The following is a 57,671-nucleotide window of genomic DNA, read 5'->3' as shown; positions in this document are numbered from 1 at the left end:
AAGGCTTCGCAACTTTGCGTCGTTGGTTAGGTTCTTTAGACAACAGCTACTACGACAACCGTATTCGTAAATTCCAAGCGTACAGTGAGATCAGCAATGAACCTGCGCCACACTACGCTATGGGTTTAGACATTTACGCAACTTGGACTTCTCCAATTCGTAAATACGGTGACATGATTAACCACCGCATGCTTAAAGCACACATCGTAGGTAAAGCGCCAATTCAAACGCCAGATGAAACGATTGGTGATGAACTTGCTCTGCACCGTCGTCACCACGGTATGGCTGAACGTAATGTGGGCGATTGGTTGTATGCTCGCACTCTAGCAAACGCTCCGGCAAACGAAACTCGCTTCCAAGCTGAGATCTTCGATATTAACCGTGCTGGCATGCGTGTTCGCCTACTTGAGAATGGTGCTGCCGCGTTTATCCCTGGCTCTCTCATTATTGATAATAAAGAGAGAATCGAGTGCAACAGTGATTTGGGTACTGTATCTATCGATAAAGAAATGGTATACAAACTGGGAGACGTTTTAGAAGTAGTTCTCTCAGAAGTTAATCAGGAAAACCGTAACTTAGTAGCAAAGCCTACTCAAGTTTTTGCGGACTTGCCTAGCGAGCCTGAAACGACAAATGAAACCGAAGCTTAAGAGCTTTAAAGATTAGGCTTGCAAGTTTAGTCTTTCAAGGTAAAAAGCTTCAAAGGTTCACTTCTAAAGGCGCTAATAAATAGCGCCTTTTTTGTAAATATCTCATGCTTAAACAATACTAAAACCAATAAGCAACTCGTTTACAACGTCAAAGAAGCGTACTATGTCATCGATTACAGTTACTCAATTCAGAAACTTTATTCCCAGGAAACGTGAACGTTACCCTGCCTCTAAAAACGGTATCTTCATCGTATCCAAAGGCAGCATCTCTTTTACGCTGCCTAATGGCAACGAGGCTTCGTTGCAAGCAGGCGATTTCACTCTTTACAATTCAGGACAGATTAAAGACGTCAATATAAATACTGAAAATGGTGAATTCAGTGCGACTTGTTTAGATTTTGATTTAACTATTTTTCAGAAGTTCATTAATCAGTTTAGTGATTTAGAATCCACCCGGATCCCAGATAAATACATTAAGTTCAACAAAACTGACACGGATATATGTCACTTAAAAGAACTCATCCTTTCCCTTGCTAATGCACCAACTCAAAACGACTATGCTCTCACCCAATTAGGTTTAAGCCTATTGTCGCTGATGGTAGAGCAATACCCGGCTTTACTCATGATTATCGCTCGTGCTTCTAGCTTGACCGTGACACAAAATGTCATCCATTACATTGAACAGAACATAGAAAATAATATCTCTCTCGATACTCTAGCCAGTTATATGGGGATGTCACCAGCCACACTTAAACGCCGTTTATCGGCCGAAGACCTTTCCTTTTCAAATCTCTTGAAAATAAAGCGCATTGCCCATGCTGCTACTCAGCTCAGAACATCGAACAAATCGATTACTCAAATCGCTTACGAATCTGGATTTAAAAGCGCGGCACACTTCAGTACCGCTTTTAAAACCTATCATGGCAAGACTCCAAAAGACTTCCGTTCATTGATTACACAAGCACAGATGCAAAACATGAAGCCGCAAGTTTAGAAGGTTGAATAACATCATTATTGGGAGTATGAGGAAGAGTTCAGCTTTTGGTATCAAGTCGTTAGTGCGCCCATTAGCGAGCATATAAGCAGATAGTTAGGACCAAAAGTACGATTTAGGATCTTTTTCTATTTCAGCCAGAATAGCATCAAGATCCTTTGATTTCGCGAGGTAAGGATAAGGCCCCCAATTTACAGAGTCACTTTCCGAATCATCCTCAAGCGGCACCGTGACCAACCAGCATGATAACGATTCATCAAAAGTCACACAGGCAATGTCGTTTGTATAATCACTGTGGGAAGAGTCAAGCAAATAATGCGCCTGAGAAAACAGCACACCGCCCTCACATGCTTCATAGAGGGATTTGCCTAGCTCCACAGGTAAACTGCGATTGCGAGAAGTACAGAGCCTTTCAGCCCCAATTAAAAGACGATTCAGTTCTATATGAATGACGGACATAACACCCCTTGCGACTTCCTAGAGCCCCCTAAGTAGCGAGTTCATTTACTTAGCTTAGAACTCAACAAACATTTTAGCGAATAAGCTCAAACAAAATACCCGTCTTGCTCTCATAAACAAAGCTACCTCCTATGAACCCATCAAACGGTTAGCGACAACGACAACTTATTTACACCAGGCTATCTTAAGCCAAGCTCGCTCTTATAAGCCCGCCTAGCCGTCATGCCGCACACGAATAGAATTTCACAAAAGTGTCATATAACCAACCTATGATATGCGACAAATGTTATTAACTAGGAGTTGTTTATGTTACGAGTCGCGCTAGCCTCTCTTTTATCCTTAGCCCTGTCTTCTCATGCTGCTTTTGCACAAGAAACCAATATTTCGGGCTCCACTTCTGTAGCGCGAGTTATGGATGTATTAGCAGAGGAGTACAACAAGACTCACCCTGACAACTATATTGCAGTTCAGGGTATTGGCTCTACAGCCGGGATTACGATGGTGAATAAAGGTGTATCTGAGATCGGTATGAGCTCACGCTACTTAACCAACCGTGAGCAGAACGAAAAATTGAAGGTGTTCCCAATCGCCTTTGACGGTCTAGCGGTTGTAACCAATCGTTCAAATGCTGTAAATAACGTTACCCGTGAGCAATTGTTTGATATCTACAAAGGCAAAATAACGAACTGGAAAGAAGTCGGCGGTGCAGATCAACCTATCGCGGTTGTAACTCGTGAAGCATCTTCCGGATCTCGTTATAGCTTCGAAAGCTTGCTTGGTTTAACTCAAATCATTAACGACCGTCTAGTGTCTGATATCAATCCAAATAACTTGGTTGTAAACAGTAATAGCATGGTAAAAACGATTGTTAACCATAACCCACATGCTATTGGTTTTATCTCTGTTGGTTCTATCGATCGTTCGATCAAAGCGATCACCTTTGAAGGCGTTGAGCCAACCTCAAAGAACATTGCTAACCACAGCTATGAATTGGCTCGCCCATTCTTATTACTACACAAATCAGACTCTGTTTCTGACGAGAGTAAAGATTTCATTAAATTCGTGAAGTCAAAACAAGGGCAAGATCTTATCGAAGAGTACGGTTATACACGTATTAAGTAACGACTCTTAGATAGAGTAAATGCGAGATATCGTATAAACAAAAAGAGAGAGCACTAAGCTCTCTCTTTTTTGAATCTATAATCTTTATTTAAGAGTTATACCACTTACAACAAAGTACTAAAAGTGCAGTTGGATTACCGAAACAATCACAGCACCAGGGCGACGAACACCTTCGATTTCTACACGAATTTCGCGTTCAATCTCTAAGCCTTTCTTAATTGGCGTCACTTTCGTTAGCGTACTTTTAGCGCGAACATTACTACCTGACTTTACAGGGTATGGAAAACGTACTTGGTTAAGACCAATGTTTACAACCATCTTCGCTGTTGGGAATTGAGATTTGTCCGGGTCAACACTGTCTGTCAATCGAGGAAGCAGCGATAACGTTAAAAAACCATGTGCGATGGTTGTTTTGAACGGAGAGTCTGTTTCAGCCTTAGAAGGTTCAGTATGGATCCATTGCATATCTTCAGTAACAAGGCCGAATTGATTAATACGGTCTTGACTAACATTGATCCAGTCACCAGTATGAATCACTTCACCAATCTGCTGTTTAAGCTCATCAAACACAAGTTGTGCTTCGGGCTTTAGCACGATTGGCTGCTCAATTGGCATCTCTGGTGCATCTTCGTTTACCGCTGGTTTGTGGTGATCACGAACCCACGCGAAAAAATGGCTGTTTTGCGTACGGTTTAGAAAGTCGCCCCAGTAATCTCTAAGAGCTGGAGACATCCATTGCATAAACTCTGAGTGTTGCGAAGACATGCTATCGCCTCGGTGTTTAAATAAATCAATGACTTTCATAAGAACCTCAATGCACATAAAATTTCAATATAACTTCGTAATTTTGAAACACTTCACACTATTGTGCAAATGTTTTCGAGCATACACCCGTTAGCTGAACCTTGATATTTCCTTAATAAACAGAAACTTAATAATAAAACATCATTTTATTACAAAACCCAAATTAGAGCATTAGCTCTATCACATAGTAAACATTTGATTATATAAATAGCGTTTTTATTCACATGTGGAATAAAAAAGGCTTAGCGCAACACTAAGCCTTTTGTATAAATGAGCTTACAAGGAGTTAATATCCAACGATTAACTCACAAGTAGTCAAATTCCTTACTCATCATCCAATGGCACTAACTTAGTATTACCACCGTGTGCCTTTTCACGCTTACGTTGCACGAATGCATAGAAGCCAGGGATTAGGAACGTACCGGCGAGTAGCACACATAACAGACCACCAATCAATGAAATACCCAGAGAGTTCTGACTTACATGACCTGCGCCCGCAGCGAAGATGAGTGGGAATATGCCAAGGATAAATGACCAAGAGGTCATGTTCACAGCGCGGAAACGCAATGTACCGCCCTTAACAGCCGCATCTTCGATTGATGCATCTTTCTCTTCACGTTCAACTTTCGCGAACTCCACAATCAAGATCGCGTTCTTCGCGGCCAAGGCTATCAAGAGTACCAAACCAATTTGTGCATAAAGGTTCAGTGGTGTACCGGTTAAATTCAGCGCTAAAAAGGAACCTAAGGTTGCGACAGGGACCACTAAGATAATCGCAATAGGTATTGTCCAACTCTCGTACTGAGCCACCATAAACAGGTAGATGAAGATCAGTGCCAGCGCAAATGCAAAAATAGCTTGGTTGCCTGCCAGTACTTCTTGGTAAGCCATACCGGTCCATTCGTACTGATAACCCTGAGGTAAGACATCAGCGGCCACACGCTCCATTGCTGCAATCGCATCACCACTTGAATAGCCCGGTGCAGGTTGCCCTTGAATCACCGCACTGCGGTACATGTTGTAACGCCATGCTACATCAGGTTCGAAGATCTGATCGTAGGTCACCAAAGTGCTTAGCGGAATCATTTCACCGTTAGACGAGCGTACATGGAAACGTTGCAGGTCATCCATACTGCTACGGTGTTCGCTGTCAGCTTGCATGGTTACACGGAAATTCTTACCAAACATAGTGAAATCATTCACGTAAAGAGAACCAAGGTTACCTTGTAGCGTTTGGAAGATTTCCGACAACGGAATACCCAACTGCTGTGCTTTCTCACGGTCAATATCAACATAGTAGTGAGGCACGTTGGCACGGAATGTACTGAATGTGTGTGAAATCTCAGGCTGTTTCGTGGCCTCAGCAATCACGTCATTCATTACCATTGCCAAATCAGTGCGGCTTCGACCTAGTGTATCTTCAAGAACAAACTCAAAACCAGATGCTGCACCCATGCCAGGTACCGCAGGAGGCCCCATAGCAAAAACAATCGCTTGAGGTAATTCAGTTGCTGCTCGGCCATTAATACGACGAGAAATAGCAGAAGCTGAGTGCTCACCCTCTAATGCGTTGCGCATATCCCAATCGTGAAGCTTGATAAATAACGACGCACCATTTGACGCTGAAGCACCCGTCATGAACGCGTAACCATTAACCAGAGTCACACCATCAACACCCGGCTCTTGCTCTACCATCTCGAGTAATTGCTCTGTCACGTCTTCAGTACGAGATAACGATGCCGCATCCGGTAGTTGTACGTTAACTAGCAAAATACCTTTATCTTCTTGAGGTACGAACGCTGTAGACGTCGTCTTCGCAAAGTAAGTAACGGCAGCCAATGCAACAACAAAGAAGGTAAATAGCAGAACACCCTTTTTCACAAGGAAGCCAGCGATTTGACCATATTTGTTAGTCACATTTTCTAAACCACGGTTAAACGCTTGGTACCAACGTGCCGTGTTACCCCCCCCCTGCTTAAGGACCAGCGAACACAGTGCAGGAGAAAGCGTTAGTGCGTTAATAGAAGAGATAACAACCGCAATACAGATAGTCAGAGCGAATTGACGGTACATGATACCAGTGATACCTGGCAGCATAGCTACAGGTATGAAAACGGCTAGCAGAACCAAGGTTGAAGTTACGATAGGACCGGTTACTTCCTTCATCGCAATCAGTGTGGCTTTACGTGGGGAGATCGTCGGATCTTTGGCCATGGTAGTATCAACGTTTTCGATAACCAAGATCGCATCATCTACTACGATACCGATCGCTAAGATCAAACCAAACAACGTCACGGTGTTGATAGTAAAGCCTGTCATCTGCATGATCGCAAAAGTACCAATCAGAGATACCGGAATCGCAACCACTGGAATCAACGTCGCACGGGCACTACCTAAGAATAGGTAAGTCACCGCGATTACCAACAAAATAGCTTCGATTAGCGTCTTAACTACCCCTTTTATCGATTCAGCAACGAAGACCGTGGTGTCATAACTCGCTTCATAAGCAACGCCTTCAGGGAAGTTTTTGCTTAAATTGTCCAGCATTGCCATTACCGCCTTACCACTTTCCAACGCATTTGCATCAGATTGTAGAGAAAGCGTTACGATTGAAGCATCTTGACCTCGGTATTTACCGTTGCCGTCGTAGAACTTTTTACCCAGTTCAACACGTGCAACATCTTTTAGGTAAATACTTGAACCATCTTGATTTGCTCGTAGAACAACGTTTTCAAATTCATCAGCCGTTTCTAATCGGCCTTTTGTTACCAAGTTGAACTGAACTTCCTGCGGGTTACTGTAAGGTGCAGCACCAATTCGTCCAGCAGCCACTTGAACGTTCTGTTCAGCCAACGCGCCATAAACATCTGATGTAGTTAAATTTAGGTTAGCCATTTTCTCAGGGTCTAACCAAACACGCATCGAATATTCACCACCACCCAACACGTTCACTTCACTAATTCCCGACACACGAGCTAATTGGTCTTTAATGTTTAAGTTTACGTAGTTAATTAGGAACTGATCGTCGTACTCACCGTTTGGCGAGTAGAAGTTCAATACCATCAACAAGTCAGGTGAACGTTTCTTAACTGTTACACCCACCATTCTTACTTCTTGGGGAAGTTTCGATTCGATTTGGGCAACTCGGTTCTGAACGTTGACCTGAGCCATATCGGCATCAGTACCCACGTCAAAGGTCACGTTAAGGTTGTAAGAACCATCATTAGCACTTTTAGAAGACATATAGAGCATATCTTCTACGCCGTTAACCGACGTTTCTATGGGGTCGGCTATAGCCTGTTCTACAACTTCAGCACTTGCACCTGTGTAGTATGCTGACACGCTAACAGAAGGTGGGCTAATTTTTGGATATTCAGCCACAGGCAAGATAGCGAGAGAAATCGCACCTGCCAGCGTCAATATAATGGATATTACAAGGGCAAACTTAGGCCTTTGAATAAAGAAACGACTTAACATAACTACGCCCCTTACTCGGCTTGTTCAGCAGCAGAAGGCTGGATGCGAACAGACATACCATTACGCACACGCTGCAAGCCCTGAGTGATGACCGCGTCGCCTTTCTCTAGTCCAGAGTGAACGATTACACCACCTTCAACCTGTCGACCCATTTCGATATTTCTACGCTCAGCCACAGGGGTTGCTTCGCCTTCGACCAACACCATTACAAAGTCACCTTCTAAGTCGGTTTGAACCGCACGACGAGGAATAGTCACAACATCAATAGATTGTTTATCACGAAGATCAACACGAACGTGCTGTCCTGGAAGCAATTGTTGTGCTGGGTTATCAGCAATGGCACGCATTGCGATCGTACCGGTATTCAGGTTAATTCGGTTACCTAAGAAGTCGAGCTGGCCTAGGTGTTCAAATACTTCACCACTTTCCAACACAATCTCAACTTCAACACGCGCAGAGTCGCTGCTGCCATCACCTTCAATACGATCCATGCCTAGCTCAATACGCTCACGTTCACTAATACTAAATGAAGCATGGATTGGGTCTAAACTAACCAAGGTAGTCAGTACACCCGAAGACGGTGAAACCAGATCACCTTTACTCACTTTAGTGTCACTGATTCTTCCAGAAAAAGGCGCAACGATTTTGGTATGCGAAAGCTGAACGTTAGCTGCATTTAACTGAGCGTGGCTCGCTTCAAGTTGCGCTTGAGAACCTAATAAAGAAGCGGTCAATGTATCAAATTCAGATTGAGAAATACTGCCTTTCGGAAGTAGGTTTTTACCTCGGTTGAAATCAAGCTCGGCTTTTTTAAGGTTTGCATTCGCTTGAGCAACAGACGCTTTTGCACTTGCTACTTCAGCTTCAAATGAAGAAGGTTCGATTGAGTAAAGCAATTGACCTTTTTCGACCATTTGGCCTTCTTTGAAATGACGGCTTTGTAAATAACCAGAAACCTGCGCTGTGATCGCCGTGTCTTCAACGGCTTCAATACGACCGATATACGACTTACTTTGCTGGTGAGAAATAACACTAACATCCTGTACAGCTACGAGAGGTAAAGGCGCCTGGTTGGTATTTTGGGCGTCTTGCCCGCACCCAGCAAGAAAAAGAGAGCTTGCAAGAGCCGTAAGGATTAACTTTTTACGCATGGTTATACCGTCACTTATGAGAAATTGAACAGCATAAAAGTTACGTAACACAAATGCCTAAAATGTCCGAGGAATATCAATTATTACTTGAAATGTGTTTCAACGTGTAACACGAAACCTGATGCTTATAAAACACTTACAAACAAGTAACAATTTTACCCCAAATCACCCTTCCCACTTTTATCAACTAGGTATATTGACTAACATCATGTATCTTCGTACATAAGCATTCATATTTAATTACTTAAGGTAATTCACATGATTTCAAAATGGGCTAAACGTTTCTATCAAATGGCCGAGTTGGTTGGTTCTTGGAGTAAGGACCCATCAACACAAGTTGGTGCGGTAATTACTAAACATAACCGCATTGTCTCGGTGGGCTTTAATGGCTATCCTCATGGCGTATCTGACAGTGCTGATACTGATGATCGTGAAATGAAGTACCTCAAAACTCTGCATGCCGAAGAGAACGCAATTCTATTCGCCAAGCGTGATTTAGATAGCTGCGAAATTTGGGTGACTCACTTCCCTTGTCCTAACTGTGCTGCAAAGATCATCCAAACGGGTATCTCTGCCGTTCATTGCCCAGAACAAAGTGAGGACTTCCTTTCTCGTTGGGGAGACAAGATCAAAGTAAGCCAAGATATGTTTGAGCAAGCTGGTGTAACCGTCGATTGGTTACCACTCGCTGATTTAGACTAACTTCAGTAGGTGATCCGAAGTCGCGATCTCTACAAGCAAACTGCCCTGATAAGTACGTTGCCGCTAGCGTAGAGCTAGATTCCAAGTACAAAAAAGCCGAGAGTCGATATGATCGCTCTCGGCTTTTTATTTATTTCAGTAAAACTAACCTAACTAGGACATGCTTATACGCGCAACCTAGTTCAAACAGGAAAACTAGATTAAGCGCTAGCTGGAAATTCCAACGCGTACGCTTCCATAAAATCTTTGCGAATATCTTGCTCTAAGTGAACGGCTTTTTCCGTTGGGCAGAAAATCATAAAATGCACTTCTTGCTCGCCCGTTGAGCTGCTTGTGATATGAATATGAGGTTCAGAGCCTGGAAGGTCAACGCCAGCATGCTTCTCGATCACACCATTATAACGACGGGCAACATCGATAAACTCTTCACAATGCTCTTCAATTTTCACGATAAGATCCGGCACCATTGGGTATAGATTTACAAAGTCTTTTACCGTCACAAAAAAGTTGTGATAGACATAGCGCTTCATGAAGTTGAGGTTCTTTACCGGATAAGTGAAGAACATGCTATTAGGTAGCGTGGCTGTCTTGCCAGTGAAGTGGTATTGCCCGTGATACAAATCGATTTCTTGAATCACAGTCGCCATCAAATTGTGCTCAATCACCTCACCACTGATTTTACCTACCTCAATCCAATCACCAATTCGGAACGAACGTGAACTCGCTCGCTGAATAGAGCCAGTGAAACACAAAATGATCTCTTTCGAAGCCACGACTATCGCAACGGCAATGGCAGTTACAGACAGTGCAAACTCGCTTATTTCAGGTTTCCACAAAACAAACATAGTGAACACAATCACAGCAAAAGTGCCGTTCTTTGTTCGTGACATCCAATTACGCTGGTCTTCACTAAGGAAAGCGACATCACCGCGAATTCGAGACAAGGTGATTCGACGGATGATTAAAATAATGCAAATGATCAGTGCACTAAAAATAAATTTATGAGCGAGTAGGAAATCTATTACTTGCCACATCTTTTCCATTACTTATTCCTTTAGCATTAAAACATTGAGCTCTATAACAATGAGCTTTACAGCGACTAACTCAACCATATTTAGGTCGATACAACACATTATAAAAAAGCGCTCAGAAATGGAGCGCTTTTTCGTGCCTAAATTAGCTTAGGTAAGGCTATCATTTTATCTTGGCAGAAGTAATAAATTGGCCAAAAGTTTCACACCAAATCACAACCGTATTAAATCGATTAAGATCAGTACTTTCCGGAAGGTTAACCATAAATCGGTCGAATGTTTTCACATCTCCCACTCTCAGTAACTCGCTTTTACTTTCATTAAAGGCTTGCTCGGTTTCAATAAACTTAGGAGAAAGGTAAACCTTATAATCCGGCCCCGGTGCCAGTTCACCTTCAAAAGCGATCGCACTTTCAGACACAGAAACGATGCCTTCTCCCCAATGTAAGAAGTCACTGTCTTGACGGTCTTTGCTGAACTCACCTGTGTAGATAGCCTGTTGGCTGATCGCTTCAACCGAACTTGAAGACGGAGAATCAGGCTCAATCAAGATAGGTAGCGCATAAACACCAAGCCCAAAACCAACAGCACCCACGGCTAAGTGGGTACAAAGTAAAACTAACTTTTTCATCGCGTACTCCCTTATGCTTAAAGAGAGTATTATTGAATACCCTCAAAAATACAAAGAGATATCGCGTTTCAAACGGCTATTTTTGGTAATGTGTTTCCGTGCGTTGAGACAATTCGACAATCACTTTTACCGCTTGCTCCATACCTTGAATGGTAATAAATTCATGAATACCATGAAAGTTATAGCCACCAGTAAAGATGTTCGGACATGGTAGACCCATGAAAGATAAGCGAGCACCGTCTGTACCACCTCGGATAGGTTTGATCATTGGCTCAACATCGCATTCAATCATCGCTTGCTTTGCTAGCTCGATAATATGTTGATGTGGTTCAACCATCTCTTTCATATTGAAGTAGCTATCAGTTAGCACCAACTCAACACGGCCTTTCTCAAGACGCTCGTTCAGTTCATCCACTTTCTGTTGCATGAATGTCTTACGCGCTTCTACACCCTCACGTTCAAAATCACGGATGATATAACCCAGCTCAGAGCGAGCCACACCCATTTCAGCCGATTTCAAATGGTAGAAGCCTTCATAACCTTCAGTGCACTCTGGTGTATCTTGCGCTGGCATCATCAATTGGAATTGCGCAGCGATGTTCATTGAGTTCACCATTTTACCTTTTGCGGTACCCGGGTGAACGTTCACGCCATGACATATAACGTCAGCGCTCGTGGCATTGAAGTTCTCAAATTCCAATTCCCCTACTGGCCCACCATCGATGGTGTACGCCCACTCGGCGCCAAACTTTTCAACATCAAACAGGTTTGCACCACGGCCAATTTCTTCGTCTGGCGTGAAACCAATACAAATATCGCCATGTTTGATGTCTGGATTCGCTTTAAGATGGGCAATCGCACTGATGATTTCAGCGATACCCGCCTTGTTATCAGCGCCAAGTAGAGTTGTACCGTCTGTAGTGATAAGGTCATGACCGTGTAGGCCATCAAGGTCCGGGTATTGGCTTGGGTTCAAACTCTCACCACTTGTACCCAATTCAATCGTGCCACCTTGGTAATCTTTGATCACTTGTGGTTTCACATTTGCTCCTGAAGCATCAGGAGCGGTATCCATATGCGCTACAAAACCAATAGCAGGAACCGCGTAATCAACATTAGACGGCAGCTTCGCCATCAAATACCCATTTTTGTCTAAAGAGACGTCCGCTAATCCCAATGCGACCAATTCTGATTTTAAGACTTCAGCAAACGTATTTTGCCCCGGAGAACTTGGGCACTGCTGATTAGAGGGATCGGATTTAGTATCAAAAGTAACGTAATTCAGGAAACGTTCTACAAGCTTTTCCATAATTTATCTCACCATGGATTAAGTAATTGATTTACTGACCTAATTGTTATCTAAAAAAACGATGTAGTATTCGATAAATACAAACACAAAGTCAGTAGCGAGGTTTTTCATCTTACGCCCCTGACCATCTGTGTAATTGCTCTAAATCATTATTGAGCGAAATTAAATAAGCCGCCTATACTGTAAAAAGAGGGTTTCGTCAGTTACACCTTGCACAGGGATGATAAACGATGACTTTGTACGCATTCTACGCCCTTCGCTCTCAGCCTAAAAAAAGTACAAAGTGGATGATGATCACAATTTATCCTTGATGCAGAATTTGTCATACGTTACACGGAGACACAGTTATGACGATTAATAAGTATTTCATTTTCTCTCCTCAAGCCTCTGAGGAAACGCTTCAACCAGTATTAACTGAGAAAGAAGTTCAAAGGCAGGAAGCTCTAAGACAGGCGCAGGCCCAAGGCGGGCTTGATACAAACGCTGCCTCTTAACTTAAGTTATACGACGTACCAATTTATAGTACCCCCAACAAATGAGCTCTACTTCTCTATGTCGTAGAGCTTTTTTTATGCTTGCCGATTTATTATCCATAAACCTTGGTACTGACCGAGTAAAGCAAACTCGCAACGCAAAAAAACGCCTGACTAAACCCACCAAAGCCATACCTTGTCGTGTCATTTTGTGCTAATAATTCATATTCGTTTTCATTCCTCACTCGCCCCTTTCAAAAACTATAACGCGAGTACCAGAGAACTTAACCACAGGAATCCCGAATTCAATGGAATACTCAAAACTAGGAAGTAGTCAAATTCCCGTTTCCCGAATCTGTCTAGGTAGCATGACTTGGGGGCTGCAAAATACTCAACAACAAGCTGACCAACAAATCGAATACGCACTAAGCCAAGGTATTAACTTTATTGATACCGCAGAGATGTACGCGGTGCCACCTTCACCTGACACTTACGGTAAAACAGAAGCGATTATCGGTAATTGGTTATCGCGTAATCCGCAGCGTCGCCAAGAATTAATCATCGCGAGTAAAATTGCCGGACCTGGACTTCCTTGGGTTCGAGATGGTGGTCCAATAACCGGTGAAGCCGTGATCGCAGCCGTTAACGCGTCATTAAAACGCCTACAAACAGACTATATCGACCTTTACCAACTTCATTGGCCAAATCGGACAACGCCTCACTTTGGTAAACATTTCCCAAATCATATTCGATTCAGCGATATCGACAGAAAACAACATGAAGCAGAGATGCTAGAGATCCTACAAGCCCTGGCGAGCTGCATTAAAGCGGGCAAGATTCGTCATGTCGGCTTATCAGATGACACAACTTGGGGCATTAACACTTACCTCAAGCTAAGCGAAAAGCATGATTTGCCGCGTATGGTCTCTATACAAAATGAATTTAGCCTGCTGCACGCAAAAGATTGGCCATATCTAATTGAGAACTGTGTGCATGAAGATGTCGCTTATCTACCATGGTCACCTTTAGCTGCAGGCATGTTGAGTGGAAAGTACATCGATGGCGCAAGACCGGAAGGTAGCCGTTGGACTTACATGCAACGTAAAGGCATCTTCCGTGATACTGAAACTGCCAATGAAGCGGTTAAAGGCTATGTTGAAGTGGCGAACGCACACGGGTTTACACCGAGCCAACTTGCATTAGCATGGTGTAATCAAGTTGATGGTGTCACCTCCACAATTATTGGTGCAACCACCATGGAACAACTGAAAGAAAACGTAGCAGCTTTCAGCAAGCCTCTATCAGAAGAGATACTCACTGATATCAACACAGTGTTTAAGAGCTACCCTGTTCCATATTAAGCTATAAGTTCACCTAGCCTTCTCAGTTCAGCTTAATCTTAAGCAAGTAAATCAGATAAGAGCGCGCTATTTAGTGCGCTTTTCTTCTTTAAGTTGGTTGCTTTTGCTTTTTAGTGGATCGCATGAGTTATCACGCTTTTGGTTCTCCAACCTTTGCTCTATAATGCGCGGGCTTATATCTAGGATAAAAACATGATTTCAAAAAACCAATTAAAACTCCTTCGTGCTTTGGGCCAAAAGAAACAACGTAAAGCCCACGGCCAGTTTCTAGTTCAAGGTGAAAAGAACGTTCTTGAGCTGTTCAATAGTGACTTAGTTGTTAAGAACGTCTTTGCTACGGCTGATTTCTTATCTGAAAATCACGCATCACTATTTGAGTTTGATTGTGTTGAAGCTTCACTGGATGACCTAACCAAAGCAAGTACTTTGGTGAGTAACAACGCAGCGATTGCAGTTGTTGAGATCCCAACATTTGAACTACCAAAAGCAACTGGATTGATGATTGCGCTGGATGGTGTATCTGACCCAGGCAACCTAGGTACGATTATTCGCGTCGCAGACTGGTATGGCATTAAGCATATCGTTGCGAGCAGCGATTGTGCAGACCCATACAACCCGAAAACGATCAGCGCGACCATGGGCAGCTTTGGCCGAGTACATGTAAGCCAAACAGACTTACCTGAATACTTAGAGCAAGCGAACCTACCGGTTTACGGGGCGTTCTTAGAAGGCGAAAGTGTTCATAAGACGGAATTTACTGCCAACGGTATTTTACTGATGGGCAGTGAGTCTCACGGAATTCGTGAACAAGCCGCTAAATACGTAACTGATAAGATTACGATTCCAGCATTCGGTGGCGCAGAGTCTCTGAATGTAGCAATGGCGACCGGTATTATTCTCGACAACATGCGTCGTCAGCATAGCTAGATCTCATAAGCTAACGAGCCAGTCGACAATGTTCAGATATTAAAAAGGCGTATTGATTAAATCAGTACGCCTTTTTATTTGAGTTCTTTTCAACAATTACTTTTCTAGCATTGCCAACTTATCAGCGACACCATTCCACTTTTCAGCGTCATCCATCGGTGCTTTTACTTCCGTTTGTACTGGCCAGATCTCGGCAAGCTCGGCATTCACTTCAATAAAGATCTTTTGATCTTCTGGCAGTTCATCTTCTTGGAAGATCGCTTGAGCGTCGCATTCAGGTACACATAAACCACAATCAATGCATTCGATTGGGTTGATTACCATGAAATTCGGGCCTTCATGGAACGCATCTGCGGGGCATACCGCCACACAGTCTGTGTATTTACATTGAATACAATTATCGCCTACGACAAACGCCATGATGCTCTGCTCTATAAGTTAGTCAAAATTGAAGAATGGGGGATAATACTCATCCCAAGGCAAAATTCAACATCATACGACTCTAATATCGTGTCTATTTGCTCCATGCTTCCAAATTAGTATGACAGATAAATCAATTTCTCGTAAAATGCGCGCCATTGTGAGCTTATCGCTTCTTTCAACATCAGTGTTTACATAAAGCGCTGCGTTTTGAAGTGGTCTAGCTAAGACACCTATAAAAACGAGACATCAAAATGATACGTTTAACCGAAATTAAACTCCCCCTAGACCACGAAGAGTCTGCCATTCAAGACGCTATTGAAGCGAAGCTTGGCATTAACGCTGGTCAGGTACTTTCTTTTAATATCTTTAAACGTGGCTACGATGCTCGTAAGAAATCAAAAATCTTACTTATCTACACGCTTGATGTTCTCGTTGAAAACGAAGCTGAGTTGTTAGAGCAATTCATTAGCGACCCACACGTAAAAGTGACTCCCGACATGGAGTACAAATTCGTGGCTAAAGCGGTTGAGAACCAAACTGAGCGCCCTGTCGTAATCGGTTTTGGCCCTTGTGGTTTGTTCGCTGGCCTAGTGCTTGCTCAAATGGGCTTCAATCCAATCATCGTTGAGCGTGGCAAAGAAGTTCGTGAACGTACGAAAGATACCTTTGGTTTCTGGCGTAAGCGTACTCTGAACACTGAATCAAACGTACAGTTTGGTGAAGGTGGCGCAGGTACATTCTCTGACGGCAAGCTATACAGCCAAGTAAAAGATCCAAAGCACTACGGCCGTAAGGTAATCGAAGAGTTTGTTGCTGCTGGCGCACCAGAAGAAATTCTATACGTAAGTAAGCCGCACATCGGTACCTTTAAACTGGTTACGATGATCGAAAAGATGCGTGCTTCTATCATTGAACTCGGCGGCGAAATCCGTTTCAGTACTCGTGTAGACGACGTTCATATGGAAGATGGCCAAATCACTGGCCTAACGCTTTCTAACGGTGAAGAAATCAAGTCACGCCACGTAGTACTGGCTGTTGGCCACAGTGCTCGTGACACGTTTGAAATGCTACATGAGCGCGGCGTTTACATGGAAGCGAAGCCTTTCTCTGTTGGTTTCCGTATCGAACACAAACAATCGATGATTGATGAAGCGCGTTTCGGTAAGAACGCAGGCAACCCAATCCTAGGTGCTGCGGACTACAAACTGGTTCACCACTGTAAGAATGGCCGCACTGTATACAGCTTCTGTATGTGCCCAGGCGGTACTGTGGTTGCAGCGACTTCTGAAGAAGGCCGCGTAGTAACTAACGGCATGAGCCAATACTCTCGAGCAGAGCGCAACGCAAACAGCGCCATCGTTGTAGGTATCGACCCAGAGCGCGATTACCCAGGTGATGCACTAGCAGGTATCCGTTTACAACGTGAGTTAGAAAGTGCCGCTTATGTTCTAGGTGGCGAGAACTACGACGCCCCTGCACAGAAAATCGGTGACTTCCTGAAAGGTCGCGATCCAAGTGAGATTGGTGAAGTAAAACCATCATTCACGCCGGGTATCCACCTAACGGACATTTCAAAAGCGCTACCTGATTTCGCTATCGAAGCGATTCGTGAAGCAATTCCAGCGTTTGAGAAGAAGATCAAAGGCTTCTCAACGCCAGACGGTCTATTAACAGGCGTTGAGACGCGTACGTCTTCTCCTGTATGTATCAAACGTGGCAAAGACTTCCAAAGCATCAACTTAAAGGGCTTCTTCCCTGCAGGTGAAGGCGCAGGCTACGCTGGTGGTATCCTATCTGCCGGTATCGATGGTATTAAGGCTGCAGAAGCACTAGCGATATCAATGGCAGAGCAAAACCAAGCCGAGAAGATTGAGATCGCTTAAACGCTTTCGATAAACCCAAGCTAAATAGCGAACACCCAAAACTGAAAATCCAGTATCTTGTCGACACTGGATTTTTTATGTGCATGTGACTAGCGGTGAGCAAGCAACATGGTAGAATGCAGCCATTAATCTTATCTTCATATAAGATTGTTGAACCTTTCCATCGCTATTTAGCCAAATCATACCGAGAAACTTATGCCATTTTCCAAGCTTGGATTAAGCTCACCTATTGTTAAAGCCGTTGCAAAACAAGGCTATGAAAAGCCAACCTCTATTCAAGAAAAAGCAATTCCGATTGTGCTTTCTGGTAAGAACTTAATTGCTGCTGCACAAACAGGTACAGGTAAAACTGCGAGCTTTGTTCTCCCTATCTTAGAAATGCTAAGTAAAGGTGAAACACAACGTAAAAAACGTATTCGTGCTGTTATTTTGACACCAACTCGCGAGCTTGCGATTCAGGTTGAACAGAACATTACTAAGTACGCGAAGTTCCTAAACCTAACATCACTAGCGATGTACGGGGGCGTATCTTACCAGCACCAGAAAGACCGCTTGATTGAAGGCGTCGATATTCTTGTGGCAACACCAGGTCGTTTAATCGACATGTACGGACAACGCGCGGTTCATTTTGATGAAGTTGAAGTACTGGTTCTTGATGAAGCCGACCGCATGCTAGACATGGGTTTCATCGAAGACATCAACAAGATCATCGCACGTTTGCCACAAAACATTCAAAACCTGTTGTTCTCAGCAACGCTATCAACGCCAGTGCGTGCGCTAGCGAAAAGCGCAATCAGTGAAGCGGAAGAGATTTCTATCGCTAAGACTGACGCATCTAAAGCGAACATTGAACAATGGCTAGTTACAGTCGATAAAGACCGTAAATCTGCACTGTTAAGCCACATGATCACTGACGGCGAGTGGGACCAAGCGCTTATCTTTATCGAGACTAAGCACGGCGCCGCTAAGTTGGTTGCTCAACTTGAAAAGCGTGGTATCCAAGCAGAAGCGTTCCACAGTGGACGTAGCCAAGCGATTCGTGAAAAGATTCTGGCTGACTTCAAGAAAGGTCGTCTAAAATATCTAGTTGCAACAGGGGTTGCTGCTCGTGGTATAGATATCGATAATCTAAGCCGCGTAGTCAACTACGACATCCCATTCCCAGCTGACGACTATGTTCACCGTATTGGTCGTACAGGCCGTGCTGATGCATCTGGTGAAGCGATCTCTTTCCTATCGAAAGATAACTTCAAGAACCTGTGTATTATTGAAAAACGTCTTGGTCACTTGATTGAACGTCGCGTTGTTGAAGGTTTCGAGCCACGCAAAGAAGTACCAATTTCAGTATTGAACTTCGTTCCTAAGAAGAAAAGAGAACAGCAACAAGACTAAGTAATTTCAGTTACAGAAAATACAAAAGTCACGTTAGCCAAAATGAAAATCAAACGAAGCCCTATGTGGCTTCGTTTTGTTCTTTGAAATACAAATAAAACTGAGGCAATAAGATGATCACTCCTATCGCAACGAGGTTAACCCGTGGGCAAGACCTAAAGCTTGAACTCCAAAAGCTTGTGACAGCGCACAATATCTCAGCGGGCTCTGTCGCGTCGTGTGTCGGGTGTGTTTCTCAACTCAATATTCGTTTGGCTAATGCGAACAACACCAAGCTAATCAAAGCTCCGTTCGAAATTGTGTCGCTTATGGCAACGCTAACCCCAAACCACCAGCATGTTCATATATCCGTTGCTGATGAAAATGGAAATGTGATTGGTGGGCACTTGCTTGAAGGGACGATTATCGCGACCACTGCTGAATTGATTGTTCACCGCTACGATACCTTGACCTTCAACAGAGAGCATGACGATTCGACAGGTTACACTGAGCTCACTATCAGCAACAACACGCAATAGATTGACCCGTAGCAGCACTAGCGCCCCATATAAAGCGATACAACCAAATAGTATTAGGAAACATGATGGCTCCAAACTCCGCAGATTCCGTTATCGTTCTCGATTTCGAAACCACAGGCTTATCACCCAATATGGGTGACCGAGCAATTGAAATCGGTGCGGTTAAATTAGTTAACGGCGAAGTCGTCGACACCTTCCAGCAACTCATGAATCCAGGGTTTCGTGTTAGCGGGTTCATTGAAAGCTATACCGGAATCAATAACCGTATGTTAAGCACGGCGGCCAGTTGCAGTGAAGTGATGGATGAATTTGCAGACTTTATCCAAGGCAGCCAACTTGTTGCTCACAATGCGTCGTTTGATAAGCGCTTTCTCGATGCGGAATTAGACTTTATTGGCCGAGACTACACAGGCAAGTTCGCTTGCTCAATGTTGATTGCTCGCCGCCTAATCCAAGACGCACCGACTCATAAGCTAGGCGACCTTGTGCGTTTTAAGAATATCGACAACGACGGTACTTTCCACAGAGCGTTAGCCGATTCAGAAATGACAGCACGATTGTGGTTATTGATGATTGATGAACTGCAAAGTGATCACGGTATTCAACAGCCGAGCTTTCAACTGATGCAGAAAATATCTAAGACCGCTAAAGGCTCGATTCCAAAGCTGCTAATGAGCAATCGCAATTAAAGCTATCAGCTACAAACCATAGATCGAAATAAAGGCTGATTCGTTTCGCGAAATCAGCCTTATTATATACAAGTGTTACTTAGAGCCGCCCTACTCTTGCAGTGCGACCAACGTTGACTTGAGGCTTTCTAATTCATTCATAAAATATACCCATTGCTTATCACTACTTGTGGCTGCGATATCGACCAAGAATTTGGCGGATGTCTCCGTATTCTTAGTAAGCGTGGATTCAAGGCCATCAGGATAATAAGCTTCATGGTTAAGCAACAGCTTCATAATAATAGGCTGAGCAATATGCAAATCAGTCTTCTTTTCAGTAAGCGTCGATAGAGCCTGATATGTATTATTTTGATATTTTCGCCAGCTGTCATTGGTATTTATCCACTCTTGCGACCAAGCAAAAATAATCTGTTTTTGTTCTTTCGATACCGAACCTAACCATCGTTCTAGCCTTTCTTTTACTCGTTCTCGGTATCGCTCTCTCGAATCTTCATCATTTAAGGACAATCTTTCTTGGTAGGAATCTTGTTGTTTCTCTCGAAAATTTTTAAGGAACTGATTATCTTGTTTCGCACTTAGCTGCATACTCAACGCATAAATATCAGGTGAGAATTTATTAACAATTGAGCGAATATGATTTTTTATTTGATCACTTTGGTTAACGATAAAAGCAGAGGTGAGCTCGGAGCGATCTACATTTTCAATCACTTCTAATTGTGAGACGTACAGCGGTAGTTGAGTTTCTTTGTGCCATTGCTGTAACAAATCCAATCGCTCTTCAAGTTCTGATTCTTGACTGTTAGTTAGAGAAACAAAGTCTTCGATATAACTCACAACAAACCAACTTATGTTGTTATAGGCGAATTTCGTCCCACACCCAGCAAATAGAAAACAGATCAATACGACTAGCCAACGGCACTTTCTCATCACACCCTCTCACAACATTTTACCAAGCAATGAAATACAAAACGATCTTCTAAGGTTAGCTCAAGATCTTAAAACATTACTTAATACCTTAAAATGCTAAAGCTACCTCTTATAAAACTAGCCCGAATAAGCCGTGACAGTAAAAACTTTGAGGTAAATTGAGACTTAGCCTTGATAATCTCACCATTTCGACAAATGATTAAACTAAAAATAATTAATAGCAGTGATAAAACTTATTTTTTATTGTTCATTTGAGGTAATGCGAACCCTATAAAAGAAATGGTGACGTATTTTAAAATGATTAATATTTGGGAGGTAAGCTATGGCCGCTACTCCTCATTATACAAGCGAGTTACAGTACGAGCTTTGTTATTTTGACGATGGAAAGCTAACTACCATTACGATATATGCTAGCAACCGACAGGAAGCGATGGCTTGGTATCTTGGCGAAGGAAAACATATCAACGATGTTTATTCGATCAGACCTGACCAATGAACGTTTGAATAAAAAATAGACTTGGATACTAACAGGTATGTCGATGGGTTAACCTGCCATAGTGAGCCCTGGTAGAACACCCTTTACTGTCGCGAGTAGACAGTAAAGGGGTAAATTCTCAAATTACTTCAGAATTCGGGCGCGGAATTGACGACCCTTCATCTTACCTGATTCGATTTTGTTCAGTGCTTTCTTAGCCACAGATCTTTCTACCGCTACGTAAGCACGCATTGCGAACAGATTGATCTTACCCACTGATTTACCATCAATGCCGCCTTGACCCGTCAATGCACCAAGAATATCACCAGCACGAAGTTTCGCTTTCTTACCGCCATCAATCTGGATTGTCACCATGTTTGAGTAATATGGCTTAGCGATTGGTTTAGCTGGCAACTGAGACGGTTCGATTGGCATATCCATGTACTCATCGATTTGAGCAACACGGTACATCTCTTTTTCGCTAAAGAAGCTAATCGCAACACCTTTGCTTCCTGCACGACCAGTACGACCAATGCGGTGTACATGAACCTCAGGATCGCGAGACAGTTCAAAGTTGAACACTGCATCAAGGTTATCAACATCAAGACCACGAGCTGCAACGTCTGTTGCCACTAGAATCGAGATGGTTTTGTTTGAGAATTGAACCAAAGCTTGGTCACGCTCACGCTGTTCCATGTCGCCATGAAGCTCGATAACGCTAAAACCACGGTGGCTTAGCTCGTCGTTTACGTTCTGAACTTCTTTCTTAGTGTTACAGAACACAACCGCAGATTCTGGTTGATGATGAAGAAGGAGTAACTCTAATGCGTCATCACGAGCTTCAGTTCCTTCCACTTTGTAGAAGTGTTGCTGAATACTTGAGTGATCATGTGTTGATTCAACTTTCACCATTTCTGGGTTACGCATAATACGGTCTGCAACAGATTTAATCTGTTTAGGGAAAGTCGCACTGAACAATAGCGTTTGGCGATCTTTTGGTGCCGCTTCAATCACCGCATCTAGCGCATCTTGGAAGCCCATTTCCAACATACGGTCCGCTTCATCTAACACAAGCGTGTTGAGCTCAGAAAGATCAATACGGTCTTTCTCTAGGTGATCAAGGATACGACCAGGAGTACCCACAAGAATATGCGCGCCATGCTCTAATGAACCAATTTGTGGGCCCATTGGCATACCGCCACATAGTGTCAGCACTTTAATATTGTGAATACCACGAGCAAGAGTACGGATCTCTTTTGCTACTTGGTCTGCAAGCTCACGAGTCGGACATAACACTAAAGATTGAACACGAAAACGCTTAACGCGTAGGTTTTGCAGCACGCCTAAACCAAAAGCAGCTGTTTTACCTGAACCCGTTTTACCCTGACCGATAACATCCTTGCCATCCAGAATAGTAGGAATACTTAACGCTTGAATAGGCGTCATTTCAGTATAACCAAGAGAATCTAACGTATTTAGAAGCTCTGGCTTAAGGGCGATTGAAGAGAATTTTGAAGTGCTCAATGGAAATATCCAACTGGTGAAAAACAGAGTGCATTATGAGTGTTTTTGAAAATTATTCCACCTTAATCACAGTTTTGGAGCAACATGTTAGGCGAATACAAAAAAACCAGCTGGGTCGCTGGTTTTTATGTTGTGACATCTAAGTCTGTATAGAAATACGAGTTCCTAAAAAGTCTTTAAGGCACACCGTGACCTTTAGATGCAACCCACACGCGATACCATTGCTCACGAGTCAGCTCGATCTTCAGAGCATCAACCGCCGTCTTCACGCGTTCAATCTTACCAGAGCCAATAATAGCGATCGGATTAGACGGTAAACGACGAACCCAAGCATAAATAACTTGGTCAATGCTATCTGCACCCACTTCTTGGCGAATTACTTCTAACTCGTCACGAACACGAATCGCTTGTGCTGAATCACCACTGAAGATGCTACCGCCACCGAGGCAAGACCACGCCATTGGACGAATACGGTTCATCTGCAGTTGATCGAGCGTGCCGTCATGGGCTACTTCAAAGTTCAAGGGATTGATTTCAACTTGGTTAGTCACCAGTGGCTTACCGAGTCGAGATTGCAATAAGTCGAACTGACGCGGTGAAAAGTTAGAGACACCGAAGTGCTTAACCTTGCCGACTTTATGCAGTTCAGCGAACGCTTCTGCTACTTCATCTGCATCCATCAGTACATCTGGGCGGTGAATCAGTAATACATCCAGCTCGGTTACACCCAAGCGCTCTAGAGAATTATTTACTGATTGGTAAATATGATGCGCGCTGGTGTCATAATGATTGATCTTGCGATCAGGAGTGTGGTCACCACACAAGTTGATGTCGCACTTGGTGACGATTTGGATATCATCACGAAGGCTTGGCTCAAGCGCCAATGCTTCACCAAACAACTTTTCACATTGGTAGTTACCGTAAATATCCGCGTGATCAACAGTTGTGATACCAAGATCAATGTGCTGCTTCAGGAAAGTCAGGCGTTGTTGCAGGGTCATGCCCCACTCTGCTGTACGCCAGTATCCTTGCACCAACTCAGAAAGTTCTGGGCCTTGTGGCGCTGTCGTTACTCTTGCAACCATGGGTTGTCTCCTTTATCAATACTGCACGTATCCTAAGCTCGTTTTACCGAAGGCTCAACGTATAACAAATAGCAAAGGTAAACGCGTACTAAAAGTGTGAGAGCCACAGAAAAACGAACACTTAAATGAATAATAGCTTGCTGTCTGCCCGTCAACCGTTCTCCTGAAAGGCTTGTTTACTCTGATGAATGACGAAACCATCTATAAATTTGAGCAATTAGAGACGATTTAGTTCAACCGTTAACTTGTCACCATCACTATGTAACTGAACCCAAGGAGCTGAAGAACGAGAAGAAGATGAGGAAGAACTAGGCACATTCCATAAACTCATTTGCTCAGAGGAATGATGTGGTGCATTGATGAATTCGACGAGTTGTTTATCTACCTCATCAAAACCAACGCCCTCATGTTTCGCTTGCTCAAGTTGAGCGAAGACATCGAACTCATCCTCGCCAATGCGAATAGAGCTGAGAGCAAAGCCATCTTGGCGAAGGTATGCCTGAAGCTTTGTGTAACTAAGGTTCGAATAAGGCAGGTTTAAGCGAACCACCTCGACGCTTGAGTCAGCCAACTCCAGTTCAACATAAACATCCAAATCGTAATATTGAGTGAGGTCACTGCACAACAGAGTGCCTTCAACTTCGCCACAATCCATGAGTTCGATATCGTTAATATAGTTTTGAGAACTCGGTGGAATTGGGCTGATATTGAATACCGTTCGCAACCACCAGCTTTCACTCGCTTGCGCAGAGAATGAAAAGGCATTGAGAGCCAATAACAAAGGAAGGATTAAGATATGAAGAGTTCTCATTAGTTGTGCTTATTTCGTGCGGTATCAATCACCTATTATACGTGACCAATCCACAAACAACCGCTTAAGCCACAAATTTTAGGCGAAAAAAACGGGCATACATGCCCGCTAGATAAATTCTATCGCCAAATAACGTACCCTTTACGATACATCACGATATTTGAATCACTTATACCCACCTTCAATAGCTGGTTCTTCAAGGGATAGCCTTACTTTATTACGTTGAATTGCTTCTGGCGGCAAACTGATAAAACCGTATTGGTTCAACACGCCTTGATGATCTTCCGACAAAGTCAGCCCAACAAAGAACTTCTCTTGTTCCGTAAAGCCTTTGCGATGCGCTGGAATATTTAGGTACATATAGTAAACCGTTGCCAATGGGTAACGACCTGAGAGAATCGTTTCCTTGTTTAGGTCGTAGTTCACCCCTAGATTATCAACAACGCTGAGCCATTTCACATCAGAGATTTGATCCGAGTAAACGGTGTAACCAATCGCGGCATCTTCGTCCTCAATCTTACTAATCAGATCCGGCAGATCTGCTAAGAATTGAGTATTCGCATATTCGCCATCAGCTCCACACTCGACCCAACTTGAAAAGGTGGTATGGCCTTGCAGATTGTGGTCGATGGCGAAGGGCAACATGTGTGTGTCTAGGCTTTCTCCATCACTAGTGTCGCTACTTGGCGTCCATTTAGGATGCTTAGGGTCACTTGAACAACCAAACACATCTATAAGTTCAGCAACACTAATGGATGTGGCTGGGTTATTTTCATTCGCCAGAATCGCTATTACGTCCGCGGTAAACATCAGCTCTGTCGGCCTGTAGCCGTAGCGCATGTCGAACCTAGCCATCTCTTTGTCAGTCCACTTTTTGGAAGTAATACCAACACGTGAGCGTTGCATGATCATCTGCTCAGGGACACTGTCACTCAACAAAATTTCTAAGTCGATCTCTTTGCTCTCAAGCAAATCTTTAATAAGCCCTTCCATGTTCGGTTCAATCGCGACCAAACCAATATCACTCACGTCATTCGCTAACGTTGATACAGAAAAAAATGCAGGTACAGCAGCAAGCAATAAACCCGATTTATTAGATAGACGTTTCATTACTGGCCTCCTACTGGATCAATTGATGTCTTAGATTCAACATCACTATTGCTGTCGAGCTGCATCTCTGAGGTAAAGATATTCCAAGATGGATTTACTTCCATACTCTCTGTTTTTAACACCGCAATGGTTCTACGTTTACGCTTGTGAAGATGCTGAGTTAAGTTAGTAATTTGAGTAAATTCTTGTTCGAAGATTCGCTCTCCATCGATACCTCTGTCAATCAGAGCATCTCGAATCACGCCTGTCCTTTTCTTGGCCAATGCTTTGTTATAAACGTTAGTACCTTCTGAACTGGTGTCGCCCACTAAGGTAACGGAGGCATCGGGTTGTTCATCCAGTAAATGTACTAACTCGTTGAGAACGGCTGTGTGTTCTGGTTTAAGTACATATTTATCGAAATCAAATGCAACGCTTAAGACTTCAACATCTTCGACAATTTTCCAATTGGCACAGCCTTTAATGTCTACCGTCACACCTTCAGGTGTATCAGCACAAAGATCTCGTTGGTTAATCACACCGTCACGGTCATCATCCGCGAGATCATCAATTTGATGACGAGTCATTGTCGTGTCGGGCGTTTCTGCACAACCCATTAGCAAGATAGAACTCAGTAGTGCTAGTTTAAAATATCTCATTACTTGTTCTCCCCTTGCCACTCTTCTGGGTGTTCAACCCTTAATGCGTAGGTCAACATGCCCATCGCGTTCAATACGCGGTATGCCGCTAACGTTTGATCGTATTCAGTGCTGATGAAGTTTCTTCGAGCCAAGAACACTTCCACTTTTGCATCGAGCACATCGAGCAAGCTTCGTCTGCCAACATTAAATTGTTGAATATAACCAAGCTCTGCAATTTTTGCTGCATCCACGTTCTGTTGAAGAAGGGACTTTTGTTGTTCAAGCATCTTGTAGGCGTTCCAAGCGAGCTGAGTGCCCTCTTTAACCTCACGCTCCGTTCTTAATCTGATTGCTCTTGCTTCTTCCACTCGCCACGCCGATGATTCCACGCGAGAGTCGGTAGAGAAGCCATTAAACAAGTCGTAATCCATGGTCAACATGATACGAGCATCTTCATCAACACCACCCGGAGGGTTAGACACGTTGTCATTCTTGTTGGCGTAAAGCTCAAGTTTTAGTTCTGGGTAGTAATCCCCTTTCTCGCGGCGCATCTCTTTACGAGCGGCATCAATATCAAGCAAAGAGGCTTGGATTTCAGGGTGATTCTCAACAGCTTGTTCAAGTGCAACCTGTGCTGAGCTTGGTAACAAAGCATAATCAAAACGTGGATAAACCAAGTTCACAGCAGGTTTACCGACTAAGCGCAGGTATTGAGTCTGTAGATCAAATAGGTTGTTTTGAGCAGCGATTAATGAAGATTGTGCTGTCGCAACACGAGCAGAGATCTGAGCCAGATCCGAATTACTGCTCAAACCTTTACTCTTCTTGTCTTGGATATCTTGATAGATCTCTTGGTGTTCTTTTACGTTACGCTTAGACAGTTCAAGTAACGTCTCAGCCTTAAGAATATCGAGGTAATTCCTCACTACATCTAACGAGACATTTTCAGCGCGTGAAATCAGGGTTAAACGCTCAGCTTCAGCTTCGAACGTGAGTCGGTCGACATTCGACGTCGTTTTAAAACCGTCGAATAGTAACTGAGATACCTTAACGCCAATTTCTGTTCGCGTTAGCCCACGATCATCGGTATTAAGCTTACTGCCGCTGTTATAACGAGTCTCTTCATAACCCGCCGCTGCGTACAAGTTAACTTGTGGCATATACAAACCACCTGCAGCGTCTCCGTCTCTGACCACCGATTGGTATCGGGAGTACTGCGCCAGTATCTCTGGGCTATAGTCGATGGCGAACGCCACAGACTCTTCTAGTGAGGCTGCTTGAGACAACCCACTCACTAGTAAGCAAGAAGAGAGTAAGATTTTTGAATGCATTACACTTCCTTTTATATTTATGCTTTAACCCACTTCATCGTTCGCGAAGTGAGTTTTCCTTAGCTCGTAAAATAGGTTTTAACCAATAACTCAGTACTGTCTTTTCACCCGTCAATATATCCACTGCAACCTGCATACCTGGGATTATGCTGAATGCAGAATTATGCTTTTGGTCATCATCTAACTGAATATGGGCTCGATAATAAGCGTTGCCGTCTTCCGTTTGTAAGGCATCGGCACTGACATACGTTACTTTGCCTTTTAGGCCACCATAGATAACAAAGTCATACGCAGTGAATTTAACGGTTGCGCCTAATCCATTATGAACAAACGCAATATCTTGCGGAGAGATCCTCGCTTCAACAATCAAATCACTGTTTGATGGAATGATCTCAATAATCGGCTCGCCGGGACGGACTACACCACCAATGGTACGCACAAAGATCTCTTTGACTGTGCCATCAACGGGCGCGACAATTTCAGTACGTTTGAGTTGGTCGGCAATCGCCTGTTGGCTTTCGTTCAGCTGCGCTATTTTGCTGGCAACTTCGTTCAGTTGGCCTTGTACTTTGGCACGAAAATCTAACGCGATGCTGCGGTGGTCGGCTATCGATTCCGAGTAAGCCGCTATCTGTTTCTGAGCCGCCACTTTCGAGCTGGCAATATCACCTTTCAGTTTAACCACATCACGGTTCAGTTTCAGCAACTCGACTTCTGCTACAGCACCACTCGCCACTACGTCTTTCAACATGTTGCGCTCTCGAATCACGATATCTAGGCTGCTCTCTAAAGTCTGAATATTATTGAGCGTATCGACACGTGCTTGATCTTGCTGCTCGATGCGAAGTGCCGCCTCTTCCAGTTCAGACTTCAACTGCCCTAATCGTTCTCGATAGTTCGCTTTGGCGTTCATTAATGCGGGGTGGCTTGATACATCGACAACAATATCTTGCGGTACTAAAACCACTCGTTCAAACCACTCTTTTGCATCATTATTCAGAACGACTGTCGCCAGCTCCGCTTTCAATCTTAATTGTTGGGCCAGTAACGTATCTGCTTGTTGAGCCGACTCTAAAAACGCGGCTTTAAAACGTGTATCTTCAAGCTTAGCTAGAGGCTGTCCTTTCACCACTGATTGACCTTGTCGCACCATAATTTCTTGGACAAGACCGCCCTCTAAACTCTGAATGGTTTGTACGGAAAGGCTAGGAACGACTTTGCCCTCGCCGATCACGACTTCTTCTAATGTTGCCCAGGTTGCCCAACCGATAATCAACACAATCAATAACGCGCTTAGCCAAATCAGCTTGCGAGAACGAAAGGCCAAGTGGTTGTTGGTCCATTGAATATCATTACTCATGACGGCCTCCCTTCACCACTGAAACCGTTTTGAAGCGACTGGTTCCTTTGGGTGCACTTTTCTTCTGTAGAGAGAGAATGTCTTTTGGCTCACCCTCAGCCACGATCTGGCCTTTATCCAATACAACCACGCGGTCGCACATCATCAAGAAGGAAGATTTGTGCGAGCTGATCAGCATTGAAGTTTCTCTCGGCATACTTTGCAGTGCGTTGAAGAACTGTATCTCGGCTTGATTATCAAGTGCGCTGGTTGGCTCATCCATGATCAATAATTTCGGACAGCGGTATAGCGCTCTTGCAATCGCAACGGCTTGTCGTTGGCCACCAGACAACAGTCGCCCACCTTCACCGACAGGTGTTTCTAAGCCATTACTTAAACGTCCCATATAACCGTTGAGACCCGACTGCTGTAGCGCTTGTCTTAGTTTTTCTTCGTCAACATTGGTTGCGCCCAAGGTGACGTTGTCGTAAACACTACCAAAAATTAAGTTTGTGGTTTGCCCAACCCAACCCATGCCACTGCGCAAGACACTGGTTGGCCATAATTGTCCATCAATTTCTTGGTAGAAAGCTTGCCCTGTTGTTGGTACATATTGACGAGCAACAATAGATAAAAGCGTGGTTTTACCTGCACCAGCAGCACCAACAAGGCCAACTCGCTCACCCGGTTTTATCCCCAAAGAAATTTCCTTAAGCGCTGGGCTCTGAGTCTCTGGATAAGTAAATGTAACTTCATCTAGCCTAACCCCACCATCAAAGTCACCCTTATCAATCACTTGGTGCTTAGACTCTTCTTGCGGTAAGTCCATGATCTGATTTAGACCTTCAACAGCCGAACGTGTTTGTTGGAATCTCAGCATTAAAAGAGAAAGTTGATTCACCGAGCTTGCGGCTCGTCCACTCAACATCACCACCGCTATCAAGCCACCCATACTCAGCAAGCCTTCAGAGATCTGATACACACCAAAGATGATGAGAGTGATGGTGACGATCTGCTGACTCGACTGAATGGAGTGTGTCACGATATTTGAATAGTGGCGAGATTGAGTCTGCCATTGAGAGAGCGACGAAATAGTCTGTTCCCAACGTTTCTGGGTAATACCCTCAGCGTTGTTTTGCTTGATATCAGGAAGGGTTGTTAAGCAATCAAACAGCTGTGCTTGTCTTTGTGTCGACAAACGTGCGGTTTCATCGAATGTTTTCTCAACTTTACCTTTCATCGCAATGCTCAGCACAATCAATACCAGCATAATTGCGACAGGGATGAACATCATCGCGCCACCAAGCCAACCGATAAGGAACAGGAACAGCAAGGTAAATGGTAGGTCGACTAAAGTGACTAAAGAAATCGAGGTGAAGAAGTCTTTCACGCTATCGAAATCTTGAAGCTGTCTGGCAAATGCGCCTACCGATTGAGGTCGATTTTCCAACTTCATACCAAGGACTTTAGAGAACAGTTGAGAAGACAACTTGTTATCAATATAGCGCCCAGCCATGTCAGTCACAGAGCTTCGCGAGCTTCTCAATACCCAATCAAAAATAACAACAATACCAACGCCTGCCGCCAGAACCCAAAGCGTGTTAAACGCTTGGTTCGGAACCACGCGGTCGTACACGTTCATAGTAAAAAGAGGCACGACTAGCGCAAGCAAGTTGATCAAGAATGAAGCGATAAACAGGTCTCTGTACCAAGGTTTTACTTCTTTGACGACACGCCACAACCAACGGGTGTTGGACTTATTCTCGCTGCGTTCATGGGATTGAACACGCGCATCATCAAGAGCTTGAGCACCCACTTGCCACACATACGATTCCACTTGAGCAACCAAGTCTTTTAACGATGTTTGTTGACTTGAATTGGTTTCGCAATCCAATATTTGAAAGTCGTCACCGGAGCCTTGAGTGACGACAACGGGAGTCCCTGTCGCAGAATTAACAGCAACAACGGGGAACTGACATTGAGTCAGTAATTCTTTTTTAACGTGGCTCAAAGTTAACCCCGATTTCTCAATGGCTCTTGGGAAAAGGGATTCATTGAGCCTTCCTTCATTTAAAGGTAGGCCAGACACTATTTTGGAAGGATGGCTGCGAACATTAAAATGCTCACATAACCATTCCACACAACCTAGCCAGCTGTCTTTTTGTTCTACCAATCTAAACTTCCTTTTATAGACTGTACATCTAACTTACAGCGTTAAATTATTGTCTTCTATCATTTTTTGTAAAATTTGTGCTTCTAATGCACTGCTACTGTCGCCTTGATACAGATCGTCGTACGTAACATCGGCTAATAAGATGTTTTGTTGAACGTCTTCATCGCCATTAGGTTTAATAGAAATGGTCACACCTTCACCAGATTCTTCTAAATCTAGATATTGTGTTGCCCCTAACCCTGTATTAAGCCCTAGGCTTCCCAAAATACCCGAGAGGTCAATTGCATCAGTATCTGGAGACGCATCAAAATCTTGAACCACATCGTAGCTTGGGGCTTCTACACTCCCTAAGCCTGAAGAGGCAAACACAAAATTATCAGAGCCCGTACCGCCAATCAGCAGGTCATTATCATCTGTCGCAGTAATCGTAGAGTCACCCTCAGCTACAAACTCAACCGATACCGTTTGAGGTAACCCTACCGCTTGGTTGTTACCTATTTCAGCAGAAGGTTCGATGGTGAGTTCAAATGGGTCAACGCCATCATAGCCACCCGTAATCGCTAGATTAGGTACATCTGCCAAGTCCACCACATATTGACCATCGACCATAGAGCCGTGTGAGAACGTCAAACCTGCGGGAATATCATAAATTGTAATGAAGCCCACTTCTGAATCGGCAGGGTTTACAAGAGAAAGGTCTAAACCAAGAGGAATCGTGCCACTCGCTTCTGCGACAATTGAAGCGTATTCGACGCTTAGTAACGGTGCATCAGGTTCTGGTGTGATAATAAGCGTCATGTCTTGCGAGCTCGGGTCACCCGTGTCGACCACTAACTCACCGAGTACGGTATTTTGATCAACCGTTCGGCCTGTAATCGTAATATCGAGGTTACCAAACGCATCGCCCGCAAATAATTCGAGCTCATCAACAGAGCTTGCCTTAACGAGGATCGTCGCCTGTATGATGCCACCCACATTGGTGAAAGAACTGGTTTCTGATCCAATTCGAATTCGATCTAGCCCAACTATACCTGATGGATCCGAAGTCGAATTCACCGTTACGGTAATTGCTAAGAATTCATCACTGTTGGTTTCAAAGCTATTAGCATCGAGAGGAATCACGATGCCATCATCTTCACTTCCAGTGAGCTGTTCAGGTAAATCGAAGAACTCCACTTTATCGCCGATAGGGTTTACACCAACGGTAAATTCAGATTCGGTATAACGAATATCTGTCGTGCCGATTTCCTGAGTAATCGCCTCAAGGACTAGATTCATATCTCCACTAAAATCTCTCGACGGTAAGATAACGAGATTAGCAAGCTGACTTGGATCGAGCTGCCACTCATAAGTAGGATTCCCATCAAAACTACCGCCATCAACGCCATTATTTGGAACTAATTCGTAGCTATCTCCTACTTTTATAGCAACAACAGCGCCCTCGGGCACGCCCTTCAATGAAAGCGACATGTTTTCAGAACCATCTTGGTCAATCAACTCAGCACTCAATGAAGATAAAGAAATATAATTGTCTTCATCGCCAACAATATCATCAGTCACCAAGTTCGCAGCGTCTGCAACAGGTTCAACGGTGATCGTCACCACGGTCGTTTTATCTTGCGTATCCGTTTCAGTCACGCAATCCGCTTCATCGGTAATATTGGCCGTCACCGTTAGCGTAATCTCACCACTGTAATGTTCTGGTGGTGTCACCAAAACATCACTTAATCGGCTAGGATCGGTTACCGTCCACGTACCGTTGCCATTGTCGACCAACAAACCAGTATCAGCAGGATACTCTGATAACGTGCCGCCATTTGATACCGTTATTGTTAGAGAGTTAACGGTCTCTTTACCGGTAGCACTGTTACCCTCTCCCGTGATTAACTGCCCGTCTTCAACACTATCACCGAGAACTAACTCAAGGTTAAGGTCGGTTGTAATATCTTCCTGGATTGTTGTCGAATCCGTGGCAACGGTAATGTCATCTACGACTGGCAGCACTTGAATACTGATGGTTTGAGCTGTCGTTACGGTTTTACCATTACACGGTGACGTTTCAATCGTCTCTATCGTGAAATCAATACATCCAGCGAAGTCTTCGTCCAATCCTGTTAGCGTTAGTTTGGATAGTCCATCCGCTGTAATCGAGTAACCGACAACCTCACCAGAAGCGTCGTATTCGGCAATAACACCATCACCTGAAATCTCTACGCCTTCAGGAAGAGAATCGGCAGGAATATAGAAAGAGATCTCATTGTCCGGATCACTACCTACATTGGTATTCAATAAACCGGTAAGGTCGATGTCTTCTCCCTCAGGCGTTTTGATATCACCATCAGGTTGAATTGGGCTTGGTGGACCTACAGGGTCACAAGTACCGCCACCGCCGTCATGGCCAGTGATCTGAATTTGGAATGAAGTATCAATATACTTTGAATCTTCGCCATCGATAACACGAGCACGCACCACAATATCTAAAACAGGTGTGTCACTTGGGCTGGAGATCGTCATACCGCTCAAGATCTCTTTCGCCAACTCTTGAATAGAGTCACTCGTAAGACCGTTCGCAGAGATAATCCAGTTTCCTGAAACATCTTGAGCGGCTCCGTTCGGGTGTTCGATAATCAGCGAATAACCATCAGGCACATCGATCAAGATATAATCTAAGAACTCTGAGCCATCCATATCAGCGTCAACAAAAGTAACTGCATCCGACACGTTGACTGGAGAACCGTCATCACTGGTGTATAGCTGACCAGAACTTTCCAAACGAGTATCTAACTCGACCCTCGCATCAACGGTAACACTGATTGATCCCGAGATATCTTTTACATCAGTTGCGCCTGTCGGCGAAGTGTCGGTAACTTCATAGGTAATTGGAATCGAAAATGTACCGCTCAAATCTTCAGTCGCGGTGACTGACAGTCTTCCGCTACTTAAAAGCTCGGACAGTGTTGGCGTCGTAGAGTCTAATAAACTTTCTAAATCTAACCCTGAAGCTGGTACGGCAATAACACTACCATCGAAATAAAGAGTCAGATCAGCAGGAAGACTGTCAATCACATAACCTGTTAAAGACTCACTCCCATCAACATCTTGATTCACTGATGGCTCTAGGTTCAATCCAATTTGGCTGTCTTCAATACCTTGAGTGCTAACTGTTTGACCATCTTCTTGATCAACAACGGGCGCTAACTCTACTTTCAACGCCATCGGGAATTCGCCCGAATCACCATCAGGCTCTGTAGAGATAGCAATAACGGTTAGCTCTAGCTCACCACTAAAATCAGTAATTGGCTTGAGATACAAATCATTCAGTTGGGCGTTAGAAACCTGGAATACTGGGCCTGTTACATCGTCAATGTAGGCGATGGTCAGCGACACAGGCTCACCCAATGAATCCACCAGCAAGGTGCCGTCAGGAATATTAGTAAGCAGTATATTGATATCTTCAGAAACATCGTCATCAGTTGTTTGGACGACAAAGTCGAGTTGAATCAAACCATCTTCATTGAGAACAGATTGATTGCTGATGACTTTGGTAATACTGTCATATTCCCAATGCGCATTTCCTCCATCCACAACAGTAGGTTCATCAACAACGCCTTTGAGGAAGATGTTGATGGTTTGAGTATCGCTTAACGCAGTCACATTGATAGGGTCTAGTGAGTCAATGGCAGATTCTGTGGCTACCGCCGTGACCTTAATGTACAAATCTTCAGTAAACGAGCTGATGTCTTCTTTTGGTAGAAGATAAGCCACACCATTCTCGATGGCCTCCGCAGAGACTAGGTAGGTATCAGGACCAATTAAGTCGAACAGTCCACCTTGGATAGACCAACCATCTTGCAGTTCGATTTGATAGCTTAACGATTCAGAACCGTCGGTATCAGTTAGCGATCCATCAATCACGTTCTTGAGGAAGATGATTTCATCTTCTAGACCTTTGTAGTCCTTAACGGATACATGTGGAGTATCAGCATCCGGTGAGATTTCAACGACTACGGTATTGACGATATCGGCCGTTTTATCTGCGGGGTCAGCGAAAGTGTTTCCCGCTTCGGTTGCAATCGCAGTAATCTCAAACTCAAATCGACCAGCAAGATTTTCATCAGCTCTGATTTCCATTTTGTCGATTTGGTTCTGGGTGTACTCTTTGCCTTCTTTAACCGCGTTTCCGTTCAAGGTGATATTCAGCCCATCGGGAATGCCGCTAATGGTGTAAGACAGTTCTTCAGATGTATCTTGGTCAACCAACTGAGCAGTGATATCTAATTTAATTGGGTCTGCGTCATCTTCTACCGATTGGTAGGTGAACACTGAATCAGACCAATCCGGCGCATCCGCTACGGGTAAAACAGAAACAGAGACATCTGCGGTCAATTCTTTTGGAATTGTGTCAGTACTAATAATGGCGTTGATCGCTAGAATAACCGTTGAGGTCGTATTTGATTCATGAAGTGCCGGTCGATAAGTTAACTGACCATTAGGGCCGGTAAACTGACTGTCAATCACTGTTAACTGATTGCCTGAAAGCGTCACTTTTCCATCAACCACTTGAAGTAATACGCCATCTAAATACAGGCTACCGCCTTGCAAAGAATCTTCTGAGAATTCAATAGCCGTAACGGTTTCGCTTTGGTCAACGTCTCCGGTAGAAACACTCACCACAATAATGGCATCGTTATCTTCTGTAGTTTCAGAATCCTCATAACGAATAAAGCCTTCGTTATCATCTAGGACAAGCTCTGCAGTACTCGTGACCTCATCACCATCGGCATCGCGAACCAAATAATCAATGTCATCGATTAATCGAGGATCGGTAGGGTCAGTTGATACATTGGCATTAGTAGTCAGTTGGTAGCTGCCATCAGAGTTAAGCGTAAACTGACCGTAGACGCTATTATCAAAATCATTAATGAGATCAATCTCGATTGACGTAATTGCATCGGTAAAAGTGTAGATATCACCGCGATAGTCAAAACTAACAATGACGGCGCCATCCGCACCAGCAAATCCTTCTGTTAAGAACTGTCCGCTGAGATTATCGCCTTCCACCATTTCAATGGATCCAGAACGAGAAGTTGGCACTGCATCCGTAACATTAACAACATAAATAGCCGGATCAGAACTATCACCATCGGCATCAGTAACGACCAATTCAAAATTCACAGAAAGATTATTTTCACCATCACCCGTAGCATGATCAAGCGGCGCATATAGATTGAACTCTGTTGTGCCATCGTTGTTAAAACGAATTCGGAAGATATCGTTACCCGACGTATCTTGAGCGTAATACCAACCATCGGCATTCACTGCCTGCAATGAAATGGCTTGCCCACCACTGGTATAAGCTAATGCGTCAAAAGCATCGGTATTAACTGAAACTGATGCGATATCGTCCGAGCCTTGGATAATAGCGATCGATGGGCTTGGTTCTTCAGTCCCAGTTTGTTCGTTGTCACCAATGAGTCCATCTTCATCGACAGATATGCTGCCTACAATCGAGAATGCAGGATCCTTACCATCGTATATTTTAATGTCTGATTTTTGGGTGGAACGCGAACCATCTGAATCAATAACGACAACCGTGGCCGGTATGCTCAATTCGGTATCTTTTAACCCAGCACCATGATCAATAGAGCGATATAAATCAATCTCAACGGCAGCGGTACCTGAGATATTAGCTTCTAAGAAATAATCAGATGGCAGACGAATCTGCATAATGACATCGCCATTACTTAATATCGCATCAAAACTGCCATCACCATTATCTCTCCAAGATAAAGCCTCGCCATTATGGGTGACTGCTTCACCGTCGCTATCCAAAACGGCTTGACCGTTTGTCACATCAATACCAAGATAAACGATAGGATCATGCGATGCCGTGATATCCAAATTAACCACTGCACTCTGTTTTACGCCATCAGGAGTAGTATCCGCAATTGGGGTTTCAGACAATTCAACCGTACCGCTGCCAATCGTTGGCTCACCACCGTCGGTAATAGAAACGATTAAATCTAGTTTAGTTTGGTCGTTATCGGAATCACGGGCTGTAACAGTAAACGGTATGGTATCCGTGCCATTGGCTTGATCCAAACCTTTGTACAGTGTGAAGACGTAATCCACACTGCTGTCTACATCATCTGATACCGGCGCTGCGAAACTCACGGTAAAGGCAACGTCACCACCAGCGACTGGCCCTGCGTAGCCAGTCAATAATGTACCATCCTCAGAAACGGTGTAATAAATCTGCTCGCCGCCACTAAAGAGCTGAGGTTGATCAGCTAAATCAAAGAACACGCTATCTAAATAATCACTGCCAATCCCGATACTGAAGGTTCCGGTGCTACTGACTTCACCGATAGGATCATTGCTTAGCTCCGACTCGTTGACCGAAGAATTTGAATCGAGAATTAAACTCGGATCATTACCGTCCTCGATCACCCATGATATTTGGCCGTTTTCTAAAGCAGTGCCATCGGTGTCTGTACCAATAATATTTAACGGAATCGTGAGTAAATCACTGGTGAGCACATGGTCGAGTGGCCGTTCAATCACCAAAACGATATCGGCAAGTACATTGTTCCCGTTGACCGTTGTCGTCATTGAAAACGAGAACACATCATCCTCACCTTGCTTAGCTGTAATAGTACGACCATCTGCGCTGAGAGTATAAGTAAGCACTATAGCGTCGCCACCTGAAGTAATACCTAACGCTTCTAGTTGCGCGACAGTCTCAGAGCTAAATTGTATAGAATCTGGGTCTGGATTATCCGAACCACCTAATATAGTAAATTGAGCATTGATGGTTTGCGAACCGGAGATCACGTCGACTTCCGTCACCGTTTTCGAATCATCCAATATCTGTCCTGCCGCACCATCCATGATATCAATAGTCGCCGTTGCAGAACCAAAATCACCACTAGAGTCAGCGGCAACGTAATTGAAGATAACGGTATGGTCTTGGTTATGATCTAGATTTCGATTGGCTTCAAAGGTCCACTGGCCATTAGCAAATACGGTCAATACACCATCCCCGGTATTGAACACCGCAGGAGTTGCACCTGAAATATCCTGACTGACTCCACCAACTTCGACGCTACTAATGGTTAGTGCGGTATCAAGGTCAATGTCATTGTTAAGAACGTTGCCTGACGATGTTTCACCTTCAACCATCGAGTAAGACTCGCCGAACAGCAAAGGTTCAGAATCTAGAATCGTGATCGGTAATTCGCCTAAAACGAGCTCAGTGGTTCCATCATCATCAATCTGAAGACCTTCGATAATGATCGCCGTTTGAAGTAACTCTTCACCAGCCTGTTGGTCAACCGCTTGGTAGAAAGTGATTTCAACGGTATCTCCAACAATCTTAGCTTCGAAAACCAGTGTTCCATCGGTTCGTGTTGCTTTGATCACTTGACCGTCAGACTCTAATTCAATAGCGATAGATTGACCTTGAGACGTCACTCCCTCAGCAGAGACTTGGTTTGCACTAAAAGCAAACTCATCAGCAAACTGAATATTGATGTCAGCGACTTGGGTTTGATCTCCAAAGATACCAACCGTACTTTCAGAAAATGAGACTGAATCTGGCAGTATAATACTTGGCATGTCATCACTGACTTCATTACCAATCGAGTTAACAACTCTCGCATCGATAATCCACTCAGTAGATGGGTCTAAGCTAGAGACATCAATATTCTCGACTAGCCAGCCACCGGACGCATCAACTACACCTTCAAAAGTCAGCGTTTGCGTACCATCATTGATCTCTATGTAGACAGGTAAACCTTCGGAAACATCGGTCGTACCCTGCATGGTGGTTAAATCACCACTACGAAAATCTAAGATGTTGAAACCAGATAAGGTATCAATATCGATAACAGGTGGGACGGTATCAATTTGTCCTGTCGAGTCTGTGCCCGTTGTTTCATTACCTGCAATATCAACGGTAACTGCTTCTACGGTAATGTTGCCATCCGCAAATGCAGACAGATCGACATCATCGATGCTCCAAGCCCCTGCAACAACTACGGTTTGTAACGTGATAGACTGATTATTGCTATCCGAAACTGTGACGGTAATAGGCTGTCCATTTTCTACATTTTGAACAACACCTTGTAGACGAACAGATTGAACCTCTTCAGTGTTGAGTATGTTGTCGGCATCATCGAATTTTGCTGTGATACTTGCCAGAGTATCCTTAACGATTATATCGCTAGAAGTAACAGTATTGCCCGCAACATCCGTAACGCTAGCCTCTACGGTCAAGATTCCTTCTGCAAACCCCGAATAGTCTTGACCTGTCAGCGTCCAATTTCCGCCAACTACTGTGGTCGTATAAACTTGGGAGACATTAAGGCTATCGGTAAGGGTAATAGTGATCGTTTGACCGTCTTCAACATTGGTCACCGTGCCAACCAAGGCACCATTAGTAATTTCGGCTAAGTTGTAATACTCATCACCAAAACCATCAAAATCGACACTGATGTCCGCCAACGTATCTTTAACGATGGTATCGCTAGAAGTTGCTGTATTACCGGCAATGTCCGTAACGCTTGCTTCAACCGTTAACTCACCTTCAGCGAAAGCTGAATAATCTTGGCCAGTTAGAGTCCACTCGCCACCGGAAACTATCGCGGTATAACTTTCTGACTTACCATCGACATCGGTGATGGTGATTGACACTGTTTGGCCATCTTCAACATTGGTCACCGTGCCGACCAAAGTGCCATTGCTCACTTCGGCGGAGTTGTAATACTCATCACCAAAACCATCGAAATTGACACTGATATCCGCCAACGTATCTTTGACTATGGTATCGCTAGAAGTTGTCGTATTACCGGCAATGTCCGTAACGCTTGCTTCTACTGTTAGCGTACCTTCAGCGAAGGCAGAGTAATCTTGGCCAGTTAGAGTCCACTCGCCACCAGTCACTGTCGCGGTATAATTTTCTGACTTGCCATCAACATCGGTGATAGTGATTGAAACTTCTTGACCGTCTTCAACATTGGTCACCGTGCCGACCAGTGCGCCATTACTCACCTCGGCAGAGTTGTAATATTCATCACCAAAACCATCAAAATCGACACTGATGTCCGCTAACGTATCTTTAACGATGGTATCGCTAGAAGTTGCCGTATTACCCGCAACGTCTGTAACACTTGCTTCTACTGTTAGCGTACCTTCAGCAAAACCCGAATAGTCTTGGCTGACTAATGTCCATTCGCCACCAGAAACTATCGCGGTATAACTTTCTGACTTACCATCAACATCGGTGATGGTGATTGAAACTTCTTGGCCATCTTCAACATTGGTCACCGTTCCGACCAAAGTGCCATTACTCACTTCGGCGGAGTTGTAATACTCATCACCAAAACCATCAAAATCGACATCGATGTCTGCCAGCGTATCTTTGACGATGGTATCGCTAGAAGTTGCCGTATTGCCCGCAACATCCGTAACGCTAGCTTCTACGGTCAAGATTCCTTCTGCAAAACCCGAATAGTCTTGACCTGTCAGCGTCCAGTTTCCGCCAACTACTGTGGTCGTATAAACTTGGGAGACATTAAGGCTATCGGTGATGGTAATAGTGATCGTTTGACCGTCTTCAACATCCTCAACCGTGCCAACCAAGGCACCATTAGTAATTTCGGCTAAGTTGTAATACTCATCACCAAAACCATCAAAATCGACACTAATATCCGCCAGCGTATCTTTGACGATCGTATCGCTAGAAGTTGCTGTATTACCGGCAATGTCCGTAACGCTTGCTTCAACCGTTAACTCACCTTCAGCGAAAGCTGAATAATCTTGGCCAGTTAGAGTCCACTCGCCAGCAGTCACTGTCGCGGTATAATTTTCTGACTTGCCATCAATATCCGTAATAGTGATTGATACTGTTTGGCCATCCTCAACATTGGTCACCGTGCCGACCAATGCGCCATTACTGACCTCGGCAGAGTTGTAATACTCATCACCAAAACCATCAAAATCGACACTGATGTCCGCTAACGTATCTTTGACGATCGTATCGCTAGAAGTTGCCGTATTACCCGCAATGTCCGCAACCGTAGCTTCTACTGTTAGCGTGCCTTCAGCGAAGGCTGAATAATCTTGACCAATGAGACTCCATTCGCCACCAGAAACTATCGCGGTATAATTTTCTGACTTACCATCGGCATCGGTGATAGTGATTGATACTGTCTGGCCATCTTCAACATTGGTCACCGTGCCGACCAATGCACCATTACTGACCTCGGCAGAGTTGTAATACTCATCACCAAAACCATCAAAATCGACACTAATATCCGCCAGCGTATCTTTGAAGATCGTATCGCTAGAAGTAGCAGTGTTGCCTGCAACGTCTGAAACCGTAGCTTCAACTGTTAACGTACCTTCAGCGAAAACTGAATAATCTTGACCAATGAGAGTCCATTCGCCACCGGAAACTATCGCGGTATAATTTTCTGACTTGCCATCGACATCGGTGATGGTGATTGATACTGTCTGGCCATCTTCAACATTGGTCACAGTTCCGACCAAAGTGCCATTACTCACTTCGGCGGAGTTGTAATACTCATCACCAAAGCCATCAAAATCGACACTGATGTCTGCTAACGTATCTTTGACGATAGTATCGCTAGAAGTTGCAGTATTGCCTGCAACGTCAGTAACTGTAGCCTCTACAGTCATGATACCTTCTGCAAAACCCGAATAGTCTTGGCCGACTAATGTCCACTCGCCACCAGATACTATCGCGGTATAATTTTCTGACTTGCCATCAACATCGGTGATAGTGATTGAAACTTCTTGGCCATCTTCAACATTGGTCACCGTGCCAACTAATGCGCCATTACTCACCTCGGCAGAATTGTAATACTCATCACCAAAACCATCGAAATTGACACTGATGTCTGCCAGCGTATCTTTGACGATGGTATCGCTAGAAGTAGCAGTGTTGCCTGCAACGTCTGAAACCGTAGCTTCTACTGTTAGCGTGCCTTCAGCGAAGGCTGAATAATCTTGACCAATGAGACTCCATTCGCCACCAGAAACTATCGCGGTATAATTTTCTGACTTACCATCGGCATCGGTGATGGTGATTGATACTGTCTGGCCATCTTCAACATTGGTCACCGTGCCGACCAATGCGCCATTGCTCACCTCTACTGAGTTGTAATACTCATCATCAGATGAAGAAAAATCAACGCCAATGCTGGCTAACGTATCTTTAACTATCGTATCGCTAGATGTTGCTGTGTTACCTGCGATATCTGTAACGCTAACTTCAACCGTCAACTCGCCATCTGTAAAACCTGAATAGTCTTGGTCAGTCAGAGTCCAATTACCACCGGATACCGTTGTTGAATAATCAACCGACTTGCCATTAGCATCTGTGATTGTGATAGATATAGTTTGACCGTCTTCCACATTTGCCACAGTACCAACCAACGCCCCATTTGAGACTTCAGCTTGGTTATAAAACTCATCATCAGATGCAGAGAAATCAACACCAATGTTGACTAAGGTATCTTTAATAATTGTATCGGTAGACGAAATCGTATTACCAGCTACGTCCGTCGTACTAGCGACAACCGTCAACTCACCTTCTGAAAAACCAGAGTAATCTTGGTCTTTCAGACTCCAAAAATTACCAGACACAACTGTCGTGTAGCCAACGGATAAACCATTGCTGTCCGTGATCGTGATATCAATAACTTGGCGATCTTCGACATTGAAGATCGCACCAATCAATGCACCTTTGCTAACTTCATTTTCGTTATAATAGTTATCGCCAAACCCATCGAATCTAACAAGGATTCGATCAAGCGTATCCTTAACAATGGTATCGGTAGCTGACGTAGGGTTTCCGGCAATATCGACGGTGCTTGCAACAACCGTGAGTTCGCCTTCCGCGAAATTGGAATAGTCTTGGTTTTCGAGTGTCCAGCTGTTACCAGACACGTTCGTGGAATAATCTACAGATAAGCCATCACTATCTGTAATCGTAATTAAGATAACTTGACCATCTTCCACATTGGTCACTGTGCCAACCAATGCACCATTGCTGACTTCGAATTCGTTATAAAACTCATCGCCAAAACCATCAAAATCGACATCAATTGTCGCTAGCGTATCTTTGATTGTGGAATCGTTAGCAGTGATGCTATTACCAAAATCATCGGCAATAATCGCGTCAACTTGGAGATCACCTTCAGCTAGTGAAGTAAGATCGACACCATTTACAACATAGGTTTCGTTAGTTGTGATCGCAGTGGTAGTTAATGTGTTGCCGTTAACATCGGTGATGGTAATTGCAACTGTTCGTCCATCACGAACATCCACAGCCGTACCCTTAATAGTTACACCTGGTACTTCAAACTGGTTTTCGTAACCGTCGCCGCCATCAAGTATATCTACGGTCAGTTCTGCACTAGGTAACAGCGCATCTAGATTCCCATCGTTTGAAGTGGTGTCTTCCTCTTCATATTCGGTCGGTCGAGTGTCAAAACCTGCTTCTGCAAGAGTTTCATCTAATGTAGAGCGAACATATGCAATAAAAGAGGCACTGGAGCTGGGTTGATCATTGGCAGAACTCGGTTGTTGAGGCGCACTTTCGATATTGTTGACGAGCTGAGTCACGACCTCTTCGAGTTGTTGTTCGACAGCCGCTATTTGTGGCTCAGTGATCGATTGAGTCTGATCTAAATTCTGAGACTCAATACTAACAACTTGCACACCTTCAACTTTAGGCTGTGATGCGGGCACTTGAAGCCATGTACCATCAGCAAATACCTGCCATACGACACCACCAACTTCGATATATAAAATAGGATCCATCCTAAACCTCTTCCTTACAAAAACGCTGACATTGAGGACATCCATTTGCTCAATAAAAGGCGAAAAAATCAGCGGATATTCTTTAAATAATACTAGCAAAAAACAAAACGTTAACAGTTAATTAATTTACACACATACGTCGTAATGTAAACCGAGATCCTGTGACTTACATTCCGTTATATGCAACGTCATAAAATACGTCCTATGAATGTGTCATAATCTTGAAACTCAGGCGTTATTTTTCAAGGAACATCATGACTGCAACGAACTATCTCAACCAATTAAATCAAGATTATCTTGCGACTCACAAAGCAAAAGAAGACTTCTTTTGGGATACTTACATGGGAATAAGTGATGACCACGATGGGTCAACATCTGCACAAACCCAGTGGACCGAGTTTCTTAGTTCTGCCGAGCAAATTACTGCTATCCAAAAACACATTGATGCAATCGGCGAGATTCAAGATCTTGAAGAAAGGAAGAGCACACTAACCGGATTAAATGGTTGGCTAGCGACCTTTAGATCTCACTCGATCGAATCAGAACCATCTCAGAAGTTGAAAGCCGAACTCATCAAATTTGAGGCCGAATTATTTGAGAAAAAACAAAACCATGTCATGACTTACGTAAATGAAGCGGGTGAAGAGACCGAAGGATCATTGCCGGTTCTAGGTTCAGCCGTCAGAAGTAATGGCAATGAACAGGTAAGACTTTCTGCACACCAAGCACTATTAGATTTAGAACAATGGCTATTAGCTAACGGCTTCATCGAACTTATCAAAAAGCGCAATCAGTTTGCTCAATCGCTTGGTTTCAAAACCTTCTTTGATTACTCAGTGGTTAAAACTGAGCAAATGACGACACAACAATTGTTCACGATATTGGATGACTTCGAAGCACGCACGCGCGATAACAATCTAAAAAGCCTAACTAACTTAGCTGAGAAAAAAGGCCAGAATGCACTGGAAGCGCATAACTTTATCTACTCTTTTGCTGGTGATGTTATGAATGACTTGGACCCTTATGTTCCATTCTCAAAGTCACTCAGACGCTGGATAGAGTCTTTTGGCCGTCTCAACATCGAATATTCTCAAGCAACACTGAAACTGGATCTCCTTGATCGTAAAGGTAAATACCCAAATGGGTTCTGTCATGGGCCTATTCCTTCTTTCTATGATCAAGGTGCTTGGGTTGCTGCTAAAGTAAACTTCACTAGCAATGCCAAACCCGATCAAATTGGCAGTGGTTATGATGGTATTAATACGCTGTTTCACGAAGGTGGACACGCCGCACACTTTGCCAATGTGAAAATGAATGCGCCTTGTTTCTCTCAGGAATTTGCACCAACCTCGATGGCTTATGCCGAAACCCAATCGATGTTCTGCGACAGTCTGCTGACAGATGCCGATTGGCTAAAACAGTATGCGCTGAATTCAGAAGGCCAACCTATACCAGATGAATTGATTAAAGCTATCATTGATAACAAACAACCATTCAAAGCCTATGAAGAACGCAGCATTCTTGTGGTTCCTTACTTTGAACGAGCGCTATACGAATTGGCGGATGAAGATCTGACACCTGAAAAAATCACGGAGCTCGCACGTCATAGTGAGAAAACGATTCTTGGATTATCTTGCAGTCCACGCCCATTAATGGCGATTCCACATTTGCTGTCCGATGAAGCTTCTTGTGCTTACCAAGGCTATCTATTGGCTCATATGGCGGTTTACCAAACTCGTGCCTATTTCACTGACAAGTTTGGTTATTTAACCGATAACCCAGAAATCGGCCCTTTGTTGGCTAAGCACTACTGGTACAAGGGAAATAGCGTGAATCATAATGGGACAATCGAAAGCCTGACAGGAGAAGGTTTTAACGCCAAATACCTCGCCGACGAGTGCAACTTATCGCCAGAGCAAGCTTGGGCGATTGAAGAGCAAAAAATCAAGCAGCTGTCGACAAGAGAACGTGCACCAATTGCTGATTTGAATGCTAAGATTTCGATCGTTGATGGGGCAGCCGAGCTAGCGAATAATAATAGCTCAAACCATCAGATGTGTGATGAGTTTGAGCAATTCATCGTTGGGCAATACGGTCGATAGCAGGTGCTAAGCACCTTTAACCTAGGTTGAACCAAAAGACCAAACGAAAAAAGGACGATCAATGAGCGTCCTTTTTTGCTTTGTACCCGAGTCTACATCGTGGCACATACAGGTTGAATGTCATTCTCGAAATCAATATCGTCAGAATCAACACTGCGTAAAGACTTTCTGTGAATACCAAATACTTGTCCCGTCAAAACAATATAAAACTTTTCTGTTTTGAGTAAATGCCAAGCTTCATCAAGAGTTTCGGCATAAACCTTATTCTTGAGATCTTGTGGGCGAGTACCTGCAACTCTTCCATGTTTACGTGCTAACTCGAAGAATCCATTTCGATTAGGCTTACACGTAAATAGGGTATCATTTCCATAAATAATACCCTTAGCCGTAATGCTCTTAACCATTACATTTCTCCAAATAATAATTCCACTCGTGGTATTGAGTGGCATACCACATGTCGATTTGTGGATGCTTAAACTGCATAAGGAAGAGAATACGGTATAACGACCAGGCAAGCGATTACACCATAGTGTTCAGTTTCAGTATTTGAAATCTTAGAAGTAGTAGTAAGCGGCTGCGAATACGTGTGTCTCTTCATCGTATTGCGCGCTAGCCTCGCCAACACGGTAACCGTCTAAATCTTGCTTGATATCGATACCCATGTCAGCGTTATCAGCGATACGGTACATTGCCGCAATATTGATGTAAGAAGAATCTACGTCAGATTGACCATCTAATTCATTACTGTTAAATGCGTAACCCGCTGCAATTGTTAGATCGGCAGAAACCGCGTAACCACCTGAAACGTAGTAACCAGTGTCTTTCTTAGAGTCACTTTCATCAATCCAAGAGTTCATACCTAGCGTAAGGTCGCCAACTTTTACATTACCTGACACCGTATATACTTCGTAATCAGCATCGTTATCACGCGATTCATAACCAGCGTAAATATTGAACACTTCTTGCTCTAAACCGATGTAACCGTTAATACCCTTGTCAGCATCGTTATGATCATCGTCAGTTTCAAAGTAAGAAACGCCGTAAGCAAAGCCATTGGTTGCACCTTGGAACTTGATAACGTTGAACGCATCAGAAGCGTCGCCAGCAGAAGCCCCAAACTCGTATGTTGTATCACCAGCGCCATCTACTTTGTCTAATGCAGTATCGTTTTCCCAACCGAATGAAGCGATACCGAAACCAGTATCAAAACCAAGCCACGCTTTATCTACGTCAGTTGCTGGACCTGTATCGATACCGTTTGTCCAACCCGCCGTTGCTGCGTCATTTGCAGAAACGTTGTTGTCTGTCGTGTAATTCACCATTAAGTCAGTTTCGAAGTAACCGACAACACGGTTGTTGCGGTAGTTTACTGCAAGCGTAAGGCCTGTCGCCCAGTCATCATAAAACGCTTTAGAGCCCGTGTCGTAGTAACCACCAACACCAAAAGAGCCTGATACTGAGAATTGATCTTTATGCATTGAATCAAATGCAAACATATCTTCGTTCTGGCTGTTTTGGCTGCTTGTGTTTACAGCGAAAGCTGAGCTTGAAATACTCGCAATCGCAAGTGCTACTAATGTCTTTTTCATGATAACCACTACCTGTATATATTGATTCGGCCTTTTGGAGTGGCGCTATTGTTCAAAAAATTATGTTATTGATATACCGTAAATTTACTGAAACTTTATAGCTTTGGTGAATTTCATGAAATAAGAATATATTAATGTGTCGTTTATATAGAAAAACGCAATCCGAGTGTAAAGCCGATGTCCGTGCTGTTATCCATGTTACGGATGTTTTCGACTATCAAGGTTTCAACCGCGAGTCGATACAAACGATATCGATACCCAACGACCACTTCGTTAGAGGTTTCTGAAAAATCAGGATCATTACTCGCCCAACCTTGATAGTTGAGAGACTCTATAACCAAACTGTGTTGTTGGTTAAGCCGGTATTCATACCCTATCGCCCAACTTGTACTGAGGTTTTCAGGGCTTAGGTTTTCATCTCTCACAGAAGAGCCATCGCTGTTTCGATGTACGAGCCCGAGGGTGGAGAATATGCTATGCCTTGGCGTGATGTAGCTGTAGTTGAGTTGAATACCTTGCTCGAAGCTTGTTCTCGCAAACAGCCCATTTTTTACATTGTTATAAAACAGCGAACCACCAGCCGAGAGCGACATTGGCCCTCTAGAATACAGCAGTAGTTCATTGTAAAAAGTCAGCGCATTAGTTAAATCATCACTTTCAAAGTCAGACACATGAACACCCGCATTGTTAAAATCCATGGTGGATTGATTCTGATAATAATCGAGTGAATAAGTACCCGTATGAGCCCATATACTCGCCTGAGTATAAGAGGACTTGAATTCAATAGTGCCTCCGAACGAAGCTGAGTTGAAAGCACATTTGAATGTATTGGAGATTGTGCATAAACAAACAGAGGAGACGCTAGTGCTGTACGAAAAGTTAGCATCAACAATGATAAGGTCAGTAGTGTTCTTAAAATAATCACAGGGTTATACGGCAGAATTAAAATTCTTGAGCCTATAAAAAACACCGTTCAATTGCTGCAGTAAAAGTACGGCTTTTCGCCATGCCTCATATAATAAAGCGTTATAAAAAAAGAGAACTTAGAACACCTTCGCGATCTTGTAATGTTAACTTGCGCTGTCGTGCTTTAGCGAATATCTTCAGCGCGTGAATGAGTAGCCGAACGATTGATAAGGAAAAAATGTGAGCGCTTCTAACTATAGCTTTGAACAATTATTAATGAAGCAATCTGCAACTTTGATCAATAGTGACCCAAACAACTTTCAAACAACTTGGTCGCAAGCGAGCTTTGACGTACTTGATTGGTTTGGTATTGATCGTCTTACACTTTATCCAAATTCAATGGTCTTATTAGAAGATGGCAAAACGTGCTCAGTCTCCAAAAAACACATTCCTCCAGTTAACAAGAAGAACCTCATTGGTGGTAATTATCTTGATTACTTAAAGCTTTTGAAGACTAACGAGACCTATCTAACCTTCTCAAAAGATGAGCTCATAAACAGCAATAACTATGTATTAAAGCAGTTGTACAAAGAAGGGGGACGTTGGCACTGTATCATACCACTACAGCTATTTAATCAACGTTGGGGAGCATTGTCTTTTACTCATTTTCACGATGCCGACACCAATTTCGACTTAGAAGACATCAAACGCTTAAAGTTAGTCTGTGAAGTTTGGCTTTGTTACTGGCAACATTCCACACTAGCTAGAACGCTAAAACAGAATGAGAACCGACTAGAAGACGACAGTGATAAGCTACTATTACTGACAAAAAAGCAGACCAAAGTTTTAGCGCTGATTGCTCAAGGGTTTAGCGCAAAAGATTGCGCAGAGCAACTTCACTTAAGTTCAAGAACCATAGAATCTCATAAGTATAGAATGCTTGGACTGCTCAATTTAAATAACCATAACGAGCTCATTCAATTCGCCTTACGTAATGGCCTAGGTCTTACAGAAAACATACACACGACACGTTAAAATAAGGCACTAGATATGTCTTAAGCTCGATACCGCCTGTTACTCGTTACCTTCACTCAGAGCAAATTTGATCTCATCAGAAGAGAAACCTTTTCGACTCAACATTGCATAAGCTTTAGAGCGTTCTTTATGGTCATTAAGATCATAGGATTTTTTCTGTAACTGCTCTAAACAAGAAGAGTAGAAATCCAGTTGCTCTTCATTAATCAATCGGTCGATTAACGATGGCAGTTCACTGGTATCGATTTGTCTTTGTCTCAACTCTTGCTGGATAGCAGTCAAGCCTTTACCCTTACGAGCATACTTAAGCACTTCTTTCTCTAAGTCAGCCTTCTCTGCTTTAATTTGCATGTTACTCATAAGTTCATGGGCTTGCGGGTGCTGATCAATCGCCACTTTAACTTGTTGATAGCTAAAGCCGCGCTTTTGCAGTGTCGCCACAAGCTTTTCACGGCTCATGGTAAAGCTTGTGTAATAGTGGTTAATTCGATCTATTAAGATGTTTTGTTCATCAATTGATTTCTCAAAGGACACCTTATGGATGGCATCAGAAATCACAGAGTCCTTTAGGCCCTTCTTCTTCAATTTTTCAACAATATATCGAGAGCCAAATTCACCAGAAAAAGCTTGCTCCACAAATTGTTCTGCAAACACTTGGTCAGACTTGAGATACCCAAAGCCTTTCAAGGTGCCCAAAGTTTCATCGATCCATTCTTGATTGTCGGTTTTCACTTTGAGCTTTGCAATCAGCTCGCTTTCTGTCATATCTCTCTGAGTTAAATGCCACATCGCAGAGTTCATAACACTTTCGATTCGTATCGCTTTTCTTACCGTTGTATTTCTAGTATTCGTTTTTTGCTGTAAATCATCCATTCGGTTTCAACTGTCCAAACTAAGCCTACCCCATCATAACTTAATTCTCAGGCGGGTGAAGCTAGATACAGAAATGCCGCTCAAGATAAGCGGAAACTCAGTAACAATAGTACCCAATAAAAATGGACGCTATTCAGCGTCCATTTGATATAGCATTAAGAATACGGCCTCCAAACCACTCTTTGGCTCTTCCGGCTAATTCTCTTCGTGATTGTAAATATGTACATCGCGTTGTGGGAATGGAATCGTGATGCCTTCTTCATCAAAGCGTTTCTTCACAGTTTCCGTCACATCCCAATATACATCCCAGTAATCCTCAGTCTTAACCCAAGGTCTCACTACAAAATCAACCGAAGACGTATTCAAGGTGTGAAGCTTGATCATGTGTTCTGGTGTTTTAAGCACTAAAGGATGCGCAAGAATGATGTCATTTAACAGACCTTTTGCTTTATCGATATCATCGGAATAACCAATACCAAAAACCATGTCAACACGTCTAACACGCTCTGCAGTAATGTTATTGATCACATCACCCCAGATCTTATTGTTAGGGATCACCAAGCGTTGGTTATCGATAGTTTGAATCGTGGTTGACACTAAACTCATGTCCTTTACCGTTCCTTGCACGCCAGCCACTTTAACCATGTCACCAACATCGTAAGGACGATAGATTAAGATCATCAAACCTGATGCAAAGTTAGACAAAGTATCTTGTAACGCAAAACCAATGATGACACCCGCAACACCAAAACCAGTAAGTAATGGTGCAAGCTCTATTCCTATCTGAGATAGGGCAATAAGCAAACCAATAAACACAACAGCTTTAGAGGCGATGGATACAAAAAATTCTTGCATCAATACGCTGAAATCCATTTTTGAATGCGAAACACTCTTACGGACCGTCTTACGAGCAACATTGGCAACAAGCCGAGTTACGTACAAAATACCCAAGAACAGTGCAAGCTTGACGACAAAAGAAGGAGTATTTTCAAATGCCCATGAACTAAACGAACGCAACCAGCTATCCAATAGATCTAATGCGACATCAACATCCAGTACGTCAGCATTAATGTCCCCTGTCGTCGCCAATAGGATGCGCTTGTAAGACGTCACATCCACACCAAATGGCGCCATCATAGAGATGTTTTTCTCTAAACTGGCGACCATGACACTGGTTCGTTCGCTAAAGCGTACTAGTTCAGTTTTGATCGTCGCTTTTTCTTCTTCACTAACAAAAGACAAGCGGCGTTCTAGATCTTGACGCTGAGTGTCTGTGTAAAGAATCGCATTAGTGAGATATTGAGAACGAGAAAGCAATGCCGCTTTTAACTGGCTTTCCGCGGCCGTTACATCGACGCCTCTTTCTTTCGACCAACTTAAAGTTTTAGAGAGTTGTTGATAGTAGACATCCATCATCCCAATTCGTTTTTGAATCAGCAGCTCAAGACGCTTTTTAGCATCCCCTTCAGCCGAACGATTCTCTTTACTCATCGAGACAATCTTAACTTCGTTCAATGACAGTAAATGTTGTAAAAGTTCAACCTGCTGAGCAAGAACGGTATCTAACCCTTCCTCTTTATCGGAGGATAACTGGGAAAAAATCTCCTCACGAAGTGCTTGGTTCTTTCGTCTTAATATATCTTCTAGAAACGGCTTCTCAGCATCATGCGCGGTTTCTAATGTTGTTAGATCCAGCATTAGCTGATCTTGTGCTTCTGCAATTTTATCAACGCCTTGTGCAAAACTTCCAAATGCGACAAGCGTCAACATCAACAATAGACAACGCCAAACCTTCATCATATTAATTCCTATTAATGTCTAAATTGACCTTATAAATAGTAGTAAAAAGAAGATGGATAACAAACATTTAAACGTATGTTGTGCTAAAAATTAGCAAAAAATAAACCCGCATCTAATATTTGACAGTTCCAATCCATCTTTATGACCTGTAGAGTACGCATCCAACAAAGAACAACGACCAATATCTTCACTCAGGCGCAGCACTAAAACGCCTCTAAATACGATATTGGCTCACAGTAAGAGAGCATAAAAATGAACAACGAACTTGATATTATTGAGTCTCTAGAAGAGCTAGAACAATTCCTAATTTCAGTTGAAGCTGGCGGTCTCGGCCTAGAAGGTGTTGAAGGCGTGGGCATGGCAACCAATAACGCTGATGGTCGCCACTTCGTTGCCGTATTCAACAGCAGCCATAAAGTTCTGCTTGCTCGTTGGATCACCAAAGAAGTTTTTGACAATGGCAAAGAGTTAGTTCGTAACGGCCCACGTCGCAATCACTAAGACACTCTCGTAATGCTTCGTAGTTCAAAGCATTAGATGACAAAGCCGAATAAAGTAAGTCCAACTTAATTCCTAACGAATGGTTGGACTTTTTTGTGCCAGCTATTAGCGGCTTGCTCACGCTACTCCCCGGCAACCCTCCTTTGCTGAAAAAATCAGCGAAAAGGGAAAAAGAGAAGATTATTGTGAACTTAAGTCAGACCTCGATGCCTGAGTTGTTAGAGCTGACGTTTATGCAGCCCTTTTACTTTGACAATTTTATAACTTGTGGCACGTATAAAAGTTATCTAAGCTAGCAGCAACTCGACTAGCTTGCTAACTATGTCAATTACTGGCTATTTCAATTACTGATTTGATTACTGACTGATTTGCAAAGCACACCACTACGTTTTTTATCCCAACAGAACCGCCGGCAACAGCATTCACTCTGGGCGCTCCTCCTTACTGGACTGGTTATCGTAACCTGTCTGGCGAGTACGCTGTCTTCAAAAAAAGTAATGCTACCTTCATCGGCTGGTGATCAATCAATCCTAATTAGCACAAAAACACAGGCCCTCACGGAAACTAAGATTCCGGGAGAAAAGCCGGCTCACGCAGAAACCAACGCCTCTAAAACTCAAGTTACATTTTCAGACAACATGGCAACGCTATACGCCAATTTTTTTGGTGCTGAAGCGTCTAAAACACTGACAACACCAAATTCAAGTTCCTGCAGTCTAAGTTCAAAAATGCTAACTTTCGCCACTCCTAAAACGGGCTGGCTGACCCCTTTTATCCTACTTCTCGCTGTCGCATTCAACTTGCCACCTCACATCTCTAGATTATCCAGAGACAACCATCGCTCTTCTCGACCTACAAAACTTCGGTTACATCTAAAGCACTGTATATTTAGAGAATGAATAACCGGGCTATTCCACCCTTTTATTTATTTTTTGGAGATACATTTGTGTACAACACACTACTAACTAAGTTTGTCGATTCGTTGGCACTCTGCATGCGTGCATGCACGAAAACTATCGTCGTTGCCATTTTGGCTATGGCGTCATTTACTGCTTTAGCGCAAACTACGGGCTGGATAAGTGCGCCAGAGCATCCACCTGTAAAAATACGAATGATGTCGACGGGTGAACAGTCAGATGACGGTTCAACAGTTCAGACGATATTGGATGTTGAGCTAGACGGCGACTGGAAAACCTATTGGCGTAGCCCCGGTGAAGGCGGAATCCCACCAAGCTGGGACTGGTCTGATTCAACGAATATAGAGTCTGTAGACTGGCACTGGCCTATTCCTAAGTACTACGAGCAGCTCGGTGTGATGACGTTAGGTTACAAAAAACACGTCAGCTTTCCGGTTACCTTAACGCTAAAAGACAACACGCAACCTGCGGTATTCAGAGCCTCTCTCTCGTTTCCATCGTGTACGAATATCTGTGTTTTGACTGACTATGACATCGAACTCCCTATCGACACGCAAACATTGCAGTTCGATGAGGAAGCAATGTTCCTCTTCAATCAAGGCATGAGCCAATCTCCAAGAGAAGCGAATCGCACCTCAGTTAACGGACTGTTCTGGGACAAGAGTAAGCAACAACTGGTGACCCAGTTAACGAGTAAAAAAGGTTGGGATAAGCCCCAGGTGCTGATCGACGGCCAAGAAGTAATCGATGACTTCTTCGCTCAACCAGCGATCTATATTACAGGTAATACGCTGACCGCTGTCTACGATGTTAGCAACTGGCTTGGAGAGGTCGACTTAACCAGTCGCAGGGTGAGCATCACCGTTTCTGACACCAACTTAGCGGAAGAGATGATTGCACCGGTTGGATCTACCCCAATCACTTACCAAGAGAGCAATAATGGCTTTGGGGTAATGCTTGGATTTGCCCTAATTGGTGGTTTGATACTCAATATTATGCCGTGTGTACTGCCAGTATTAGGAATGAAATTAAACAGCATCATTCACAACCAGGGCGCATCAAATCGTCATATCCGAATCTCATTCTTAGCCTCGGCTATGGGGGTGATTACCTCGTTTGCATTGTTGGCCTTTGGCATGACCGTTCTAAAAATGGGTGGCAACGCGATTGGTTGGGGAATCCAATTCCAAAACGTCTGGTTCATTGCATTCATGCTGATCATCACTTTGCTGTTCTCGGTTAACTTACTTGGGTTAGTCGAATTCAGACTACCATCGGGTTTAAACACTTGGATAGCAACCAAAGGCGATGACTCACATTCAGGCCACTTTGTTCAAGGCATGTTTGCGACGTTGTTAGCAACACCATGTAGCGCACCATTCTTAGGTACGGCTGTGGCTTATGCACTAGGTGCGAGCTATCAAGAACTGTGGGCGATCTTCATTGCTTTAGGCATAGGCATGAGTGCGCCTTGGTTAATCTTCGCAACTTTCCCTAATTTGACTAAGCTACTACCAAAACCTGGAGCGTGGATGTTCAAGGTCAAACTGATTTTTGGTTTGATGATGTTTGCCACCAGCTTATGGTTAGCCAGTTTGATGACGCCGTTTATTGGCAAGTTTTCAACAATATTAATGTCACTGTCCATCGTTATTTCAGTATTGATTTGGATTGGCCGTAAGTTAGGTCGCAAGGTCCTTATCCCTATAGTGGCTACCACTACTCTTGTGTTTGGTGCGGCTTTAATCATAGGCAGTGTCACCGCTGATAATTGGGCAACGCCAATTGTTGATGACCTTGCTTGGCAAAAGCTTGACTCGAAACAAATCCCTCAGCTCGTTGAGCAAGGCAAAACGGTATTTGTTGATGTAACAGCAGAATGGTGTATCACCTGTAAAGCCAACAAGATCGGCGTCATTCTTCAAAATCCTGTCTACAACCACCTACAACAAGAAGACATTGTCTTGATGAAAGGCGACTGGACAACACCTAGTGAGAGTGTCACTCAATATCTACAAAGTAATGGGCGATTTGGTGTGCCATTTAATATCGTCTACGGGCCAAGCTATAAAAGCGGTATCCCATTACCTATCATTCTAGACAGCGATACTGTCGTTCAAACTCTCGATGCTGCGAGGTAAGTAATGAAGACTCCCAACAATGAAGAGAAATCTCGCACGACTGAAAACTACGCTGTAAAGGGTAAAGCCAAGAAGTCTAGTAGCCTTAAGAAGTGGGGAAAGGAACTGGTTTCAATGATACTGATCGTTGGCGTAGTTTCATTTGCGATGGATTTTTATCATAGCAGAAGTATGCCTCAGGGCAACGCCATTCCAATCGTGGGGAAATCGCTCCAAGGCGAAGATATTGACGTTATCGAACTAAGCAAAAATGGTAAACCCGTGATTGTCTACTTTTGGGCAACATGGTGTGGTGCCTGCAAATTTGTGAGTCCAACCGTCAACAGTTTCAGCGACACCCATCAAATAGTGTCAGTCGCCTTGTCATCTGGGCAAGACGAACGTGTTCAGCGGTTTTTAGATGCCAAAGAATATCAATTTCCGACCATCAACGATGTCTCAGGTTCGATCAGTAGAGATTGGAGAATCAATGTCACTCCAAGCATTGTCATCATCAAAGATGGAAAAATAAGCAGTATCGCAACAGGTGTTACTTCCCCTATTGGGCTTTGGCTAAGAGCCTACTTTTCCTAATAAAAAAGGTAAAAGTTAACCCACTTATAACTAGAATTAAATCGCTATAGGCACAAACGAACCTCTAGCGGTCACCAAAATTAGAGAATTGAAATGAAAAAGCACATTATAAGCACGTTGATTATTGGCTCACTGATGAGCGCCAGCGCTTTTGCCGAATTAAATAAAGAACAAACTCAACAACTTGAAGAAATTAACCAATTTCTAAAAGACAACCCTGCGACCATTTCAGGCCTACATACCAGCCTACAACGATATGTTGCAGGCCAAGAGCAAGCTAAAAAAGCCCAGGAAACCAGTCATGACTGGCTATACAACAATGACGCTCACCCAGTATCAGGTAATCCAAAAGGCAAATCGATTATCATTAACTTTACAGACTATAACTGTCCATATTGCAAACGCTTAGAAAAAGGCCTATCTCAACTCACAGCTGAAAATAGTGATATTAAGATCATCAATGTGTTCCTGTCTTTTAAGCAGCAACAAGTTAATGGTCTCGACACAAATGCAGCTCTGTATTCGATGAAAGTATGGAAAGAACAACCGGAGAAATTCCAAGAGGTCAGTCGGTTACTTATGGCCAAAAGCGGTAGTCACACTAAGAACTCACTACAAGCAGTCGCTAAAAGAACAGGAACTGAAGACCAATTAAACACAACTGCTGAACAGAACCAAACGCTAATGACAAACCACCAAACTTTTAGCGCTCTTGGTTTAACAGGGACACCGACTTTAATGATAGATGGGCAAGTATTACCGGGTTATGTGCCTTACGACCGACTTAAAGATATTGTAGATGACGCTTTTTAATCGAGCCTAATAGAGACAAAGACTCAAAAGAGAAGTAAATAAAAAGCCGACTAGTGAAGTGACCCCGTAAAGTTGGACATTTCTGTTAAGCGGCTTTCAAGGCCTGAGTTCGATATTCTATCGGAGTCAGGCCTTTTAGTTTCACTTTTATACGTTTGGTATTGTAGTACTCGATGTATTC

The 57,671-nt window shown here is 43.6% G+C and carries 41 protein-coding genes and 1 pseudogene (1 of these 42 running past the window's edge); 18 read left to right on the top strand and 24 right to left on the bottom strand.

The annotated features are described in order from the left end of the window. A protein-coding gene (gene rnb / locus L8S15_RS14760; protein WP_016792637.1) for an exoribonuclease II crosses the window boundary here: on the top strand, positions 1-650 show its 3' portion. Its footprint begins 1,357 nt before the window's first position; 650 of the gene's 2,007 nt are visible here — the last part of the coding sequence; the start codon falls outside the window, past its left edge; the stop codon is at positions 648-650. A 163-nt stretch (positions 651-813) separates the two neighbouring features. Beyond that, complete coding sequence (locus L8S15_RS14755; RefSeq protein ID WP_280573849.1) at positions 814-1,644, top strand: AraC family transcriptional regulator; 831 nt, start codon at positions 814-816, stop codon at positions 1,642-1,644. A 96-nt stretch (positions 1,645-1,740) separates the two neighbouring features. On the opposite strand, the gene L8S15_RS14750 is transcribed toward L8S15_RS14755, so the two are convergent. Further along, positions 1,741-2,103 carry a DUF3024 domain-containing protein gene (locus L8S15_RS14750; RefSeq protein WP_010431025.1) on the bottom strand — a complete coding sequence of 121 codons (363 nt, stop codon included), beginning with the start codon at positions 2,101-2,103 and terminating at the stop codon, positions 1,741-1,743. Between the two features lie 306 nt (positions 2,104-2,409). On the opposite strand from L8S15_RS14750, the gene L8S15_RS14745 reads away from it, so the two are divergent. Continuing rightward, complete coding sequence (locus L8S15_RS14745; RefSeq protein WP_010431028.1) at positions 2,410-3,225, top strand: phosphate ABC transporter substrate-binding protein; 816 nt, start codon at positions 2,410-2,412, stop codon at positions 3,223-3,225. A 117-nt stretch (positions 3,226-3,342) separates the two neighbouring features. Here the strand turns inward: L8S15_RS14745 and L8S15_RS14740 are convergent, their stop codons facing one another. The 3 genes from L8S15_RS14740 to L8S15_RS14730 form a co-directional block, all read right to left on the bottom strand. Beyond that, positions 3,343-4,029: a MaoC family dehydratase gene (locus tag L8S15_RS14740; protein WP_010431031.1), complete on the bottom strand. Its 687-nt coding sequence runs from the start codon at positions 4,027-4,029 to the stop codon at positions 3,343-3,345. A 324-nt stretch (positions 4,030-4,353) separates the two neighbouring features. Beyond that, positions 4,354-7,506 carry an efflux RND transporter permease subunit gene (locus tag L8S15_RS14735; protein WP_016792641.1) on the bottom strand — a complete coding sequence of 1,051 codons (3,153 nt, stop codon included), beginning with the start codon at positions 7,504-7,506 and terminating at the stop codon, positions 4,354-4,356. 11 nt (positions 7,507-7,517) lie between these two features. Further along, positions 7,518-8,657 carry an efflux RND transporter periplasmic adaptor subunit gene (locus L8S15_RS14730; RefSeq protein ID WP_016789632.1) on the bottom strand — a complete coding sequence of 380 codons (1,140 nt, stop codon included), beginning with the start codon at positions 8,655-8,657 and terminating at the stop codon, positions 7,518-7,520. A gap of 258 nt (positions 8,658-8,915) precedes the next feature. Here L8S15_RS14730 and L8S15_RS14725 point away from each other — a divergent pair, with 258 nt between their 5' ends. After that, the gene (locus L8S15_RS14725) at positions 8,916-9,359 is read left to right on the top strand and encodes a cytidine/deoxycytidylate deaminase family protein (protein ID WP_010431039.1); all 444 of its coding nucleotides are present in this window, start codon (positions 8,916-8,918) and stop codon (positions 9,357-9,359) included. Between the two features lie 200 nt (positions 9,360-9,559). Here L8S15_RS14725 and L8S15_RS14720 read toward each other — a convergent pair whose 3' ends face one another. The 3 genes from L8S15_RS14720 to pepT form a co-directional block, all read right to left on the bottom strand. Then, positions 9,560-10,402, bottom strand: a complete 843-nt coding sequence (locus tag L8S15_RS14720) for a mechanosensitive ion channel family protein (protein ID WP_010431042.1) — start codon at positions 10,400-10,402, stop codon at positions 9,560-9,562. Between the two features lie 151 nt (positions 10,403-10,553). Further along, positions 10,554-11,021 carry a DM13 domain-containing protein gene (locus tag L8S15_RS14715; RefSeq protein WP_010431045.1) on the bottom strand — a complete coding sequence of 156 codons (468 nt, stop codon included), beginning with the start codon at positions 11,019-11,021 and terminating at the stop codon, positions 10,554-10,556. A gap of 76 nt (positions 11,022-11,097) precedes the next feature. Continuing rightward, positions 11,098-12,330, bottom strand: a complete 1,233-nt coding sequence (pepT, locus tag L8S15_RS14710) for a peptidase T (RefSeq protein ID WP_280573839.1) — start codon at positions 12,328-12,330, stop codon at positions 11,098-11,100. A 347-nt stretch (positions 12,331-12,677) separates the two neighbouring features. Between pepT and L8S15_RS14705 the strand changes: the two genes are divergently transcribed. From L8S15_RS14705 to L8S15_RS14695, 3 genes are all read left to right on the top strand, one after another. Next, positions 12,678-12,824 (top strand): hypothetical protein, encoded by a 147-nt coding sequence (locus L8S15_RS14705; RefSeq protein WP_010431051.1) that lies wholly within the window; start codon positions 12,678-12,680, stop codon positions 12,822-12,824. A gap of 287 nt (positions 12,825-13,111) precedes the next feature. Beyond that, positions 13,112-14,164: an aldo/keto reductase gene (locus tag L8S15_RS14700; protein ID WP_032545978.1), complete on the top strand. Its 1,053-nt coding sequence runs from the start codon at positions 13,112-13,114 to the stop codon at positions 14,162-14,164. Positions 14,165-14,356: 192 nt separating this feature from the next. After that, positions 14,357-15,091, top strand: coding sequence for an RNA methyltransferase (locus tag L8S15_RS14695; RefSeq protein ID WP_010431055.1), 735 nt, complete (start codon positions 14,357-14,359; stop codon positions 15,089-15,091). Positions 15,092-15,187: 96 nt separating this feature from the next. On the opposite strand, the gene fdxA is transcribed toward L8S15_RS14695, so the two are convergent. Then, a complete protein-coding gene (gene fdxA / locus L8S15_RS14690; RefSeq protein ID WP_010431058.1) occupies positions 15,188-15,511 on the bottom strand; it encodes a ferredoxin FdxA in 324 nt (107 codons plus the stop codon). A 254-nt stretch (positions 15,512-15,765) separates the two neighbouring features. Here fdxA and L8S15_RS14685 point away from each other — a divergent pair, with 254 nt between their 5' ends. The 4 genes from L8S15_RS14685 (at position 15,766) to L8S15_RS14670 (ending at position 19,996) form a co-directional block, all read left to right on the top strand. Further along, positions 15,766-17,397, top strand: a complete 1,632-nt coding sequence (locus L8S15_RS14685) for an NAD(P)/FAD-dependent oxidoreductase (RefSeq protein ID WP_102285688.1) — start codon at positions 15,766-15,768, stop codon at positions 17,395-17,397. A gap of 195 nt (positions 17,398-17,592) precedes the next feature. Beyond that, positions 17,593-18,789, top strand: a complete 1,197-nt coding sequence (locus tag L8S15_RS14680; protein WP_010431064.1) for a DEAD/DEAH box helicase — start codon at positions 17,593-17,595, stop codon at positions 18,787-18,789. Positions 18,790-18,902: 113 nt separating this feature from the next. Beyond that, positions 18,903-19,307 carry a DUF296 domain-containing protein gene (locus L8S15_RS14675; RefSeq protein WP_010431067.1) on the top strand — a complete coding sequence of 135 codons (405 nt, stop codon included), beginning with the start codon at positions 18,903-18,905 and terminating at the stop codon, positions 19,305-19,307. A gap of 65 nt (positions 19,308-19,372) precedes the next feature. Next, on the top strand, positions 19,373-19,996 hold the full coding sequence (locus L8S15_RS14670) for a 3'-5' exonuclease (RefSeq protein ID WP_010431070.1): 624 nt from the start codon (positions 19,373-19,375) through the stop codon (positions 19,994-19,996). 90 nt (positions 19,997-20,086) lie between these two features. Here the strand turns inward: L8S15_RS14670 and L8S15_RS14665 are convergent, their stop codons facing one another. Continuing rightward, complete coding sequence (locus tag L8S15_RS14665; protein ID WP_010431073.1) at positions 20,087-20,923, bottom strand: DUF6279 family lipoprotein; 837 nt, start codon at positions 20,921-20,923, stop codon at positions 20,087-20,089. Between the two features lie 322 nt (positions 20,924-21,245). Here L8S15_RS14665 and L8S15_RS14660 point away from each other — a divergent pair, with 322 nt between their 5' ends. Further along, on the top strand, positions 21,246-21,419 hold the full coding sequence (locus L8S15_RS14660; RefSeq protein WP_010431076.1) for a hypothetical protein: 174 nt from the start codon (positions 21,246-21,248) through the stop codon (positions 21,417-21,419). A 123-nt stretch (positions 21,420-21,542) separates the two neighbouring features. Here L8S15_RS14660 and dbpA read toward each other — a convergent pair whose 3' ends face one another. The 9 genes from dbpA to L8S15_RS14615 all read right to left on the bottom strand — a co-directional run bounded on the left by dbpA (position 21,543) and on the right by L8S15_RS14615 (position 44,240). Beyond that, on the bottom strand, positions 21,543-22,922 hold the full coding sequence (dbpA, locus tag L8S15_RS14655; RefSeq protein ID WP_280573830.1) for an ATP-dependent RNA helicase DbpA: 1,380 nt from the start codon (positions 22,920-22,922) through the stop codon (positions 21,543-21,545). Positions 22,923-23,098: 176 nt separating this feature from the next. After that, on the bottom strand, positions 23,099-24,007 hold the full coding sequence (locus L8S15_RS14650; RefSeq protein ID WP_016784250.1) for an aldo/keto reductase family oxidoreductase: 909 nt from the start codon (positions 24,005-24,007) through the stop codon (positions 23,099-23,101). A gap of 217 nt (positions 24,008-24,224) precedes the next feature. After that, positions 24,225-24,818 (bottom strand): hypothetical protein, encoded by a 594-nt coding sequence (locus L8S15_RS14645; RefSeq protein WP_016784251.1) that lies wholly within the window; start codon positions 24,816-24,818, stop codon positions 24,225-24,227. A gap of 165 nt (positions 24,819-24,983) precedes the next feature. Beyond that, positions 24,984-25,928: a substrate-binding domain-containing protein gene (locus L8S15_RS14640; RefSeq protein ID WP_102308967.1), complete on the bottom strand. Its 945-nt coding sequence runs from the start codon at positions 25,926-25,928 to the stop codon at positions 24,984-24,986. Continuing rightward, entirely contained in the window at positions 25,928-26,566 is a 639-nt protein-coding gene (locus tag L8S15_RS14635; protein ID WP_016792644.1) for an OmpA family protein, read from the bottom strand. The genes L8S15_RS14640 and L8S15_RS14635 overlap by 1 nt, the downstream gene beginning before the upstream one ends. Continuing rightward, complete coding sequence (locus L8S15_RS14630) at positions 26,566-27,879, bottom strand: TolC family outer membrane protein (RefSeq protein WP_280573822.1); 1,314 nt, start codon at positions 27,877-27,879, stop codon at positions 26,566-26,568. Before L8S15_RS14630 ends, L8S15_RS14635 begins: the two co-directional genes overlap by 1 nt. Positions 27,880-27,913: 34 nt before the next feature. Continuing rightward, positions 27,914-29,239, bottom strand: a complete 1,326-nt coding sequence (locus L8S15_RS14625; protein ID WP_280573820.1) for an HlyD family type I secretion periplasmic adaptor subunit — start codon at positions 29,237-29,239, stop codon at positions 27,914-27,916. Then, positions 29,232-31,391 carry a type I secretion system permease/ATPase gene (locus L8S15_RS14620; RefSeq protein ID WP_016798030.1) on the bottom strand — a complete coding sequence of 720 codons (2,160 nt, stop codon included), beginning with the start codon at positions 31,389-31,391 and terminating at the stop codon, positions 29,232-29,234. The genes L8S15_RS14625 and L8S15_RS14620 overlap by 8 nt, the downstream gene beginning before the upstream one ends. A 33-nt stretch (positions 31,392-31,424) precedes the next feature. Continuing rightward, a complete protein-coding gene (locus L8S15_RS14615) occupies positions 31,425-44,240 on the bottom strand; it encodes an Ig-like domain-containing protein (RefSeq protein ID WP_345781736.1) in 12,816 nt (4,271 codons plus the stop codon). 254 nt (positions 44,241-44,494) lie between these two features. Between L8S15_RS14615 and L8S15_RS14605 the strand changes: the two genes are divergently transcribed. Next, positions 44,495-46,342, top strand: coding sequence for a M3 family metallopeptidase (locus L8S15_RS14605; RefSeq protein ID WP_016769340.1), 1,848 nt, complete (start codon positions 44,495-44,497; stop codon positions 46,340-46,342). A 92-nt stretch (positions 46,343-46,434) separates the two neighbouring features. On the opposite strand, the gene L8S15_RS14600 is transcribed toward L8S15_RS14605, so the two are convergent. The 3 genes and pseudogenes from L8S15_RS14600 to L8S15_RS14590 form a co-directional block, all read right to left on the bottom strand. Next, positions 46,435-46,746 carry a hypothetical protein gene (locus L8S15_RS14600; protein ID WP_280573817.1) on the bottom strand — a complete coding sequence of 104 codons (312 nt, stop codon included), beginning with the start codon at positions 46,744-46,746 and terminating at the stop codon, positions 46,435-46,437. Between the two features lie 150 nt (positions 46,747-46,896). Continuing rightward, positions 46,897-47,931, bottom strand: a complete 1,035-nt coding sequence (locus tag L8S15_RS14595) for a porin (RefSeq protein WP_010431141.1) — start codon at positions 47,929-47,931, stop codon at positions 46,897-46,899. A 143-nt stretch (positions 47,932-48,074) separates the two neighbouring features. After that, a pseudogene (locus L8S15_RS14590) lies at positions 48,075-48,817 on the bottom strand (DUF3187 family protein). 260 nt (positions 48,818-49,077) lie between these two features. Between L8S15_RS14590 and L8S15_RS14585 the strand changes: the two are divergent. Next, positions 49,078-49,872, top strand: a complete 795-nt coding sequence (locus tag L8S15_RS14585) for a LuxR C-terminal-related transcriptional regulator (RefSeq protein ID WP_280573814.1) — start codon at positions 49,078-49,080, stop codon at positions 49,870-49,872. A 39-nt stretch (positions 49,873-49,911) separates the two neighbouring features. On the opposite strand, the gene L8S15_RS14580 is transcribed toward L8S15_RS14585, so the two are convergent. After that, positions 49,912-50,745, bottom strand: a complete 834-nt coding sequence (locus L8S15_RS14580; RefSeq protein WP_010431150.1) for a RecX family transcriptional regulator — start codon at positions 50,743-50,745, stop codon at positions 49,912-49,914. Between the two features lie 195 nt (positions 50,746-50,940). After that, positions 50,941-52,545: a mechanosensitive ion channel family protein gene (locus L8S15_RS14575; protein ID WP_280573813.1), complete on the bottom strand. Its 1,605-nt coding sequence runs from the start codon at positions 52,543-52,545 to the stop codon at positions 50,941-50,943. A 252-nt stretch (positions 52,546-52,797) separates the two neighbouring features. On the opposite strand from L8S15_RS14575, the gene L8S15_RS14570 reads away from it, so the two are divergent. The 4 genes from L8S15_RS14570 to L8S15_RS14555 all read left to right on the top strand — a co-directional run bounded on the left by L8S15_RS14570 (position 52,798) and on the right by L8S15_RS14555 (position 57,490). Then, positions 52,798-53,046: a hypothetical protein gene (locus L8S15_RS14570; RefSeq protein WP_010431154.1), complete on the top strand. Its 249-nt coding sequence runs from the start codon at positions 52,798-52,800 to the stop codon at positions 53,044-53,046. Positions 53,047-54,040: 994 nt separating this feature from the next. Next, entirely contained in the window at positions 54,041-56,104 is a 2,064-nt protein-coding gene (locus L8S15_RS14565) for a protein-disulfide reductase DsbD domain-containing protein (protein WP_102270055.1), read from the top strand. 3 nt (positions 56,105-56,107) lie between these two features. After that, positions 56,108-56,677 (top strand): protein disulfide oxidoreductase, encoded by a 570-nt coding sequence (locus L8S15_RS14560; RefSeq protein WP_280573811.1) that lies wholly within the window; start codon positions 56,108-56,110, stop codon positions 56,675-56,677. Positions 56,678-56,770: 93 nt separating this feature from the next. Beyond that, positions 56,771-57,490, top strand: a complete 720-nt coding sequence (locus L8S15_RS14555; RefSeq protein ID WP_010431163.1) for a DsbA family protein — start codon at positions 56,771-56,773, stop codon at positions 57,488-57,490. 85 nt (positions 57,491-57,575) lie between these two features. On the opposite strand, the gene L8S15_RS14550 is transcribed toward L8S15_RS14555, so the two are convergent. Beyond that, on the bottom strand, positions 57,576-57,671 hold a 96-nt coding region (locus L8S15_RS14550; protein ID WP_137409013.1), incomplete at its 5' end, for an IS3 family transposase.

Source organism: Vibrio sp. S/42/10 (genome assembly GCF_029890535.1).
Lineage (GTDB): Bacteria > Pseudomonadota > Gammaproteobacteria > Enterobacterales > Vibrionaceae > Vibrio > Vibrio cyclitrophicus.
Note: the sequence above shows the minus strand (reverse complement) of the source record. Positions and strands in the feature narration are given on the sequence as shown.

Excerpts from the sequence above, each read along its gene's own strand:
- L8S15_RS14755 (WP_280573849.1), top strand. The coding sequence starts at position 814 with ATGTCATCGATTACAGTTACTCAATTCAGAAACTTTATTCCCAGGAAA.
- L8S15_RS14750 (WP_010431025.1), bottom strand. The coding sequence starts at position 2,103 with ATGTCCGTCATTCATATAGAACTGAATCGTCTTTTAATTGGGGCTGAA.
- L8S15_RS14745 (WP_010431028.1), top strand. The coding sequence starts at position 2,410 with ATGTTACGAGTCGCGCTAGCCTCTCTTTTATCCTTAGCCCTGTCTTCT.
- L8S15_RS14740 (WP_010431031.1), bottom strand. The coding sequence starts at position 4,029 with ATGAAAGTCATTGATTTATTTAAACACCGAGGCGATAGCATGTCTTCG.
- L8S15_RS14735 (WP_016792641.1), bottom strand. The coding sequence starts at position 7,506 with ATGTTAAGTCGTTTCTTTATTCAAAGGCCTAAGTTTGCCCTTGTAATA.
- L8S15_RS14730 (WP_016789632.1), bottom strand. The coding sequence starts at position 8,657 with ATGCGTAAAAAGTTAATCCTTACGGCTCTTGCAAGCTCTCTTTTTCTT.
- L8S15_RS14725 (WP_010431039.1), top strand. The coding sequence starts at position 8,916 with ATGATTTCAAAATGGGCTAAACGTTTCTATCAAATGGCCGAGTTGGTT.
- L8S15_RS14720 (WP_010431042.1), bottom strand. The coding sequence starts at position 10,402 with ATGGAAAAGATGTGGCAAGTAATAGATTTCCTACTCGCTCATAAATTT.
- L8S15_RS14715 (WP_010431045.1), bottom strand. The coding sequence starts at position 11,021 with ATGAAAAAGTTAGTTTTACTTTGTACCCACTTAGCCGTGGGTGCTGTT.
- pepT (WP_280573839.1), bottom strand. The coding sequence starts at position 12,330 with ATGGAAAAGCTTGTAGAACGTTTCCTGAATTACGTTACTTTTGATACT.
- L8S15_RS14705 (WP_010431051.1), top strand. The coding sequence starts at position 12,678 with ATGACGATTAATAAGTATTTCATTTTCTCTCCTCAAGCCTCTGAGGAA.
- L8S15_RS14700 (WP_032545978.1), top strand. The coding sequence starts at position 13,112 with ATGGAATACTCAAAACTAGGAAGTAGTCAAATTCCCGTTTCCCGAATC.
- L8S15_RS14695 (WP_010431055.1), top strand. The coding sequence starts at position 14,357 with ATGATTTCAAAAAACCAATTAAAACTCCTTCGTGCTTTGGGCCAAAAG.
- fdxA (WP_010431058.1), bottom strand. The coding sequence starts at position 15,511 with ATGGCGTTTGTCGTAGGCGATAATTGTATTCAATGTAAATACACAGAC.
- L8S15_RS14685 (WP_102285688.1), top strand. The coding sequence starts at position 15,766 with ATGATACGTTTAACCGAAATTAAACTCCCCCTAGACCACGAAGAGTCT.
- L8S15_RS14680 (WP_010431064.1), top strand. The coding sequence starts at position 17,593 with ATGCCATTTTCCAAGCTTGGATTAAGCTCACCTATTGTTAAAGCCGTT.
- L8S15_RS14675 (WP_010431067.1), top strand. The coding sequence starts at position 18,903 with ATGATCACTCCTATCGCAACGAGGTTAACCCGTGGGCAAGACCTAAAG.
- L8S15_RS14670 (WP_010431070.1), top strand. The coding sequence starts at position 19,373 with ATGGCTCCAAACTCCGCAGATTCCGTTATCGTTCTCGATTTCGAAACC.
- L8S15_RS14665 (WP_010431073.1), bottom strand. The coding sequence starts at position 20,923 with ATGAGAAAGTGCCGTTGGCTAGTCGTATTGATCTGTTTTCTATTTGCT.
- L8S15_RS14660 (WP_010431076.1), top strand. The coding sequence starts at position 21,246 with ATGGCCGCTACTCCTCATTATACAAGCGAGTTACAGTACGAGCTTTGT.
- L8S15_RS14650 (WP_016784250.1), bottom strand. The coding sequence starts at position 24,007 with ATGGTTGCAAGAGTAACGACAGCGCCACAAGGCCCAGAACTTTCTGAG.
- L8S15_RS14645 (WP_016784251.1), bottom strand. The coding sequence starts at position 24,818 with ATGAGAACTCTTCATATCTTAATCCTTCCTTTGTTATTGGCTCTCAAT.
- L8S15_RS14640 (WP_102308967.1), bottom strand. The coding sequence starts at position 25,928 with ATGAAACGTCTATCTAATAAATCGGGTTTATTGCTTGCTGCTGTACCT.
- L8S15_RS14635 (WP_016792644.1), bottom strand. The coding sequence starts at position 26,566 with ATGAGATATTTTAAACTAGCACTACTGAGTTCTATCTTGCTAATGGGT.
- L8S15_RS14630 (WP_280573822.1), bottom strand. The coding sequence starts at position 27,879 with ATGCATTCAAAAATCTTACTCTCTTCTTGCTTACTAGTGAGTGGGTTG.
- L8S15_RS14625 (WP_280573820.1), bottom strand. The coding sequence starts at position 29,239 with ATGAGTAATGATATTCAATGGACCAACAACCACTTGGCCTTTCGTTCT.
- L8S15_RS14615 (WP_345781736.1), bottom strand. The coding sequence starts at position 44,240 with ATGGATCCTATTTTATATATCGAAGTTGGTGGTGTCGTATGGCAGGTA.
- L8S15_RS14605 (WP_016769340.1), top strand. The coding sequence starts at position 44,495 with ATGACTGCAACGAACTATCTCAACCAATTAAATCAAGATTATCTTGCG.
- L8S15_RS14600 (WP_280573817.1), bottom strand. The coding sequence starts at position 46,746 with ATGGTTAAGAGCATTACGGCTAAGGGTATTATTTATGGAAATGATACC.
- L8S15_RS14595 (WP_010431141.1), bottom strand. The coding sequence starts at position 47,931 with ATGAAAAAGACATTAGTAGCACTTGCGATTGCGAGTATTTCAAGCTCA.
- L8S15_RS14580 (WP_010431150.1), bottom strand. The coding sequence starts at position 50,745 with ATGGATGATTTACAGCAAAAAACGAATACTAGAAATACAACGGTAAGA.
- L8S15_RS14575 (WP_280573813.1), bottom strand. The coding sequence starts at position 52,545 with ATGATGAAGGTTTGGCGTTGTCTATTGTTGATGTTGACGCTTGTCGCA.
- L8S15_RS14570 (WP_010431154.1), top strand. The coding sequence starts at position 52,798 with ATGAACAACGAACTTGATATTATTGAGTCTCTAGAAGAGCTAGAACAA.
- L8S15_RS14565 (WP_102270055.1), top strand. The coding sequence starts at position 54,041 with ATGCGTGCATGCACGAAAACTATCGTCGTTGCCATTTTGGCTATGGCG.
- L8S15_RS14560 (WP_280573811.1), top strand. The coding sequence starts at position 56,108 with ATGAAGACTCCCAACAATGAAGAGAAATCTCGCACGACTGAAAACTAC.
- L8S15_RS14555 (WP_010431163.1), top strand. The coding sequence starts at position 56,771 with ATGAAAAAGCACATTATAAGCACGTTGATTATTGGCTCACTGATGAGC.